Genomic DNA, 57,671 nt, shown 5'->3' with positions numbered 1-57,671 from the left:
GGCTTGAGACGTGATAGACGGACAGGCTGCTCATTGGGGCAATTCCTCGGTATCGGCCTTGCCGTCCGGTTCTTGCAGACCGGTCGGGCACAGCATTTCATCAGGCAAATGGGCTACTTCTGGTGAAGTCAGCCTTGGCGGTTCATGACGCTGCGGGTTTTCAACTCGCATTCAAACAGAAATTCAAAGGCCTCGATCTGCCGCAGCGCGTCGCTCATCTGCGCGCCCCAGGTGTAGAGGCCGTGGCCGCGAATCAGGTAACCGACACAATCAGGATGGGCGTCGAGCCAAGGCTGCACCTTGGCGGCGAGGCGCGCAATGTCCTGATCGTTGTCGAAAATCGGCACGCGCACCCGCGATTCATGGGTCGAGATGCCGCTGAAGGCTTTTTGCAACTCGTAGTCTTCGAACTCGATAAAGTCCTGCGGAGTCAGGCGCGACAGCACCGTGGCGTTGACCGAATGGGTGTGCAGCACTGCGCCGATCTCCGGCCGCCAGCTATACAGCTGGGTGTGCAGCAGGGTTTCGGCGGACGGCTTTTTGCCCGGCTCCAGGCTAGTGCCGGAGAGGTCGGTGGCGAGCACATCGTCCACACTCAACTGGCCCTTGTGCTTGCCCGAAACGGTCAACAGCGCTTCGCTCGGCGACAGGCGTGTCGAGTAATTGCTGCTGGTGGCCGGCGACCAGCCGCGACCATAAAGAAAGCGCCCGGCATCGACGATTTGCTGGGCGAGTTGTTCACGCGTAAGGCTCATGGCCGGTCCTCTTGCATACGTGTGGCAATGATAACGGCAGCAGCGAGCGCCGCGAGACTGGCAATACTAAAGGTCAATGTCGCGCCGAGGGCATTCCAGCTGTAGCCGGAATACAACGCGCCCATGGCGCCGCCGGTGCCGGCCAGTGCGGCGTACAACGCCTGGCCCTGCCCTTGCTGGCGCGCGCCGAAGCTACGTTGCACGAAAGCGATGGCAGCGGCGTGAAAACTGCCGAAAGTCGCCGCGTGAAGCACCTGCGCAAACAACAGCACCCACAGGAACTCGGCGAACGAACCTAGTAACAACCAGCGCAGCGCTGCCAGCAGAAAACTTGCCATCAGCACCCGGCGCAGGGAAAACCGCGCGAGAATCCGGCTCATTGCCATGAACATCAGCACTTCGGCAACGACACCCACGGCCCAGAGCATGCCGATGGTGCCACGTGTGTAACCGAGTCGTTCAAGGTGCAGGGTCAGAAAGGTGTAATACGGGCCGTGGCTCATTTGCATCAGCGCGACGCAGCCGTAAAACGCCAGCACGCCGGGATTGCGCAGTTGTGTGAGAAAGCCCTCACCGCTCGGCCGATTGCCTTGCGGCGGCTGCGCGTTCGGCACCCACAGACTGCTGAGGACGATGCCGGCCATGATCAACACCAGCGCCGCCGGGTAGATGTCGAGGCTGAGCAATTCGAACAATCGGCCGAGTGCAACCACGGTGATGATGAAACCGATCGAGCCCCATAAGCGGATTTGGCTGTAGCGCGAGGTCTGCCCCTGCAAATGCGCCAGGGTGATGACTTCGAACTGCGGCAGCACCGCGTGCCAGAAGAACGCGTGCAGCGCCATGACCATCGCCAACCAGGCGTAGGTCTTGCTGACGAAGATCAGTGAAAACGTCAGCAGCGTACACACCGCGCCGAAACGCACGATAGCCAGGCGTTTGCCGGTGTAATCACCGAGCCAGCCCCAGATGTTCGGCGCCACACAGCGCATCAGCATCGGGATCGCGACCAGCTCACCGATCCGCGCAGGACTGAAGCCGAGGTGGTCGAAGTACAGCGCCAGAAACGGCGCTGTCGACCCGAGCAAGGCGAAATAGAACAGATAGAAACTGGACAGCCGCCAGTAAGGGAGCGCCGCCACGCCGGTTATGCCGCGACGGCTTTAAGGCCTGCCATCAAAGCTGACCCAGCACCGGCGTGCTCACGCGCACATCGGCATTCTGGCCACGGTGACGCAGCAAGTGATCCATCAGCACAATGGCCATCATCGCTTCGGCAATCGGCGTGGCACGGATGCCGACGCACGGATCGTGACGGCCCTTGGTGATCACATCGACCGGATTGCCGTGGATGTCGATCGAACGGCCCGGGGTGGTGATGCTCGACGTCGGCTTCAAGGCCAGATGCGCAACGATCGGCTGACCGGACGAAATACCACCGAGGATGCCGCCCGCGTTGTTGCTGAGGAAACCTTCCGGGGTCATTTCATCGCGGTGTTCGGTGCCGCGCTGGGCGACCGAGGCAAAACCGGCACCGATTTCCACGCCTTTGACTGCGTTGATGCTCATCAGCGCATGCGCCAGCTCAGCGTCGAGACGGTCGAAAATCGGCTCGCCCAGACCCGGCATCACGCCTTCGGCAACGACGGTGATCTTCGCCCCGACCGAGTCCTGATCGCGGCGCAATTGATCCATGTAGGCTTCCAGCTCCGGGACTTTGTCCGGATCGGGGCTGAAGAAAGCGTTGTCTTCCACCGAATCCCAGGTCTTGAACGGGATTTCGATCGGGCCGAGCTGGCTCATGTAGCCACGAATGACAATGCCTTGGGTGGCCAGGTATTTCTTCGCGATCGCACCGGCCGCTACGCGCATTGCGGTCTCGCGCGCCGAGCTGCGACCACCGCCACGGTAGTCGCGCTCGCCGTATTTGTGGTGATAGGTATAGTCGGCGTGGGCCGGGCGGAACAGATCCTTGATCGCCGAGTAGTCCTTGGACTTCTGGTCGGTGTTGCGAATCAGCAGGCCGATCGAGCAACCGGTGGTGCGGCCTTCGAATACGCCAGAGAGGATTTCGACTTCGTCGGCTTCCTGACGCTGGGTGGTGTGGCGGCTGGTGCCCGGCTTGCGGCGATCGAGGTCGCGCTGCAGGTCTTCGAGGGAGATCTCCAGGCCCGGCGGGCAGCCGTCGACAATGGCGACCAACGCCGGACCATGGCTTTCGCCAGCGGTGGTGACAGTGAACAACTTGCCGTAGGTATTGCCGGACATGCAGGACGCTCCGTGAAATCAAACCCAAATTCGTGATGCGCGCCAGTATACGCAGGCTAACCGAGTAGTTCATCCTCGAACCTTAGTGGTGCTGGCGAGTCCAACCGGCACCTTGGCGAATGATGGCGTGATGATGCTGCGAGTTTTGATCTTGAGTCTTACCCTCTTTACGGGCTTTGCCCAAGCGACGGTCCTACAACGCCCGGTCACTCTGGATACCGGCACCGGCGAACTTTTCGGTTCGCTGCTGCTGCCAAAGTCCGACAATCCGGTGCCGGTTGTCCTGATTATTTCTGGCTCCGGTCCTACGGATCGCGACGGAAACAACCCCGACGGCGGGCGCAACGACAGCCTCAAGCGCCTGGCGTGGGTGCTGGCCAAACACAACATTGCCAGTGTGCGTTACGACAAACGCGGTGTTGCGGCGAGTCTGGCGGCAACGCCGGATGAGCGCAATTTATCGGTGGAGGCCTATGCGGCAGACGCAGTGGCGTGGGGGCAGAAGCTCAAGGCCGATCCGCGTTTCGGCAGATTGATCCTGCTCGGCCACAGTGAAGGCGCGCTGATTGCCAGCCTCGCCGCGCCGAAAGTGGATGCCGCTGCGGTGATTTCCCTGTCCGGCAGCGCGCGCCCGGTCGATCAGGTGATCCGCGAGCAATTGGCTCGCAGCCTCCCACCTCCGTTGATGCTACGCAGCAATGAATTGCTCGACAGCCTCAAGGCCGGCCACACTGACGACAATGTGCCGCAACCGTTGCAGGTGATTTTCCGCCCGAGCGTGCAGCCGTATCTGATTTCGCTGTTCCGTCAGGATCCCGCGAAAGCCTTCGCGCAATTGAAGATGCCGGCGCTGATCGTCCAGGGCAGCAACGACATGCAGGTCGGCGTTGGCGATGCGCAGGCGCTGAAAGCCGCCAAACCCGACGCCGAACTGGCGGTGATCGACGGCATGAACCACGTCATGCGCATCGTCCACAACGATATGAAGCGGCAATTGGCTTCGTACAAGGATCCGAATTTGCCACTGGCGGCGGAACTTGGCGCGAAGATCATCGAGTTTATTGACGGACTTCGCACCCGTTAACGGTTGTTTACCCTCTAGTCCTGCAAAAAACGGCCGATAAGCCTTTGTCGCCAGCGCAACGGCTGGCGACAAGCAGGGCTTGGACAGGATCTCGCCGTTATGACTGATACCCCGACTTCACCCGACACCACCGCTGAAAAAGACGCACCGCCAGCGGTCGAGCTGCCGTGGGCGGATGTCCACGTCGAGCACCACAAGATGCTCCGCCTGGCCCCGCTGCAGACCGACCGCAACACTGGCGGCCGCCCCTTGCGCTTCGTCGAATTCGGCTATGCCGAACGCAACAGCAAAGAAAAAAGCCTGATGCGCATGACGATCAAGCTGCCCGGCCAGCGTGTGCGCAAAGAGCAGAATCAGCTGGACGTGTGGGTTGATCACACGACCAAACGTGTGCACTTCGGCCCCGACAGTGGCTTGCAGATCGAACCAATGAACCGTGGCATCGGCCGTTACATGGCCGCGCAAGGCATCAATTGGGCGAAAAAGCGCTGGCCCACCTACACCGTTGACGGCATGGACTTGAACAACAAGGACGCGCTGAACGAAGACACCCGCCTGCGTCGCGATCATTTCCTGCGGGTGCATGGTTTTGATGTGGTGTACGCCGATGCCCAGCACTTGAAGGGCAGCGTCAAGGATGTGTTGGTCGGCGATTTGCTCGGCGACTGGAACAGCGAGAAGCTGCAGATCGTCGAGATTCTTGAAGCGGCACAGATGCTTCAGCAGGCCGAACAGAATCTGGCCGAGCAGGAAGTGAAGCTGAAGAAACAGGAAGAGAAGGTCAGCAAGTTCAAGCGTGAAGACGCCGGGCTGCGTTTCACCATTACCTGTCTGGTGGCGTTTGCGGTGTTTCAGGCGGGGTTGTTGATCTGGATTGCCACGCATCGCTGATGGCTTGAGACCGCAGTGCGGCGATTCGCGAGCAGGCTCGCTCCCACAGGGAAATGCATTCCATAGGTGGGACCGAGCTTGCTTGCGAAGCTTTTAGGCTTTAGACGCGGGAAGCGAACAGCGCCTGATGATCGCGGCACTGCTCCGCCGTCAGCATGAACACACCATGCCCGCCGCGCTCGAATTCGAGCCAGGCGAAATCGACTTCCGGGTACAACGCGTCAACGTGTACCTGACTGTTGCCCACCTCGACAATCAGCAAGCCCTTCTCGGTCAGATGATCGGCCGCTTCAGCGAGCATGCGTCGCACTAGGTTCAAACCATCGTCGCCACAGGCCAGGCCCAGCTCCGGTTCATGCTGATACTCGTCCGGCATGTCGGCGAAATCCTCCGCATCAACGTAAGGCGGGTTCGACACGATCAGGTCGAAACGCTGGCCCGGCAAGCCATCAAAGCCATCGCCCTGCACGGTATAGACGCGCTCATCGACGCCATGGCGCTCGATGTTCTGGTTGGCCACTTCCAGCGCTTCGAACGACAGATCGGCCAGCACCACTTCGGCGTTCTGAAACTCGTAGGCGCAGGCGATACCGATGCAACCGGAACCGGTGCACAGGTCGAGAATCCGCGCAGGTTCATTGCCGATCCACGGGGCGAAACGGTTTTCGATCAGTTCGCCGATGGGCGAACGCGGGATCAACACGCGCTCATCGACGATGAACGACATGCCGCAGAACCATGCCTCACCCAACAGGTAAGCGGTGGGAATGCGTTCTTCGATACGGCGCTTGAGCAGGCGTTGCAGGTTAACCAACTCGTCGTCTTCCAGCGCGCAATCGAGATAGCTGTCGGCGATTTCCCACGGCAGGTGCAACGCGCCGAGCACGAGTTGCCGGGCTTCGTCCCAAGCATTGTCGGTGCCATGGCCGAAAAACAGATCCTCCCCATGGAAGCGGCTGACGGCCCAACGGATATGGTCACGCAGGGTACGAAGGCGGGAAGTGATCACGGCGCAGAACTCCAGAAAAAACGACTGGCGATTCTAGCAGCCAAAACGCGCGACGACGACGCAGGAAAAACATCGCACCGACGGTAGGAGTTTTCTGTTTTTTGCATCGGCTATTGAACAGAACGTGTAACTTGACAAGGCTGCAGGCCAATAACGACGGTGCCTACGATGGTAGCGATTCACAGAACCGCTCAGCCAGAGGACAATGTCGCAAAAGCCCCACCCCAAGGAGCCCCAGAATGTCCGTTCCAAAAACGATGTTTCAACTCAGCGGTCGCGGTTACGCAGCGGCCACACTGAGCCATGCCACCGTGGTCATCATCGATGCCCAGAAAGAATATCTCAGTGGCCCGCTGGCCCTGAGCGGCATGGACGCGGCCGTCGCAAACATCAAGCAAGTGGTTGCCGCAGCCCGTGCAGCCGGTCGGCCGATCGTGCACGTGCGTCACCTCGGCACCGTCGGCGGCCTGTTCGACCCGCAGGGCGAACGCGGCGAATTCATCCCTGGCCTCGAGCCACACGGCGATGAAACCATTATCGGCAAACTGCTGCCGAGCGCGTTCCACGGCACCGAATTGCTGGACCGTTTGCAAAACCTTGGCTCGCTGGACCTGATCGTCTGCGGTTTCATGAGCCACTCCAGTGTCAGCACCACCGTACGTGCGGCGAAGAATCTGGGTTTCCGCTGCACTCTGGTCGAAGACGCCTGCGCCACCCGCGACCTGCCGTTCAAGGGCCGCGTGCTCAGCGCCGCTGTGGTACAGGAAGCCGAAATGGCGATCATGGCGGACAACTTCGCCACCCTCGCGCTGACGCAAGACCTGATCTGATCGACCCTGATGAGCGGCTCACGGCGCCGCTCATCCGCAAAATCCTCTCATTTGCCGCAAATGCCATAGCCTCAGGAACAACCCGGTCAACTCCCGGTCGAAGGGCCGATACCCATTGAGGAAGGTCGGAATGAAGTTATCCGATGGATTTGACGCACGCCGCTTGCGGCCCAAAGGCCAAAGCAACTGGCGTTTTCGATTCGGCGCGGCGATTGCCGCCATTCTGGCGACGTTCGGTGTGCTGCTGGCGATGGCCGGGGCCGCCAGCCTGCTCGGGCGCCCGCCAGCGCTCGGTGATTTGAATGCCACGCCGATGGGTTCGGCGATCATTCTGGCTGTCGGCTTGCTGTTTCTGTATTTCGGCGTGGCGCTGTGGCGTCGTTGCCGGCGTCGCGCCCGGCAATCGCGGGAACTGAACATGTCCCCGCACCTGATGAAAAAACACGACTGAATCACCGGCCTGGCTTTTTGCCGGGCCGTTTTGTTTCGACTTGGGTAAACTGGCCGCCCTTCGCGGAGGCTGACATGCAAGACGACGATTTTTCCCTGTTCAAAAGTGCGATCCAAGGCGTCAAGCCGATCAAGCACGACCGCGCCGACACCGGCAAACCCAAGGCTGACCGCGCACAGATCGCCAAGCTGCGCCAGTCCGCCACCGTGCGCACCGACACCGCTACCGTGGATGGCCTGTCCGACCAGTTCGTGATCGATGTCGGCCCGGAAGACGAGTTGATGTGGTCCCGTGACGGCGTGCAGGAAAGTCAGATGCGCAAGCTCAAGGTCGGCCAGATCCCGTTCGAAGGCAGCCTCGACCTGCACGGCATGAGCGTGGAAAAGGCCCGCGAAACCCTCTGGGCCTTTCTTGCCGAAGCGACTAAATTCGAAATTCGCTGCGTACGCGTCACCCACGGCAAGGCTGTGCGCCTGGACGGCAAGCGGCCAATGATCAAAAGCCACGTCAACACCTGGTTGCGCCAGCATGCCCAAGTGCTTGGTTTCTGCTCGTGTCAGGCGAAACACGGCGGTGCCGGCGCGGTTTACGTGATGCTCAAACGCACCATGATGGAAGGCCGTGACGAATAATCCCGTTACACCGAACTTGCAGGGTTGTGTCCGCCACCGTACCCTTGCCCTTTGCGAAAATCCCCACAGGTAGTTTCATGTCCCTGGAACAGAATTACACCGCGATTCTCGGCCAATTGGGCGAGGACGTGTCCCGCGAGGGCCTGCTCGACACGCCAAAGCGTGCCGCCAAAGCCATGCAGTACCTCTGCCGCGGTTATGAACAGACGCTCGAAGAGGTCACCAACGGTGCCCTGTTCAGCTCCGACAACAGCGAAATGGTGCTGGTCAAGGACATCGAGTTGTACTCGTTGTGCGAACACCACCTGCTGCCGTTCATCGGCAAGGCGCATGTTGCGTACATCCCGAGCGGCAAAGTGCTGGGCCTGTCGAAGGTCGCGCGGATCGTCGACATGTACGCCCGTCGCCTGCAGATCCAGGAAAACCTCAGCCGCCAGATCGCCGATGCAGTGATGCAAGTCACCGGCGCGCTGGGCGTAGCCGTGGTGATCGAGGCCAAGCACATGTGCATGATGATGCGCGGTGTCGAGAAGCAGAATTCGTCGATGATCACTTCGGTGATGCTCGGTGAGTTCCGCGAAAACGCAGCGACCCGCAGCGAATTCCTCAGCCTCATCAAGTAATTCGTTGCCCGAAGAAAACCGGCATTCATCGCCGGTTTTTTTTCGTCCGTGAAAAATCGGGTAAGCTGCGCGCCTTTCTCAATTTGCACCGTGAGGCTTTAAACGTGTTCGTCAAAGCGCTTCGTGTCGGCCTCGGCCAACTGGTTATCTTCATCGACTTCATCACCCGCCCGGGCAAGAAACAGCGTCCTGCCGAAACTCAGGCCCAGGTCAATGCCGCCGCGCAAGGCCTGACCCTGTATCAGTTCCATGCCTGCCCGTTTTGCGTGAAAACCCGCCGCACGCTGCGTCGCCTGAATGTGCCGGTGGCGCTGAAGGATGCGAAGAACAACGAACAGGATCGTCAGACGCTGCTGGATCAGGGCGGCCGGATCAAGGTGCCTTGCCTGCGCATTGAAGAGAATGGCCAGACAACCTGGATGTATGAGTCCAAGGTGATTATTGATTATCTGGATAAGCGGTTTGCGGCGGTCTGATGATTATGTGGTGGGTTGATTGACGCTTTCGCAAGCAGGCTCGCTCCCACCCTTTGGAATGCATTTCCACTGTGGGAGCGAGCCTGCTCGCGAAGAGGCCCTCTCAGCTACCGCAAATCCCGGACAAAAATAAACCGGCCCTCGAGCCGGTTTATTTGTTTTCAGGCCGCGTTCTCTAGCAGCGCCTGGTGCACCACCGCCGCCAATCGCTTGAGCCCTTCATCCAGTCGTGCCGGATCGATGTGGCTGAAGTTCAAGCGCAAATGCCCAAGGTTGTTATCCGGATCCGGAAAGAACGGCTCCCCCGGCATAAACGCCACGTCATTGGCCAACGCCTCATTGAGCAACGTTCGCGTATCCAGCGGCTGCTTCAACGTCAGCCAGAAAAACAGCCCGCCCTGCGGCATGTTCCAGTCGGCCAGATCAGCAAAGTGCGTTTCCAGCGCCGCCTGGAAGGCATCGCGCCGTTGCCGATAGAAGCCGCGCAACTCGCTCAGATGCTGCTGATACTTGTCGCTGCCGATCCATTGCAGGGCCTGCCACTGACCGATGCGGTTGGTATGCAGATCTGCCGATTGCTTGAGTTTGAGCAGATGCGGGAACAGGTCCGGGCTGGCGATCAAGTAACCGACGCGTAAACCGGGCAACAAGGTTTTCGACACGGTGCCGGTGTAGATCCAGCTCGCCTTCTGCAGACGCCCGGCAATCGGCTTGGCGCTGCCGCCATCGAAAGTCAGCTCGCGGTAGGGTTCGTCCTCGATCAGGGTGACGCCGAATTCGTCGAGCAATGCCGCTACGGCTGCACGCTTGGCTTCGCTGTAACGCACGGCGGACGGATTCTGGAACGTCGGGATCAGGTAGATGAACGCTGGCCGGTGCTGTTCGAGACGACTGCGCAATTGCGCCAGATTCGGGCCGTCGGCTTCTTGCGGCACGGTCAGGCAATCGGCGCCGAACAGCTGGAAAATCTGCAATGCAGCGAGATAGGTCGGCGCCTCAAGCAGAATTTCCGTGCCCTTGTCGATGTACAGTTTGGCCGCCAGATCGAGGGTTTGCTGCGAGCCGCTGACCACCAGTACCTGACTTGCGGTGCACTCCAGGCCCAGCGCCCTCGCCTCCGCTGCCAAGGCTTCGCGCAATGCCGGTTCGCCTTCGCTCATGCCGTATTGGCCGAGCGACAGCGGCATGTCAGCCCACTCGACCTTCGGCAGCATCGCTTCGGCCGGCAAGCCACCAGCGAACGACATGACCTCCGGACGCTGGGCGGCGGCAAGGATTTCACGGATCAAAGAACTTTTAAGGCGCGCGACACGTTCGGAAAAAGCCATGGAAGTCACCGGTAGCGAGGCATGGGAAAAATGAGTCAAACTGGTTGACTGAAATTACGACAGCTTGAGCGAGTACGTCAATATGCTTGACCTTAAAAACCCCGCGAGCCAACAACAGGCGATGGAAGCGTTTTTCTTCGGCTATCAAGCCTTCACCGCCAAGGCTGATGAAATGCTCGAGCGCCGTGGGCTGTCGCGGGTACATCAGCGAATTGTGTTTTTCATCGCTCGATACCCGAATTTGAGCGTGAAGGAATTGCTGGGATTGCTTGGCGTGAGCAAGCAGGCCTTGAACATGCCGTTGCGGCAGTTACAGGAAATGCATCTGGTTGACAGTGTGGCGTCCGAGGCCGACAAGCGAAAGCGTCTGCTGGAGTTGACGGCCGAAGGCGCGAAGTTTGAACAGGCGCTGCGGCGTGAGCAGGTGAAATTACTGGAGCGAGTGTTTGCCGAGGCTGGCGAGGCGGCGGTGAATGGCTGGTTGGCGGTGAATATGGCACTGGGGAAAAGTCAGACGGCTCTCGATTGAATGGGACTGCCTCTTCGCGGGCAAGCTCGCTCCCACAGGGGAACGCATTCCAAACGTGGGAGCGAGCCTGCTCGCAAAGGGGCCAGTGCAGGCGATATATCGCTATCGACGGAACTTTCGTAAACAAAACCAAAAACAATATTTGCTTTATTTGTACACAAAAGCATAATCCACAGCGTGCGAGTTCCTGACCGCATGGTCAACAAATTCGCGTATGCCTCAAAGGGCCGCTGCCACCCCTCATGGGTCCGGCCCTGGAAATAACAATAAAACTCTTGAGGAGTACTCGCTGTGGAAAGCCGCAAATCCGAAGCATCGACGCTGGACCTCTCGCCGCCATTACGCAGTGGCCTGCTGGAACGTCTGTTTAAACTCAGCTTGCATGGCACCACGGTGAAGACCGAGCTGATTGCCGGTCTGACAACCTTCATCACCATGGCTTACATCATCTTCGTCAACCCGAACATCATGGCCGATGCCGGGATCGACCATGGTGCAGCCTTCGTCGCCACCTGTATCGCCGCCGCGCTGGGCTGCCTGTTGATGGGCCTGTACGCCAACTGGCCAGTGGGTCTGGCGCCGGGCATGGGCCTCAACGCCTTCTTCACCTACACCGTGGTCGGCACCATGGGCTACAACTGGGAAACTGCACTGGGTGCGGTGTTCGTCTCCGGTGTGCTGTTCATGATCCTGACTTTCTCGCGGATTCGCGAGTGGCTGCTGAACAGCATTCCAGTCAGCCTGCGCTTTGCGATGGGTGCCGGTGTCGGTCTGTTTCTTGGCCTGATCGGCCTGAAAACCGCGGGTATCGTCGTCGATAGCCCGGCCACACTGATCAAACTCGGCTCCCTGCGCGAACCCGGCCCACTGCTCGCGGCCATCTGCTTTCTGATGATCGCGATCCTCAGCTACCACCGAGTCTTCGGCGCAATCCTCATCAGCATCATCACCGTGACCCTGGCCGGTTGGGGCCTGGGCATCGTGCACTACGAAGGGATCATGTCGACCCCGCCAAGTCTGGCTCCGACCTTCATGGCCATGAACGTCGCCGGCGTGTTTAACGTCAGCATGATCAGCGTGGTACTGGCCTTTCTCTTTGTGCACATGTTCGACACCGCCGGCACGCTGATGGGCGTCGCCCAGCGCGCCAATCTGGTGAATGCTGACGGCCGTATCGAAAACCTCTCCCGCGCGATGAAAGCCGACAGTGCGTCCAGCGTGTTCGGTGCCGTGGTCGGTGTTCCGCCAGTCACCAGTTACGTAGAAAGTGCCGCTGGCGTAGCCGCTGGTGGTCGGACTGGTCTTACCGCAGTCACCGTAGGTGTGCTATTTATAGCGGCGATGTTCTTCGCACCGCTGGCCGGCATGATTCCCGCTTACGCCACCGCCGGTGCACTGATCTATGTGGCGATGCTGATGATGGGCGGCATGGCCCACATCGAATGGGACGAAGCCACTGACGCCATCCCGGCCATCGTCACCGCGATCATGATGCCACTGACCTTTTCGGTCGCCGACGGCATCGCGCTGGGCTTCATCACCTACGTGGCGTTGAAGGCCGGTACCGGCAAGTACAAGGAAATTTCCGTGAGCCTGTGGGTGCTCTGCGCGATCTTCATCGCCAAGTTCATCTTCTTGTAAGCGTCACGCGGTTCAAGCTTCAACACAGCCTCACCCAATCGGGTGGGGCTTTTGCACATTCTTGAGTACAACAAAAAAAGGAGGAAAGTGATGACTCTGGAAACCTGGCTGCTGTTCAGCGGCGCTGCATTGGTGGTGATCCTGATTCCGGGGCCACTGTCGTTGTTGATGATCAGCAACAGTCTGAATTATGGGTTGCGCCGTTCTTATCCGGCATTTCTCGGTGGCGTATTCGCCTCTATCTGCCTGCTCAGTGCTTCGGCGTTGGGGCTGGGTGCCTTGTTGCTGGCATCGGAGCAACTGTTCAGCGCCCTGAAAATCGTCGGCGGACTCTATCTGTTCTATCTGGCCTGGCAGAGCTGGCAGCAATCGCGCCAGCCATCGGTCGGCGCCGTCGTGCCACAAGCTGCCGCCGTTCCACGGTTTCGCGCGTTGTTCGGGCGCGCCTTTGTACTGGGCGCCAGCAACCCGAAAGACATCCTGTTCTTCGCCGCTTTCCTGCCGCAATTCCTCAGCGCCGAACAGCCCTTCCTGCCGCAGTTGCTGGTGATGATCGCCACCTGGACTCTGCTGGATCTGCTGTGCAAGCTGGCCTACGGACTCGGAGCCCACGGCGCAGCGCGTTACTTGCGCAGTGGCAAAGGACAGAGCTGGTTCAACCGGATCAGTGCCGGCTTGTTCGGAGGCGCCGGCGCGGCATCGTTGCTCAGCAGTCACTGAGACATTTGGATCACAAACTTTTTATTTACTGTAGCCATCCCTGACTTGAAAAACTCAAGTCAGGGATGGCATTCGCAGCGACCGCTCGTGTTGCTCGCGACATCTCCCCGCCGCCACAACTGCATCCCTCAAGCGCAATACACAGCAACAACCCGTTGATGTACATCGTTCAAAAGGCGACCGTACTATCACGACTCAAATAAATAAAAACCCGCCAGAACAAGGAAGTTCACATGGCCACCCTGATACGTAAAGCGTCATTGGAAACTGCAGAAATCACCGACGCCGTCGTCATCGCCGACATGCGTTTCGAGAGCAATGAACATCATCTTTCGACCATTGACTTCAAACCCGAAACTGATGAAACAACCAGCATCAAAGTAAAAAGCAAAGTCGATCAATTGAAAATAGTCGACTCCGTATTCGGCCCGCTGCAAATCGGCAATATTTCAATAACACGAGTGTCACTTGATGCCTTGGGCGCAACGTTTGACGGCCAGCCACTGAGCGGCAAAAGCACCTTTTTCCGGGTACCCAAGCGATCTTTCATCAACGCGTTGCAGTTCAGTGCTGTCGACATTGAACACCATATGAAATCGTCAAAAGGCAAGGACAGTTATTTGTTGACGACACTGCTTTTCGAAATGGCCAGCGAACGCCCACTGACGGCCCCTCATCTGATAAGAGAAAGTTCGCAAGTCTCTACAGACGAAGGTAACTACCGTAGCAAATTGGTAAAACTACTGGATTCTGCACAGAAACTGGATCTGTATCACGCAAACCTGCCCAAACATAATCCTCGCTGGGTGTCCCTGGCGAAAAGTTACGCCGCGCTCGGTTCGAGTGTCGGCATCCAGGCTTTCGGCATATTCATGGGTTTACGCGGTGTGGTGGATGCTATCAAAGCAAACAACACCACCGAAGTCGCCATCAACAGCTTGGGTATTGGTACTGAAGTGGGTTCCATCGTTGTTGACATCGCCGTCAGCAAAATTGCGTCGAATATGCTCTCGGCCGGGCAAGGCGCCCTGATGGATTTTGCCAAAACCCGGTTTGCCCTGAGGCTGGGTCGCTCCGGCGGTTTGATCGGCGGCGCACTGACATTGCCGTTCGATATCTTCACCGCTGTCAGATCGATCAATGCCGCTGAAAATGCCGTCGGAAAAGAAGCCATGGACCATTACGTGAGCGCTGGATTGAGTATTACCAGCGCGGCCATGACGGTCATCCTCGGTGCGGCAGCGTTGGCAGGCTTTTCATTTGCAGGCCCGGTCGGGCTTGCAGCTGGAGCAATCCTGGCCATCGGATCGCAAATTTATGGCGCGGTACGCGTGGTCGACGACATTGATGACTACATCGAACTGACGCTGGACGAGCGCTGGCGCACAGGCTGGTTTTCGTTCTGCATGATGGACCCTGACCAGGCCGTGCAAAACCGCTATCTGCTGGCAAAAACCAGGCTCCAACACGCGAAACAATTGAAAGAAACAGCCAGAAAACTGTTGGATGGGCAACTAAAGGACACAACCGAAGCCATCGTTAATGGCAAGTTTGAAGTCCACCTCAAACCCTCCCGAGTGCGCAAGCGTAACTGGTGGACCAAACGAGACAGTTGGGAAACGATCCAGGTTCCCGAGATCAAGGGAGGCGATGACATCATTGACGCCCGCAACGGGGTTTCCAAGGATACGCCTGGTGCAGAGTTGGGTACGGTTGGCGAAAACAAGGGCATTCTCTGGTTCATCAGCGAGGGCCAGGACTCAATCAAGGGCGTTGAAAACAAACCCAACAGCTTTCACTACCGATCGGGAAAAAAACAGCTGACCGGGGGTGAGAAAGATGACCGCTTCGTGTTCGAGGGTGCAGGGGATCTGCTTGTACAGGATGCCCAGATTTCTGAGTATTCAACATTGAAAGGCGGCGCAGGCAACGACACGCTTGTTCTGGCTGGAAGCAATTACACCCGCCGCACCGATAGAAAAGGCTATGACGTCGATCTGCTGGCCCAAACCCTGCAGGTAATCGCAACCGATCCGTCTGCCGAAGAGGGTGAAAAATATACTCTCCACAGCCTTCTGGAAAGTATCGAGAATGTTGAAACGGTCAGCGGGGCCATCAGTGTTGTGACCGGTTCGGATAAACGCAACATCATTAATTCGCGCGGCCAGGACACCATCAATGCGGGGCCCGGAAATGATCAAATCCATCTGACGTATCCCGGAGCAAAAGCCTCCGGTGAGGCTGGCATTGACGAATACATCATTGACCACAAACCAGGCCGTATTGCCATCATCGAAGACGGCACAGAAGAAAGTATTGTTCTGCTCAACTGGAAATACGAACTGATCGAAAGCTGGGCAATCGAGAATGGCGCGCTGATCATCAGTTCCCGGTTCGCATTTGCGGACGACCCGAAAAGTGTCGTGATCATTCAAGGCCTGTATAAGAAAGACGCAAACAACTTCGTATTGCAGAATAATAAATTCACGTTCATGACCGGCGACGGCTACTCGTTAAAACTGCCTGACGCCCCCGACCTGCCCGACAGCATCGAAAATGGCCACAACTTCGAAATCGAAGTCGTCGTTGTAAAAAAAGGAACACCCGAAAGACCGCTTATCCTCCACGCTCCCGAGTGCCTGATCGATCATCAGCGTGATGCGAGTTACTACCTGCCAAGGTCCAGGAAAAACACGACACTCCGGTTGGTGAAACGTGCTGAAGCGGTGGTTCGTCTGCATCTTGATTACGACATCAGCGAACTGACACAGGTTGAAGCGCACTTTACCTCGGGAGAGAAGAAGTCAAATGGAGAACTTTTTGCGGGATGCGACCTGATTTATCACTTCGGCCAAAACACACTGAAATTTGGCTTGTTCGCCTATGCGGAAGGTGGATTTGACCCCAGAAACATGATCAGGATCTTGCGAACCATGGCCGCACGTCCCAACTACCGGGTTGTGCTCATTTTTAAAGGTGGCGTCACGGTCAATTTGCAGCTGACACCGGAAACCGATGTTTGCCCCCTTGAAAGCCATAATCCGAATGATTTTGATACTTGGACGACGCAGCTCTCACTACCACTGCCACGGCGCACAGATCAGACGCCTTTTGAGTTACCTGAAACCAAACCCTTCAAATTCGACAGGGCGGGATGCGGTTCGCTTTTTTCCTACCCCGAGCAAACTTCGATCCAGAATCTTGAAGGTACTGGTTCCACCTACCTGATTCATCTGGTTGCCGATATAGCGATCAGATTGTCTACCCCGGGAGCACTCGCGAACGCCCCTGCCAGACTGCCTTACTCTTCCACCTGGGACCTCGACGCGACGAAACTCGGCAAGGTCGAGATCAGGCTGGAAAATAACCAGCTGCACATCGGCACCTGCATTATTCATTTGCCCGAGTACGAAAGCGAAGACCTGATCGATCAGGTCCGTGTCATTACCGAGAAAGGGGTTGTCCATACCGTCGATCTTTCTTTCGACAGGGTTTACCTGGATGGTCTGGATGCCCGCTTCTTTGAAGACCCCGACCCGGCAAAAGACTTGCCCGAGGCCCTTGCAGCAATGGCCAATCAAGAGATCAAAGTGAGAAACATCGTGCTCGCCGACAATCGTCCCGAGGCACTGAGCTACAACTTTCCCGCACACGGCTGGATCCTGCGCAGAGACAAATCTCGCGTTGAATACTCAGCACTGCAAGTGGTCAATCGGTGCAGCCATCAAGACCTCACCCTCTTTGCACAGCCGCCGTTGATGACTGTTCCCCCTGCTTGACGCGCCACACACCCGTCAAAAACCGATAACCGCGTGCGCACTCCGAAGTGCAGTAACCGAACATCTCCACAGGGATGCGGACGAGTGCGCCTGAAAAATGCGCTGAGGCACTTACGTGCCCGCGCATCATCACTCAACGAGTAACTTCACATGGCCAAACCACCCAAAAAAGTTCCTGTGACAGTGGCAGCAGATACCCCTGTTACAACCAGACCTGCACAGCCAGGCTCGGGGACTCGCGTCACTGCAAACCTGCCTGCCCCAGCGCTGCCAGGCGTCGACTCGACCACGGGACCTCCCGGTATCGCCACCACTCGCCCGCCCGCCGTCATCGTCAGTGATATGCCCGATACCTACCGTGCCGCCCGCAGTGCAATCGCCTGGCCACAGGATCGATTGCACGAGCTGATACCAAGCGGAGAAAACACGGGGCTGTTCACCGGCCCGGATCAACGAACCTACGCGCAAATCGGCAACGAAGGCCGGTTTGTCGTCGAACGGGATCTGCAAGGCAACTATTACGTTCCGCTGACCTTTGCACCGGGTGTTCCCGGCCCGGTACTGACCAGGATTGAGGGCCAGGCCAGCTGGCACATCCAGCGCCCCGGCTGGCAATCAACACCGTCTCGCCCCGACACCCCTGCCACGCCACCGTCCCTCACCTACCTTGCGCCTGATGACGCAAAAACGCTGACCAGAGCAGAACTCTCAACGGGGGGACTCCGATACAACAAACTCAAACATACCTTCGTCGATACCGCAGACGGCACAGTCATGGTTCGGAAAAACCAGCAAGGTGAATATCAACTGACCTCGGCAACAAGCAGAGACTTGCCCGGTGTATTTTTTCAACAGATTCCCGGAACGGTGCTCTGGCGCCGCAAGCATCCGCACTTGCCAACCCCCGACCATCCCGCTGCAGGCAGGTCGCGGCCAATGGCCGAAGCAGACGAACCGCAACCCGGCCCAAGCAAACGCGCGCGGGTCAACGTCCCCGAACAACCACTAGCACCAATAACCTTCGGTACCAGCGCTCCAGCCGAGCAAACACCGTTTTTCTGGCTACCCTGGGGCTATCTGAACAAACCAGCGCAGGTGGAGTCGGTGCAGCTCGGCTGGTTTCATTATCCGGTGGTGCCGAAGGGTTCCACCCCTAACCCCAAAGTCTTCTTTGTGCAACATCCTGACTTTGTGCCAACACACTTCGATGCGTTTGAACAAATGCTCCGTACGGCGCCCTCGATGCAGCCTGTTGCAACATTTCGCATCGGTAACGATCCGGGAGAAATACACCCTGGAAAACGTTTCTTCGATGAACCGATCTCGCAGTCGGTAGCCAAGACATTCCCTGATTTCTCTGATGACACGGCACGGGCCGTCGCCAGAAGGCTGTTCGAACTCGCGGACAACACACCGATGATTACCGGCACCGGGCTGGTCAACATTCAGGCAGTCCTGCATCAGTGGAAACAACGGCCATTTCCCACCGCACCTGCGTATGCCGACCCGCTGAACATGCTAGCAGTGGCACCTTCCACCGATTTTCGCGGTAAAAAACTCATCCGTATGCCTTCCCAGGTCGACGGCGAACTGCAACGACTCAGCTTCGATCCCAAGCATTTTCCCGTCGAGTGGAACCACTACAAAACCTACCCGACCGATCTGAACCTCAGACGCCTGCTTGGCGCCCTGTTGGTTCGCAGCGGCTATGACATATTTCCCCTGACATACGAACACCGCATGCCAACGCTGGTATTCAGACGCGGAACCAGTGAGCGGATTTATTTCATGAAACTGGGTGTGGTGGATCATGTCGGCCTGTCCCACACCCCGGGCAATGAACTGGCAGAACCCAGCCTGCCGGCCAGGATAGGCAACGAGGCGTTTCACGCCCTGGCCACCGCGACCATGGAAAACAAAGTGGTCTGGCTCATCGGGGGCGTATTGAAGGTTGAGTCGACTCCGGACTCGGTGTTCGTGCTCAGGGAGCGCTGAGATCCCGCTACGACTCGCACCGGCCCTGCCGGCGCGAGTCGGCATGACTTTCGAACGCCTCGAAACACCCTGCAGCAATTGCCCTCATCGCCATACATATATACCGCACGCCGTGGCGAGTTTTTGCCGAACATCACGCCTTTGAAGCCAATGGGTCGGGCAAACACGATGCCGCGCAATTGCACATCGAATCCGCTTCCCGAATATCCGGCCGCATCACTGATCAGCGATTCATCGGAGCAAGTCCATGGCAAAACCACCCAGGAAAATTCCTCGCACGGCGTCACCGGAGGCGTCTGGCCGAGCAACCAATCCTTTACCTGTTCCACTGGCAGCACTTCCCGGTGAACCGGGTCATTCCACTCCCCACACCGAAGCCACTTCATCACACGCATTGCCAGAAGCGCCCGCCGACCGCCCCAGCGTCATCGTCGGTCGTCCGTTCACCCGGCATCGCCAATTGAGCGAAGCGCGAACCTCTGATTGGGTGAGGCAGCAATCCATCGAAACCGGACCGTCTGCGCTGGCCGGTGCTTCCAGCAGCGAAAGGCCAGCGCATCCGGTCTATATCGACCCCGAATCGGCCACCCGACTGAAGCTGCAACCAGGCACTGAAGAAGGGTTTCGCTACGACAAACGCAAGAAATCCTACGTCGAAATGCTCGGCGGCATGGTCATGGTGAGCAAAACTGCAGAAGGCTGGCGACAGACACATGCCGGGGAATCAACCCCGACGGGACAAAGAGTGGAACAGATTCCGGGGACAAAACTCTGGCGTGAAATCGACACGCCGCAGCAAGGCGACCCAGCCGCAATCAATCCACTGTCCACCGAAATGCCCGATGCCGTACCCGGCCCGAGCAAGCGCCAACGCCTGGACGAACAGAGCCATGTTGCGACCGGTGCCAGCACGCTGGTCGAACATCTGTTAGCTCAGCCGGGCGTCGCCCTGGATCTTTCCGCCGGTCAGTGGAGAAACTGGGGGAAGTCCACAAAACCCGATTCAGGCGAGTCGATAGAGATCGACGGGCAACACTTTCGGATCGTCACGCAAGGTGTCAGTGCCGATACCGAACTGGTCTATTTGCAACACCCGGGATTTGCACCGGACCGCTATGACGCGTTCGAAAACATGCTGCGTCACGAGCCTTCGCGCCAACCGAAATGGGCACTGAAACGCGAAGGCCAATGGAAGGTTCTGGACAACGCTCCACCGTTCGAAATGTCCGCCACTCAATATGTTTCCGCCGCCTGCAACTATCTGTCCGAGCAGGCGACCAGCAACCTCGCGCGGGCGGTATTCGATCGGCTTTCACTGCCTCAGGGCATCAACGCCCATGGACTTTCGGCGATGGCGCTGACCTTCCGCCACTGGCTGGACAGGGTGAATCACGAGCCCCCGCTACACGGACTGGCGGACCCTTTGATGATGCTGCCAAAACTGCCGACATCGCCCGGCCATCTGGCAGGCGGCCGCTTGCTCACACTGCCTGCGCACAACTCAGCCGTATTACAGCGCCTGGATTTCGACCCACAACGGTTTCCTCAGGAGTGGGCCTCCTATGCAGCAGCGCCGACGCCAGGAAACCTGCGCGGATTGATGGCGACCATCCTGCAACACAACGGCTACAGCATTAATCCGACCACGCACCGACTCAGTGAAGGTGCATTGATTTTTTACCGCCCAGGCGTTGCCGCTCTATTCGTGTTGAAGCTGCCACCCATCGCTGGCAATCAGGTTACTCGCACCACACCCGCAGGTACCGAACTCATCGACCCCGCCTATCTGACGAGGCTCAGCGTGTCGCAAAAACAGATGCTGGAGAGCCACTTGGCTCACACCGAAGCCATCCATCTGGTGGGGGGTATACAACCCATATCCGCTGATTACCCGACGCTGTTCATTGTGAGAGAGGGCTGAGCCGCTGCTGAACGCCTGAACGGTACGCCCGCAAGTCCGGACACCTGCACACCCACAATCCAAATCAAGAGATTCAGTTAATGGTCAAACCACCAAAGCGTGTGGCCGGTGTTATTGCGCCTGACACACATCCAAATGCCGCTGGCATTGTCCCCAGAATCCCCGGCGAAACCACGCAATCCTCTGCAGACCTGCCGAGCAATTCCGGGCGTCAACAGCCAGTGCAGGTCCACGAGGCATCTGCCGTCTACCCCGTGTCGGTAGCGGCCGCTCTGCGCGCCATCAGTTGGCCTGCCGATCAAGTGCACCTGCTACAACGGCTGGATCCCGACAGCGGATTGTTCACCAGCCCGGAGGGAAAACTGTACGCCCATGTTGAAAATGCGGGGCATCTGCTGGTCGAAATCCATCACGATGGCCGCTTCCGGATTCCCTTCAACTTCACTCCGCATCTGGCGGGTCCTTTCCTGATCAAAACCGAGCGCCAGCCAGTCTGGACCTTCGAACGACCCAGTTGGCTGGCGCACAACCCAGACAATGACGGGCCAGCTGCAGCCGCTGAACGTAACCCCGGGGAACAGCCGATCTACCTCGCCCCCGATGCCGCCGCCCTGCTCTCCCCCCGCCTGCAAACACCGGACGGCGTTCGCTACGACAAGCACCGAAAAACCTATATCGATACCGCAGAAGGAACCGTCATGGTGCGTAAAAACGCCAACGGTCACTTTCAGCAGACCTCCGCGACGGCGCGCGAAGTATCCGCTCTATTGTTCGAACAGATTCCCGGGACGCGACTGTGGCGCCGCAAGACCGGGCCAACCGATTTGCCTGCACAACGCCCGCCGCAGGACAAACGCAAAACCTCGACCGAGACGTCGGACCCCATGGCCGGCCCCAGCAAACGCCCGCATCAGGAAGAAGGGACAGACGCCACCCGGGCGCTGACCGAAAGCCTGCTCTCGGACAACCCTGACGCGATCAACTTGAGTTTCGGTTTATGGCGAAACTGGGGACACCGTGTCCGACCAGCGTTGGGTCAGCATATCGAGATCGACGGGCAGTATTACCGGGTGATGCAACAAGACCTGAATGCCAACCCGCGACTGGTCTACCTGCAGCATCCGTTGTTCTCGCCCGCCCTGTATGACGCTTTCGAATACATGCTGCGGGACAACCCGTCGCTGCAGCCCAAGTGGGCGGTTAAACAAAACCACCAATGGACGGTCCTCGACAGTGTCGTGCCCTTCGAGATGCCGATCACCCGGTACATCGCCAGAACCTTCAAATACTTGTCGGATCAATCCGTCAATTCACTCGCCCGGGCCATGTTCAATCAGGCGAACCGATCGGAAATCATCATTGCCCCTGGTCTGGCGCTGATGAACCAGGTGTTTGGTTACTGGGCCAACAGGGATCGGCGCAGAGCACCGAGTCGAGAGCTGGCCGACCCGCTCCTCATGTTGCGCCCTCTGTCCGGACCGGAACCCACCCTGGCGATTCCTGCTTCGCTGGGTGAAGGCCTGATGCGCCTGGATTTTGATCCCGGGCGCTTCTCTCGCCACTGGAACGAGTACGCCACGACGCCCACTGCGGCCAATCTGCGCAGGCTGTTCAGGCAGATTCTGGAGGATGACGGTTACGTGGTGAGCAACCCGACAAACACGCTTGCGGAAAACGAATTGTTGTTTCACCGCGAGAAAATCGATCACGTGTTCGTACTGAAACTGCCACCTGTTAACGACGGGCGCTTGCAGCGATTTCAGCCTGAGCGTTTTGAGAACAATGAAGTCGTGCTGCAAACATCCAGCAGCGAACCAAAGCCTTTGTCGACTTACCGCACAGAAAAAAAGATCAGCTACCTGCTCGGCGGCACCCAAACAGATGTTCTGGGGCAGACAACGCTGTTCATTTTCAAAGACCAATAACCGCGCAGGACTGTCAGCCAAAAAACATGAACAGCTTAGAGACACTTCAATGACCAAACCCACAAAGACTACAGTCCGCCCTGCTTCGCCCGACACCTCGGCGATCAACAGATCTGCCGCTGGCAATGGCAGCCTCAAAAACACTCAGGGTTCTGACATTTTTGCGCCAGGTACGAAACAACTGCCCGACACTTCCACTGCCGGTACGTCTGGCAGTGAAATGGCAGGCGCCCCACGCGTGGTGGTGAGTTACATAACGGATCCGCTGCTCACCGAAACCAATGCCAGACTGGCCGAGATATCCCTGCCGGTATTACAAGCCGCTCTTCTACAGCCGCACAAATCCGTCGACGGGTTATTCGTGGCCCCGGGCGGCCAGATTTACGCGCTCCTGGAAGACGGCCGGCATTACCGGGTTGAACTCAACACCGCCGGTCACTACCAGATTCCCTGGCCCGCGGCTCCGGGCGTGACACCGCCCATTCTGAAAAAAATCCACGGCCAGTCACGTTGGCGCATCGAGGCACAGTGGTACGCGGCTCACTCCAGACAGAGGAGTCTGTCTGCGCAGCCACGGACTGCCGAACCACTACAAGCGATCATCCTCGTCGACCCGCACCTGGCGACCCTTCTGCCTGCAGCGCGGGAGTCCCTGGACGGTATTCGCAAAGGGCCGCGTGGGAAAACCTATGTCGATATCGCCGAAGGAACCGTCCTGGTTCGCAGGAACGAACAAGGCGAATACAAACTGGCTTCAGCAACAACGATCAATGTGCCGGATATAGCGTTCGAGCAGATTCCCGGGCAATTCGTCTGGCGCCGTAAATTGCAGACGACTACAGATACACAACAAGCTCCACAAGCAGGCAGTTCCCGTGCCCTGCCCCGGTCAGAAAAGCCCGGCCCGAGCCCAAGTAAACGCCCTCGACTGCCAGAAGACAGTGATCCTCTCAATCCCTTCGTACTCATGGGCATCAGTGAATTATGGAAAGGCTGGGGAACCACGACGAAACCGTCAGCCGGCGACTCCATCGAAATCGGCGGCAAGCACTTTGCGATACTTGACCAGCCGAGCCACGCCATTGACGCCTTTGCCTTCATCAAGCCGCCACAGTTTTCTGCTACTCGTTTCGATGCTTTCGAACAGTTGCTGCTGAGCAATCCTGAGTTGCAACCCAGGGCGGCGGTGAAGTGGGAGGGCAATACGGGGCATGGCAGTCAGGCATGGAGAATCGTGGAGAGTCGGCCATTTGAGAAAAGCCTGACTCAATATGTCAGCGATCAGTTCCCCTATCTTTCCGATCACTCTGCAAGTAAAGCCGCACGGGAGATGTTCAATCGAGCCAATCACTCCGAGAAAATAACAGGGTCCGGGATCAGTGCATTGTTCGAGACGTTCAAGTACTGGGAAAATCGCTCTATTTTCACGGGCGATAACAGAGTCGCTCGTCAAGACTTGAGCGACCCGCTGATGCTCCTCTCGCCGCTTGCGACTGACGTAAATGGCTACATGCGTATGCCGCTACCTTCCGCTGAAGGTCTGCGAAGAATCGACTTCAACCCGAAACTGTTCTCCGGCTCGCAACACCAAAGGGGTCGCCGAACAACGCGAACACTGTTCAAAGATCTTCTTAGCGCACACGGCTACTCCATTGCCCATGATTTCGGCGCCAACCAGGGGAATGCCTTATTGATCAAGCGAACGGGGGTTGATCCTGTTTTCATCCTGTTCATGGACAGGATTCAAAACAACACTGTTTTTCTCCCTGATCCAGTTGCCTGGCTGAAGAAAAGAGTCTTTGTCGACAACATGGACGTACAGGTCAAAGACGAGTTGATGGTGCATTTGCACACCAACAGAATCGTTTTTTTGCTGGGCACCAACGAGCCTCTCCCCACTCACGAACATAACCTTATTGTCACCCGACACAGCTGAATGAGCTCCGGAGTTCTCTGCAGCACAGGCGGGCAGATTACTCAGGCATAAAAAAGCCCGCAGTGTGAGCGGGCGAAAGACCAAAGAAGCTATATGCGCAGTCGCTTCCCGGTGGGGGGCAGCTGCTTGGGGGTCAGCTGCCCCGGTACGTGGAATAGCTGTAAGGCGAAATCAGCAATGGCACGTGGTAGTGATCCTGTTCGGCAGAGATGCCGAAGCGCAGTACAACCACGTCCAGAAATGCCGGCTCCGGCAACTGAACGCCGCGGGCGCGGTAGTAATCGCCAGCGTGGAACTGAACCTGATAAACCCCGGTACGATAATCATCGCCTTGCAGCAGCGGCGCATCGACCCGGCCATCGCTGTTGGTTATCGCACTGGCGACCAATTCCAGGTGCGAACCTTCAACGCGGTACAGCTCGACCTTGATCGAACTGCCCGGGCAACCGTGTGCAGCGTCCAAAACGTGTGTTGTCAAACGTCCCATTGATTCTGCGCGCCTGCCTGCGTGGAAGCAGTCAGACCTCGCGCCTCCCGAAGTCAGATAAAAAGGAGACCGCACCGATTCGGAGCACGAAAAGCTGCGGCGAGCGACTGATTAAGACACTTTTCAAAAAAATTGTACACAATAAAAACGACATTTTTCACACCACCCCCGCCAATCGGGGCTTTCCCCGCGTTCTGCCAGCAACACGCCTATACATTGCACCTCCTATCCATTAACTGACTGGTCAGGCAGGTTTCTTGCAGGCTCACGCCAATACCAGGAAAAGATGACAGTCGGCGAAAAATGCGAAAATTCAGGCTTACAAATTGCGAATAAAGTTGTATACAATCAGCCCATCGCTGTGACGCCAGCCTGCCAGGCCGCCACACCCATCTGTCAACGAATAAGAAGGAAGACTGCAGTGAGCGCTGACTACCCACGCGACCTGATCGGTTACGGCAGTAACCCTCCTCACCCACACTGGCCGGGCAATGCCCGCATCGCTCTGTCGTTCGTACTCAATTACGAAGAAGGCGGCGAGCGCAATATCCTGCACGGCGACAAAGAATCCGAAGCCTTCCTCTCCGAAATGGTTGCCGCTCAGCCGCTGCAAGGCGCGCGTAACATGAGCATGGAATCGCTTTACGAGTATGGCAGCCGCGCCGGCGTCTGGCGGATTCTGAAACTGTTCAAGGAATTCGACATTCCGTTGACCATCTTCGCCGTGGCCATGGCCGCTCAGCGCCACCCGGATGTGATCCGTGCGATGGTCGAGGCCGGTCACGAGATCTGCAGCCACGGCTACCGCTGGATCGACTATCAGTACATGGACGAAGCGCAGGAACGCGAGCACATGCTCGAAGCGATCCGCGTCCTCACCGAAATCACCGGCGAGCGCCCACTGGGCTGGTACACCGGCCGCACTGGCCCGAACACCCGTCGCCTGGTCATGGAAGAAGGTGGTTTCCTCTACGACTGCGACACTTACGACGATGACCTGCCCTACTGGGAACCGAACAACCCGACCGGCAAGCCGCATCTGGTGATCCCGTACACCCTCGACACCAACGACATGCGCTTCACCCAGGTGCAAGGTTTCAACAAGGGTGACGACTTCTTCGAATACCTCAAAGACGCGTTCGACGTGCTTTACGCCGAAGGTGCCGAAGCGCCGAAGATGCTCTCGATCGGTCTGCACTGCCGCCTGATCGGCCGTCCGGGTCGCCTCGCTTCGCTCAAACGCTTTATCGAATACGCCAAAAGTCATGAACAGGTGTGGTTCAGCCGTCGCGTCGACATCGCGCGTCACTGGCACGAAACCCACCCGTACCAAGAGGCCGCGAAATGAGCCGCTTTCAAACCCTGCAACCGTCGACCCTGAGCCGCGACGCTTTCGTCAACGCCTTCGCCGACATCTACGAACATTCGCCATGGGTGGCCGAGAAGGCCTACGACCTGGGTGCGGACGCTTCGATCGACGAGATCGAAACCCTGCACCAGCGCATGAGCGACATCCTGTTGAGCGCTGATCACGCCAGCCAGCTGGCACTGATCAACGCTCACCCGGACCTGGCTGGCAAAGCGGCCGTCCAGGGCCAACTGACCGAAGCCAGCACCAATGAACAGGCTGGCGCCGGTATTCACCAATGCACGGCCGAAGAGTTCCAGCGCTTCACCGAGCTGAACGACGCCTACAAAGCCAAGTTCAAGTTTCCCTTCATCATGGCGGTAAAAGGCAGCAACCGGCATCAGATCCTCGCGGCGTTCGAAACGCGCATTCACAACTCGCAAGACACCGAGTTCAAATGCGCGCTGGCGGAGATCAACAAGATCGCCCTGTTCCGTTTACTGACTCTTTAGCAAGCCTGACCCGAGTACATCAAACGCGGAGAGTACCCAGGGTCCTGCAAGCATCCCCAGCCACTTTTTTAAAGGCAGACAAGAAGAATGAAAGCTTACGCCGTACCTTTCGAAAAATTCGTCAACCTGGCCGATGCCCGTCTGGGCACCAAAATCATTTCGGTCACCGATGACTGGTTCGCAGACGCCAATCGTCTGTTCCAACCGACCCCGGCCGTATGGAAGGAGGGCGTGTTCGATGACAACGGCAAGTGGATGGACGGCTGGGAATCACGCCGCAAGCGCTTCGAAGGCTTCGACAGCGCCGTAATCCGCCTGGGCGTACCGGGCTCGATCAAAGGCGTGGACATCGATACTTCATTCTTCACCGGCAACTTCCCGCCATCGGCCTCTCTGGAAGCGTGCTTCCTGGCGTCGGGCGAGCCTGATGAAAACACCCAGTGGACTGAAGTGCTGTCGGCCGTCGAGCTGCAGGGCAACAGCCACCACTACCACGAAATCAGCAACGACCAAGCGTTCAGCCACCTGCGCTTCAACATCTACCCGGACGGCGGTGTTGCCCGTCTGCGCGTGTACGGCATTCCGTTCCGCGACTGGTCCGCTGTGGGTGACAACGAGCAAGTCGATCTGGCAGCAGCCCTCAATGGTGGCCGCGCCCTCGCCTGCTCCGACGAACACTTCGGCCGCATGAGCAACATCCTCAACCCGGGCCGTGGCATCAACATGGGCGACGGCTGGGAAACTGCACGTCGTCGCACGCCAGGCAATGACTGGGTCATCGTCGCGCTGGGTCACCCGGGCGAGATCGAGAAGATCGTCGTCGACACCCTGCACTTCAAAGGCAACTACCCGGACACTTGCTCGATCCAGGGCGCGTTCGTCAAAGGTGGTACTGACAGCCAGATCGAAACCCAGTCGCTGTTCTGGCGTGAACTGCTGCCAAGCCAGAAACTGGAAATGCACGCCGAACACACCTTCGTCGAGCAGATCAAGGCGCTGGGCCCGATCACCCACATCCGCCTGAACGTGTTCCCGGATGGTGGTGTGAGCCGCCTGCGCGTTCTCGGCAAGGTCGCTAAATAACACCGCAATGATCGTTCCCACGCTCTGCGTGGGAACGCATCACTGGACGCTCTGCGTCCGTTCTGGATGTGACGCGGAGCGTCACGGGCTGCATTCCCACGCGGAGCGTGGGAACGATCACTCAACGAAAAGAAGAACAGCATGCGCACACTAACGATTGAACCGCTGACCAAAGAAGCCTTCGCCCCTTTCGGTGACGTCATCGAAACCGACGGCAGCGATCACTTCATGATCAACAACGGTTCGACCATGCGCTTCCACAAACTGGCGACGGTCGAAACCGCTCAGCCTGAGGACAACGCGATCATCAGCATTTTCCGCGCCGACGCGCAGGACATGCCGCTGACCGTTTGCATGCTGGAACGCCATCCGCTGGGCAGCCAGGCCTTCATACCGCTGCTCGGCAACCCCTTTCTGATCGTGGTCGCGCCAGTTGGCGATGAACCTGTATCAGGCTTGGTCCGCGCCTTCGTCACCAACGGCAGGCAGGGCATTAATTACCATCGCGGCGTTTGGCACCATCCGGTGCTGACGATCGAAAAGCGGGATGACTTCCTGGTGGTTGATCGCAGTGGCACAGGCAATAACTGCGATGAGCATTTTTTCAAAGAGGATGAGCGTTTGATCCTCGCCCCCCACCAATAAGAGAAGGTCTGATCACTCGACAACAAGAGTGACAGGCGAGAGGTAAAGACTGTGGAAGCACATCTGTTGGAATGGCTGAACCTGAGCGTGCGCTGGGTTCACATGATTACTGGCGTGGCCTGGATCGGCGCGTCGTTCTACTTTGTCTGGCTGGAGAACAACCTCAACCGCGTCAACCCGAAAACCGGCCTGGCCGGTGACCTGTGGGCGATCCACGGTGGCGGTATCTATCACCTGGAAAAATACAAACTGGCCCCGCCGGCGATGCCGGAGAACCTGCACTGGTTCAAATGGGAAGCCTACTTCACCTGGATGTCGGGTATCGCGCTGCTGTGCGTGGTGTTCTACTCCAACCCAACGCTCTACCTGCTGGCTCCAGGCAGCACCCTGAGCGGCCCTGAAGGCGTGGCCATCGGTATCGGCTCGCTGTTCCTCGGCTGGTTCATCTACTCCTTCCTGTGCGACTCGGCCCTGGGCAAACGCCCTGCTCTGCTCGGCTTCATTCTGTTCGTGCTGATCATCGGCGCAGCGTATGGCTTCAGCAAAGTGTTCAGCGGTCGTGGTGCGTACCTGCACGTCGGCGCGATCATCGGCACCATCATGGTCGGTAACGTGTTCCGCATCATCATGCCGGCACAGCGTGCACTGGTTGCCGCAATTGCCGAGAACCGCACGCCGGACCCGGCGCTGCCAGCCAAAGGCTTGCTGCGTTCGCGTCACAACAACTACTTCACCTTGCCGGTGCTGTTCATCATGATCAGCAACCACTTCCCGAGCACCTATGGCAGCCAGTACAACTGGTTGATCCTCGCCGGGATCGCGGTGTTGGCGGTGTTGGTGCGTCACTACTTCAACACCCGTCATGACAGCCACAAGTTTGCCTGGACCTTGCCTGTGGCAGCGGTGGGCATGATCAGCCTGGCGTACGTCACCGGCCCGATGCCGATGTCGACCGCGCCGGAAGTGGCCAAGGCACCAGCCAAAATCGAGTACCAACCGCTGCCGGAAACGGCACTGGGCGGTGGCGCGAAACCGGCTGAGGCGGCACCAGCAGCCCCTGCCGAACCCGCAGCAGCACCGGCGCAAGCCTCCAACGCAGGTCCGGCCTTCGACAAAGTGCACAACGTGATTCAAGAACGTTGCGCGGTTTGCCACTCGGCCAAACCGACCAGCCCGTTGTTCAGCGCAGCTCCGGCGGGTGTGATGCTCGACACCCCTGAGCAGATCCGCCAGAACGCGGCGCGCATCCAGGCGCAAGCCATCACCACGCAGATCATGCCGCTGGGCAACATCACGCAGATGACCCAGCAGGAACGTGACCTGATCGGTGCATGGATCGCCCAGGGAGCACAGACCAACTAAGCAACAAAGCTTCGCGAGCAAGCTCGCTCCCACAGAGATCGCGCATTTCCTGTGGGAGCGAGCCTGCTCGCGAATCGCCTTAACGCGGTTTTACCTGATGCAAAGAAACAGCTGTGAGCAACCCGGCAGCTGTTCAATCACAAGAATAAAAAGATCCGAGGTGTTGCATGTCCGAGCTGTCCAAAGCGCGCATCCCCGACGCACCCGCCATTCAGCGATTGCCCCTTTTGCAACTGATCCTGGTCGGTTTGCAACATGTTCTGCTGATGTACGGCGGTGCCATCGCGGTGCCGCTGATCATTGGACAGGCCGCTGGCCTGAGTCGTGAAGAAATTGCCTTCCTGATCAACGCCGACCTGCTGGTCGCCGGTATCGCCACCATCGTGCAATCCATGGGCATAGGCCCGATGGGCATTCGCATGCCGGTGATGATGGGCGCCAGTTTTGCTGCAGTCGGCAGCATGGTCGCCATGGCCGGCATGCCCGGTATCGGCCTGCAAGGCATCTTCGGCGCGACGATCGCTGCCGGTTTCTTCGGCATGCTCATCGCGCCGTTCATGTCCAAGGTCGTGCGCTTTTTCCCGCCACTGGTGACCGGCACGGTCATCACCTCGATCGGTTTGTCGCTGTTCCCCGTGGCCGTGAACTGGGCCGGTGGCGGCGCCGCCGCCGCACAATTCGGCTCACCGATTTATCTGGCCATCGCCGCTCTGGTGTTGGGCACCATTCTGTTGATCCACCGCTTTATGCGCGGTTTCTGGGTCAACATCTCAGTCCTGATCGGCATGTGCTTTGGCTATTTGTTGTGCGGTGCAATTGGCATGGTCGACCTGAGCGGCATGGCCAGCGCGCCATGGGTTCAGTTCGTCACTCCGCTGCATTTCGGCATGCCGAAATTCGAACTGGCACCGATTCTGTCGATGTGCCTGGTAGTGGTGATCATCTTTGTTGAATCCACCGGGATGTTCCTCGCGCTGGGCAAGATCACCGGCCAGGAAGTCTGCCCACGCATGCTGCGTCGCGGCTTGCTGTGCGATGCCGGCGCCTCGTTTGTCGCTGGTTTCTTCAACACCTTCACCCACTCCTCGTTCGCGCAGAACATCGGCCTGGTGCAGATGACCGGCGTGCGCTGCCGCTCGGTGACCATCGTTGCCGGTGGCTTGCTGATCGTGTTGAGCCTGCTGCCGAAAGCGGCATTTCTGGTGGCGTCGATTCCGCCGGCGGTGCTCGGCGGCGCAGCGATTGCGATGTTCGGCATGGTCGCCGCGACCGGGATCAAGATCCTCCAGGAAGCCGACATCGGTGACCGGCGCAACCAGTTGCTGGTCGCGGTGAGCATTGGCATGGGCCTGATCCCGGTGGTGCGTCCGGAGTTTTTTGCGCATTTGCCGATGTGGATGAGCCCGATTACCCACAGCGGCATCGCCATGGCAACGCTCAGTGCGCTGACGCTGAACCTGCTGTTCAACATTCTCGGCGGCAAAGAGCGCGCGGCGATCAATGACTGCCACGCGCACCAGCACTAACAGCAACACCGATGTAGCCCCTGTAGGAGTGAGCCTGCTCGCGATAGCGGTATGACATTCAACACATCAGTTGACTGAAGAAGTGCTATCGCGAGCAGGCTCACTCCTACAAGAGCAAGAAAGAGCTCTGCGCCTCAAACAATAAAAACAAGAGGGAGCAACAGATGATTCGCACGCAAACCAACGTTCTGTTGAGTGGCGGCCTGCTGGCCGCGAGTCAGGCCATGGCCGGCGATTTACTGCTGTGGCAGACCAACAGCCTGAGCTATCTGTACGGCAAGAATTTCGCAATCAACCCATCGATCCAGCAGACGCTGACCTTCGAGCACGCCGACAAATGGAAGTACGGCGACAACTTCCTGTTCGTCGACAAAATCTTCTACAACGGCAAGGAAGACGCGAACAAAGGCCCGCACGCGTTCTACGGTGAATTCACCCCGCGCTTCTCGTTCGGCAAGATCTTCGACCAGAAGCTCGAGTTCGGCCCGATCAAGGACGTTTTGCTGGCCATGACATACGAATATGGCGAAGGCGACAGCGAGGCCTACCTGATCGGCCCAGGCTTCGACCTCAAAGTGCCCGGCTTCAACTACGTCACCCTGAACATCTTCCGCCGCCAGACCGAAGGCCCGCGTCCCGGCGATGGCGTCTGGCAGATCACCCCCGGCTGGTCCTACAGCTTTCCCCTGGGCAATTCCGATGTGCTGATCGACGGCTACCTCGATTGGGTAGTCGGCAACGATGAGAACTCACGCGGCACCTACCACGCCAACCTGCACATCAATCCGCAGATCAAATATGACCTGGGCAAAGCTTTGGGCTGGAGCCAGAAGCAACTGTATGTCGGCACCGAATACAGCTATTGGAAAAATAAATACGGCGTCGAAAACACCCACAACTTCGACACCAATCAGAACACCGCCAGCCTGCTGGTGAAGGTGCATTTCTAAGATGGCCCGCAACCGTGCCCCATACCTGTCGTCGGTGCTCTGTTGCGGGGCACTTGAGAGCTGGCCGAGGAGTCAGTATTCTCCGCGGCCTCCTGAATTCGGTCTAAAAAAAAGCCCGGATTTAATTCCTGACCGAAAAGCCAACATATCCCGGCCCCGGTCAGTACCGAGGCATCCCGAAAACACACTCAATCGACTGTTTTTTAGCAGCCGAGCGGGTGTTTTTTTGCTTTTCGAAAGCCTTGGCTCAGCTCTTGCTAACAGCAACGAAGCTGACCGATCGGATGAGTTTTTGCAGCAACGAAAAAAGGCGCCACACCAGAGCGCCGATCTTAAAAAAATAACGTGGAACACTTACTTTGGGAGCAACCGAATGAAACGTATGTGCACCAGCCTGATGCTCGCGGGATCGATGTTGGCCGGCGGCCAGGCCATGGCCGAAGGCCTGCTGCAGTGGCAGAACAACAGCCTGACCTACCTCTATGGCAAGGACTTCCAGGTCAACCCGCGCATCCAGCAGACCGTCACCTTCGAGCACGCCGATGCGTGGAAGTACGGGGACAACTTCCTGTTCGTCGACAAGATCTTCTACAACGGCAAGCCTGACAGCGGCGTCGGCAACAACACGTATTACGGCGAGTTCAGCCCGCGCCTGTCGCTGGGCAAGATCCTCGACCAGAAGATCGAATTCGGCCCGATCAAAGACGTGCTGCTGGCGATGACCTACGAGTTCGGTGAAGGTGATGTCGAGTCTTACCTGATCGGCCCTGGTTTCGACCTGGCCATCCCGGGCTTCGACTACTTCCAGTTGAACTTCTATCAGCGCCACACCGAAGGCCCACGTGCGGGCGACAACGTCTGGCAGATCACCCCGGTGTGGTCGTACACCATTCCGGTCGGCAACTCGAACATCCTGATCGACGGTTTCATGGACTGGGTCAGCGACAACGACGTCAACAAAAAGGGCGAGTACCACGCCAACCTGCACTTCAACCCACAGATCAAATATGACCTGGGCAAAGCGCTGCGTCTCGGCGAGAAGCAGTTGTACGTCGGTGTGGAATACGACTACTGGAAAGACAAGTACGGCATCGACGATACCGGTGCGTTCAAGACCAATCAGAGCAACACCAGCTTCCTGGTGAAGTACCACTTCTGATCCGGCGGCGTCCGCAAGGACGCCTTCGCGAGCAAGCTCGCTCCCACAGTGGTTCTATGTTGAATGCGAATTCCGCATACGACGCCGAACCCTGTGGGAGCGAGCTTGCTCGCGAATGGGTTCAAACAAGATTCGAGGCGGACGCCACCGTTTCGGATAGTCCGAGAAACCGGCACAGCTCCTCGCGCTTGGCCAGCGCATCCCGCCGCCCCAGATCGATCAACTCGCTGCAATACCCCGCCTCGAACAACAGATAACTCAACACCCCTGCCCCACTCGTCTTGGTCGCCCCCGGCCCGCGCAGAAACAGACGTAACGCCGCCGGCAATTCCTGGCGATGCCGTGCCGCGATTTCATCGATCGGCTGACTCGGCGAAATCACCAGCACCTCCACCGGCGCCACACCCAACTCGCGTGTCGGCGTGCCGGCGGGCATCAAATGGCTGAACTGGTTGAGACGCTGAAGTAACTCGATGTCGCTCTCCAGGCTGTCAATGAATGTGCTGTTGAGCATGTGCCCGCCAATCTGCGCCAGCGTCGGCTGTTGCCCGGTGTAGGCGCGTTCCAGTGGCTGCTGCGGATCAAAGCCGCGCGGGTTGCCACTGACGCCCACCACCAGCACTCGGCTCGCGCCCAGGTGCAGTGCCGGGCTGATCGGTGCCGATTGCCGCACCGCGCCGTCGCCAAAATATTCATCGCCGAGTTTGACCGGCGCGAACAGCAAAGGGATCGCCGAACTGGCGAGCAGGTGCTCCACCGTCAGTTCCGTCGGCACGCCAATGCGCCGATGGCGTAACCATGAATCGATCTTGCCGCCGCCCTGATAGAACGTCACCGCTTGCCCGGATTCGTAGCCGAACGCCGTCACCGCCACCGCATGCAATTGCTTGCGCGCGATCGATTCGGCGATACCGGGCATGTGCAGTTTTTCATTGAGCAGTGCGCGCAGCGGCGAACTGTTGAGCAGCGCCACCGGCAGTTGCCGACCGAGGCCGAGCAGGCTGTGGCTGACAAAACGGCTGGCCTGACGGATAACCCCGGGCCAGTCACTGCGCAGAACGCGATCGCTGCGAAAGCCCTGCCAGAACAAGGTCAGGCGTTCGATGGCGGCGCGAAAGTCGCTTGCGCCACTGGCGAGGCTGACGGCGTTGATCGCCCCGGCCGAGGTGCCGACGATCACCGGAAACGGATTGTCCGCACCCAGCGGCAGCAATTCGGCAATCGCCGCCAACACCCCCACCTGATACGCCGCCCGAGCCCCGCCGCCGGAAAGAATCAAACCTGTGACCGGTTCAGCTGGGCTCATCGCAACACTCCATGGTGCTTGAAAGGATGGGGGAATCAACCGCGTTTGGCATACAGCTTCGGCTCGCCCGGTGGACGGCTCTTGAAGCGTCGATGCGCCCACAGGTACTGCTCGGGGCAGGCACGCAACGCGCTCTCGACCCACTGATTGATGCGGATGCAGTCGGCTTCTTCGGTTTCGCCGGGGAAATCTTCCAGCGGCGGATGAATCACCAAGCGATAACCGCTGCCGTCGGCCAGACGCTCCTGGGTGAACGGCACGACCAGCGCCTTGCCCAGACGCGCAAATTTCGTCGTCGCTGTCACAGTCGCCGCCTGAATGCCGAACAGCGGCACGAAGATGCTCTGCTTGGCGCCATAGTCCTGATCCGGCGCATACCAGATCGCACGACCGGAGCGCAGCAGCTTGAGCATGCCGCGCACGTCGTCACGCTCCACGGCCAGCGAGTCGAGATTGTGCCGCTCGCGACCGCGACGCTGGACGAAGTCGAACAGCGGGTTTTTGTGTTCGCGGTACATGCCATCAATCGTGTGCTGCTGACCGAGCAACGCCGCGCCGATTTCCAGCGTGGTGAAATGCGCGGCCATCAGAATCACGCCTTTGCCTTCGCGCTGGGCCTTTTGCAAATGCTCCAGGCCTTCAACGTGGGCCAGCTTGGCCAGACGCTCGCGCGACCACCACCAGCTCATGGCCATTTCAAAAAAGGCGATACCGGTGGAGGCGAAATTTTCCTTGAGCAGGCGTTTGCGCTCAGCGGCGGATTTTTCCGGGAAGCACAGTTCAAGATTGCGCTTGGCGATGCGCCGCCGGTCGCCGGCCACGCGATACATCAGCGCGCCCAAAACACGACCGATGGTCAGCAAGACCGGATACGGCAACTGGACGATCAGCCACAAAAGCCCCAGACCGCACCAGAGCGGCCAGAAGCGTGGCGATAAAAAGGCTGTTCGAAAACGCGGGCGATCCATTAAAGCTTCCGTAAATGCAGTGGCCGCGCATTCTACATCGTTCGACCCGGCTTGCGGCCTGCGGGCGTTCTCGTTATAAGTCTCGGCACTTTTAGTGACAAGCCGTTGTATGCCGACATGAGCCAAACCGAACCGTTAGACCAAGATCCCGTATTCCAGCTCAAGGGCAGCATGCTGGCCATTACTGTGCTGGAACTGGCCCGTAACGACCTCGAAAGCCTCGATCGGCAATTGGCCGCCAAAGTTGCCCAGGCGCCGAACTTCTTCAGCAACGCGCCGCTGGTTCTGGCGCTGGACAAACTGCCGCCAAGCGAAGGCGCCGTCGATCTGCCAGGCCTGATGCGCGTCTGCCGTCAACATGGCCTGCGCACCCTGGCGATTCGCGCCAGCCGCATCGAAGACATCGCCGCCGCCATCGCTATCGACATTCCGGTGCTGCCGCCGTCGGGCGCCCGTGAACGACCGCTGGAAACACCCGAAGCCGAGGTCAAAAAGAAGCCGGAAAAACCGCCGGAGCCAACCGTCAAACCGACCCGCGTCATCACCACGCCAGTACGTGGTGGCCAACAGATATATGCCCAGGGTGGCGATTTGGTCGTGGTGTCCTCGGTCAGTCCGGGGGCGGAACTTCTCGCCGATGGCAACATCCATGTATACGGCCCGATGCGTGGTCGGGCGCTGGCCGGCGTGAAGGGTGACACCAAGGCACGGATTTTCTGTCAGCAATTGAGCGCTGAACTGATCTCCATCGCCGGTCATTACAAGGTTTCGGAAGATTTGCGCCGCGACCCTATGTGGGGCTCGGGCGTACAGGTCAGCCTGTCGGGCGACGTGTTGAACATCATTCGGCTTTAACGGATACTGCCGCATTTTCCAAGCATCTCTAAAACGTAGCGAAAACGGCTCAAACGAAGTAGGAAAAAGGCTCAATGCCGAATTCCAGCCAAGGCTGTCCGACTGCAGTAGTTTTCAAGAGATGTTTTTCAGGGGCTAAAAAGTCCTTCTTCCTTAGGGGTGAAACACCTTGGCCAAGATTCTCGTGGTTACATCCGGCAAGGGTGGTGTGGGTAAGACCACCACCAGCGCCGCTATCGGTACCGGCCTCGCACTGCGCGGCCACAAAACAGTGATCGTCGACTTCGACGTGGGCTTGCGTAACCTTGACCTGATCATGGGTTGCGAGCGCCGCGTGGTGTATGACTTCGTCAACGTGGTCAACGGCGAAGCCAACCTGCAACAGGCCCTGATCAAAGACAAGCGCCTGGAAAACCTCTACGTACTGGCCGCCAGTCAGACCCGCGACAAAGACGCGCTGACTGTCGAAGGCGTGGAAAAAGTCCTGATGGAGCTCAAGGAACAATTCGAGTTCGTCGTCTGCGACTCCCCGGCGGGCATCGAGAAAGGTGCTCACCTGGCCATGTACTTCGCTGATGAAGCGATCGTCGTGACCAACCCGGAAGTGTCCTCGGTACGAGATTCGGACCGCATGCTGGGCCTGCTGGCCAGCAAATCGCGTCGTGCCGAACGTGGCGAAGACCCGATCAAGGAACACTTGCTGATCACTCGCTACCATCCAGAGCGTGTTGAAAAGGGCGAAATGCTGGGCGTTGAAGACGTCAAGGAAATCCTCTCGGTAACCCTGCTCGGCGTGATCCCGGAATCCCAGGCGGTGCTCAAGGCATCCAACCAGGGCGTCCCGGTGATTCTCGACGACCAGAGCGATGCCGGTCAGGCCTACAGCGATACCGTCGACCGTTTGCTGGGCAAAGAAAAAGCCCACCGTTTCCTCGATGTCGAGAAGAAGGGATTCTTCGAGCGCCTGTTTGGAGGTAGGTAATGAACCTTTTTGACTTCTTTCGTGCCAACAAAAAGCCAAGTACCGCCTCGGTAGCGAAAGAGCGTCTACAGATCATCGTGGCGCATGAGCGCGGCCAGCGCAGCACGCCGGATTACTTGCCAGCCTTGCAGAAGGAACTGGTCGACGTGATCCGCAAGTACGTCAACATCGGCAACGACGACGTACATGTTGCACTGGAAAGCCAGGGCAGTTGCTCGATTCTGGAACTCAACATCACCCTGCCTGATCGCTGAGTCGATCCGGCAGGTACGACGGCGGTTCAGGGCCATCCCCATGCGGGATGGCCCTGAACCGCCGTTGGCATTTGTTACGAGGCTGTTTTAATGCCGCTGTCCAACATCCGCATCATCCATCAGGACGCCGCCGTGCTGGTGGTCGACAAACCGACGTTGCTGCTCTCGGTGCCCGGTCGCGCTGACGACAACAAGGATTGCCTGATTACCCGCCTGCAGGAAAACGGCTACCCCGAAGCGCGCATCGTCCATCGCCTGGACTGGGAAACCTCCGGCATCATTTTGCTGGCGCGTGATGCCGATACGCATCGCGAACTGTCACGGCAGTTTCATGACCGCGAAACTGAAAAGGCCTACACCGCACTGGCCTGGGGTCAGCCGGAACTGGACAGTGGCAGCATCGATTTGCCCTTGCGTTACGACCCGCCGACCAAACCGCGCCATGTCGTCGACCACGAATTCGGCAAGCATGCGCTGACCTTCTGGCGTGTGCTGGAGCGTTGCGGTGACTGGTGCCGCGTTGAGCTGACACCGATCACCGGCCGCTCGCATCAGTTGCGCGTGCACATGCTGTCGATTGGGCATCCGCTGCTCGGTGACGGGCTCTACGCCCACGAGCAGGCGCTGGCGGCATGGCCACGCCTGTGCCTGCACGCGAGCATGCTCAGCTTCACCCACCCGCAAACCGGCGAACGCCTGCGCTTCGAGTGCCCTGCGCCGTTCTGACAAGCACCACCGAACCCATGTGGGAGCGAGCCTGCTCGCGAAAGCGATTGATCAGTCAGCATCAATGTTGAATGTAATACCGCTTTCGCGAGCAGGCTCGCTCCCACAGGGATCCGGTGCAGATTCAATTCCCCGGCCGATGCGTTAAACTCCCGCCCACTGCTGTCTGGAGTTTCTTATGCGCGAAGAGTTGAACCAAGGCCTGATCGACTTTCTCAAGGCCTCCCCTACCCCGTTCCACACCACCGCCAGTCTGGTGCAGCGTCTGGAGGCTGCCGGTTTCGTGCGCCTCGACGAGCGCGAGCCATGGACCACCGAGCCAAACGGCCGCTATTACGTCACCCGCAACGACTCCTCGATTGTCGCGATCAAAATGGGCCGCACTTCGCCACTGCACGGCGGCATCCGCCTGGTCGGCGCGCACACCGACAGCCCGTGCCTGCGGGTCAAGCCGCAACCGGAACTGCAGCGTCAAGGCTTCTGGCAACTGGGTGTTGAAGTCTACGGCGGTGCCCTCCTGGCGCCGTGGTTCGACCGTGATCTATCGCTGGCCGGCCGCGTGACCTTCCGCCGCGACGGCAAGGTTGAAAGCCAGTTGATTGATTTCAAGGCGCCGATCGCGATCATTCCCAACCTGGCGATTCACCTCAATCGTGAAGCCAATCAGGGCTGGGCGATCAACGCGCAGACCGAACTGCCACCGATCCTCGCGCAATTCGCCGGTGACGAGCGCGTCGACTTCCGCGCCGTGCTCACCGATCAACTGGCCCGCGAACATGGCTTGAACGCCGACGTCGTGCTCGATTACGAGTTGAGTTTCTACGACACGCAAAGCGCTGCAGTGATCGGCCTCAACGGCGACTTCATAGCCGGCGCGCGCCTCGACAACCTGCTGTCGTGCTACGCCGGCCTGCAAGCCTTGCTGACCGCCGAAACCGACGAAACCTGCGTGCTGGTGTGCAACGACCACGAAGAAGTCGGTTCCTGCTCGGCCTGCGGCGCCGATGGCCCGATGCTCGAACAAACCCTGCGTCGTCTGCTGCCGGAAGGTGACGAGTTCGTCCGCACCATCCAGAAGTCCCTGCTGGTCTCGGCCGACAACGCCCACGGCGTGCACCCCAACTACGCGGAAAAGCACGATGCCAACCACGGCCCGAAACTCAACGCCGGCCCGGTGATCAAGGTCAACAGCAACCAGCGCTACGCCACCAACAGCGAAACCGCCGGGTTCTTCCGCCATCTGTGCATGGCCGAAGAAGTGCCGGTACAGAGCTTCGTGGTGCGCAGCGACATGGGCTGCGGCTCGACCATCGGCCCGATCACTGCCAGCCACCTCGGTGTGCGCACTGTCGACATCGGCCTGCCGACCTTCGCCATGCACTCGATCCGTGAGCTGTGCGGCAGCCATGATCTGGCGCATCTGGTCAAAGTACTGAGCGCGTTCTACGCCTGCCGCGAATTGCCGTAACCATTCGGGACCACTTGTTCGCTGTAGGAGCTGCCGAAGGCTGCGATCTTTTGATTTTGTTTTGAAGATCAAAAGATCGCAGCCTTCGGCAGCTCCTACACACAAAGCCGCCTAGACTTACATCATTCATTTCGACAAGGCAGTCTCCATGATCTCGATGTCTTCGTTCCACGCCATGCTCATTCCGATTCTGAGCGGGATGATCCTGCTGGCGATCGGCTTCAACTTCCGTGACAAGAACGCCGGTGTGTTCGCCATGTGGATCGGCATGCTGATGATCCTCGCCACGGTGGTGTACAAGATCCTCGCCAAACTCAACGAATAAATCCGCGCCCGGCTCGCATTGAATGGGTGGGCCTCGTACACTCCAGCGAATCCGCCCCTTGCGAGGTTGACCGCCTAGTGTTCGCTCGTCTTTTTGCTTTGCCCAGTCTGTTCCTTGTCTGCCTGATGACCCTGCTGCCGTTGGCGCCCGCCCACGCGGTCGGCTTGCCTGGTCTGCTCAACACCAACAAGGCCCAGCCAGAAGCCCAGGAGCCGCTCGGCCAGTCCCTCGACGAAGTCATCAAGTCGCTGGAAAACGACAAACAACGCGCGCAACTGCTGACTGATCTGAAGAAGCTGCGCGACGCCACCAAAAAGGCCCAGGTCAGCCCCGAAGAAGGCGTGCTCGGCTTGATCGGCGGCACCTTGTCCAACTTCGAAAAACAATTCACCGGCGCCGACAGCCCGCTCAACCGCTGGGGCAACGAGTTCGATCTGGCCAAGGACGAACTGAGCGCGATGACGCTGCCGGCCAACGAATGGCTGCCGATCATCTTCGGTTTCGCCATGATCCTGATGGTCTGGAGCCTGCTCGCCGCCGCACTGATCTGGCTCAGTCACCGGGTACGCATGCGCTTCGGCCTCACCGAAGAACTGCCGCAACACCCCAAGGCTCTCGACATGCTGCGCTTCGCTTTACGCAAGCTCGGGCCGTGGCTGATCGCTTTGGTAATGACCGTCTACATGAGCTACGCGCTGCCGTCGTCACTGGGCAAAAGCCTGGCGATGGTGCTGGCCTATGCGCTGGTGGTCGGCACCTGTTTCTCGGCGATCTGCGTGATCGCGTTTTCCCTGCTCGACGGCCCGCACCGCCATCGTGCACTGTACATCCTGCGTCATCAGGCGTTCCGGCCGCTGTGGCTGATCGGCAGCTTCGCCGCGTTCGGTGAAGCGTTGAACGATCCGCGCCTGATCGAAAGCCTCGGCGTGCATCTGGCCCACACCGCTGCAACCATCGCCAATGTCCTCGCGGCAATCTCGACCGGCCTGTTTATCCTGCGTTTCCGCCGGCCGATCGCGCACTTGATTCGCAACCAGCCGCTGTCACGACGCCTGACCCGCCGCGCCCTCAGCGATACCATCGAAATCCTCGGCACCTTCTGGTACGTGCCGGCGCTGGTGCTGGTCGGCATCTCGCTGTTCGCCACGTTCGTCTCCGCCGGCGACACCAGCACCGCACTGCGCCAGTCGCTGATCTGCACCGTGCTGCTGGTGTTGTGCATGGTGATCAACGGCCTCGTGCGCCGTCATTCACTCAAACCGCAACGCGGGCCGAAACGCCACGCGCTGTACTCCGAACGTCTGAAAAACTTCTTTTATACCCTCGCGCACCTGCTGGTCTGGCTGGTCTTTATCGAACTCGGCCTGCGCGTCTGGGGCCAGTCGTTGATCGGTTTCGCCGAAGGTGAGGGGCATGATGTCAGCGTCAAACTGTTCAGTCTGATCGGCACACTGATTTTCTCCTGGCTGATCTGGATCCTCGCCGACACCGCGGTGCACCACGCCCTCACCCGCTCGCGCAAAGGTCTGGCGAATGCCCGTGCGCAAACGATGATGCCGCTGATCCGCAACGTGCTGTTCGTGGCGATTTTCATCATTGCGTTGATCGTCGCGCTGGCCAACATGGGCATGAACGTCACGCCACTGCTGGCCGGTGCCGGTGTGATCGGTCTGGCCATCGGTTTCGGTGCGCAGTCGCTGGTAGCGGACCTGATCACCGGCCTGTTCATCATCATCGAAGACTCGCTGGCCATCGATGACTACGTCGACGTCGGCGGCCACCTCGGCACTGTCGAAGGCCTGACCATCCGCACCGTGCGCCTGCGCGATATCGACGGCATCGTCCACACCATCCCGTTCAGCGAAATCAAAAGCATCAAGAACTACTCGCGGGAATTTGGCTACGCAATCTTCCGCGTGGCGGTGCCGTACAACATGGAAATCGACGACGCGATCAAACTGATGCGCGAAGTCGGCCAGAAGATGCGCACCGATCCGCTGCAACGGCGCAACATCTGGTCGCCGCTGGAGATTCAGGGTGTCGAAAGTTTCGAGTCCGGCAGCGCGATCCTGCGCGCCCGGTTCAAGACCGCGCCGATCAAACAATGGGAAGTGTCTCGAGCCTTCAACCTGTCGCTCAAACGCCATCTCGATGAAGCCGGACTCGATCTGGCAACGCCGCGCATGAGCGTGCAAGTGATCACTGCCGGTGGCGGTCAGCCGAAGGAATAGCACTCAGGCGCGCGGTTGCAGTCACAGGCAGGGAAGCCCGACAACAATAATCAAGGAGAACCCGATGCAACTGACGCGCATTGCCCAAGCCGTTCTACTCACCCTGTTCGCCAGCCACGCTGGCGCCGCGACATTGGAAAGCACCCGCACAACGATCGCCGAACAGGCGCAAAAACTCGAACCGGAACTGCTGGAAACCCGCCGCGACATCCACGCTCATCCAGAACTCGGCAACACGGAAAAACGCACCGCCGAGCTGGTCGCCAAACAACTCAAAGCCATGGGCCTGGAAGTCAAAACCGGCGTCGCCCGCACCGGCGTGGTCGCCGTCCTCAAAGGCGCCCTCCCCGGCCCGACCGTGGCCCTGCGCGCCGACATGGACGCGCTGCCGGTCAAGGAAGTCTCCGACCTGCCGTTCGCCTCGAAAGCCAAAGGCACCTACCTCGACAAAGAAGTCGACGTCATGCACGCCTGCGGCCACGACGCCCACACCGCTATCCTGCTGAGCACGGCGAAAATTCTCACGGGCATGCGCGACACCTTGCCCGGCACCGTGCTGTTCTACTTTCAGCCTGCCGAAGAAGGCCCAAGCGACTTCATCCCCGACGGCAAGAACACCTGGGGCGCGAAAATGATGATCGAGGAAGGCGTGATGAAATCACCGAAACCCGACGCCGTTTTCGGCCTGCACGTCTGGGCCGGTGTCCCCGCCGGCCAGATCGCCTACCGCCCAGGCGCCACCCTGGCCAGCTCCGACGACCTGCGCATCAAAATCCTCGGCAAACAGACCCACGCCGGCCGCCCATGGGACGGCATCGACCCGATCACCGTCGGCGCGCAAACCATCGTCGGCCTGCAAACCGTGGTCAGCCGCCGCACCGATATCTCGTCTTATCCGTCAGTGGTCAGCATCGGCACCATCAACGGCGGGACGCGCTACAACATCATTCCCGAATCCGTCGACATGACCGGCACGATCCGCTCCTACGACTACGGCATCCGCCAGAAACTGCATGCCGACGTCCGCCAGACCGTGGAAAAAATCGCCGAAAGCGGCGGCGCCAAAGCCGACGTCACCATCATCGAAAAATACGACCCGACCATCAACAACCCGGCACTGACGGAAAAAATGCTGCCGACGTTGAAGTGGGCGGCCAAGGATGATGTGGTGAATGCACCGCTGGTGGGTGGCGCGGAAGACTTCTCGTTCTTTGCCAAGGAAGTGCCGGGACTGTTTGTGTTTCTCGGCGTGACGCCAAGAGACCAGGACATGAGCAAGGCAGCGCCGAATCACAATCCGGGGTTCTTTGTCGATGAGTCGGCGCTGGTGGTAGGCGTGAGAACATTGGCCTCGTTGGCGACGGATTATCTGTATGCCAATGCGGGGGCGGGCAAGTAGGAATGAGGTGACTGTGGGGGCGCCTTCGCGAGCAGGCTCGCTCCCACATTTGGACCGTGTGCAGCCTGTCAGAAACAGGTCGGCTGTCAGGGCGTCATCGCTGGCAGGTCGAACCGTCGCACCGCAGCGCCCACAGTTTTAATTTGCGAACACCCATGCGGCAAAGCCGCCCCACTCAACACAATGAGCGTTAGCTCGAGTACCGCTTTTGATCTTGATCCACGGGCGACGTCGGAAGGCTGAGTGGAGGGATTGATCCGGGCGTGGGAGCGCAGCGACCGTTTGGCGCAGCCAAACACAGCGAGAGGAGGTGCAGCGAAGCAAACCGTAGACGCTGCGCCCGGATCGATCCCGCAGCGAAGGAACCCCGAGCCCCAGCGAGCGGGCCGCACGCAGGAGCAAGCGTTTTTTTGCTTACTTTTTTTAGGCGTTTGTAAAAAAAGTGAGTCGCCGTAAGGGCGAAACCCTAAGCCGCCGTTACCGCAGCAACGGATATGCCCCCAAAACGATCAAACAACATCAACCCCAACGTGAATCGCATCATGCCGCCAAAACTCCAGATCACAATCAATCAACCGCTCATGCTGATCGTAATTGACCCGAGCAATCCGCAACCCCGGACTCCCCACCGACACCCTTAAAGCCGCCGCCGCATCCACAGACAATGACGTAGGCACAATCTCGAAGCGCACCCGCCCATAGTGCAAATCGTAATGCCGCGCATACAACTCGGTGATCGACTGATTCAAATCAAACTCAAGAATCCCCGGAAAAAACTGCGGATTCAAATAGTGCTCCACATACAACACCAACCGCCCATCAATCCGCCGTGACCGACAAATCTGAATCACGCTCGACAACGCCGGCAACTGCAACCACGCACACACCGCCGCCGACGCTGGCTGCAACCGTGCCGAAATAACCTCGGTCGACGGCACCCGCCCTTGCGCACTGACCATCGCGTGAAAGTGACTGCGCTGCATCAGGTTATAGGCCAGACGCGGCGGCGAGACGAACCAGCCACGGCGCTCCTCACGATAAATCTGCCCCTGCGCCTCCAACTGCAACAACGCCTCACGCACGGTAATCCGCGTCGTACCGAACAACTCACTGAGCTTGCGCTCGGCCGGCAACTTGCTGCCCGCCGCCAGCAACCCGTGGTCGAGTTGCTCTTGCAACACTTGGCCAATCGCTGTCACCGCTTTGGTTGCCTCATCGCGCATCAACGTTACCTATCTGGACTAGACCAGCACTGTTTCGGGGCAAAACCGCACGGCAATCGAGCCGTTTCCTGATGATGCAAGCCTAGGCAGTGCAGATGACCGAGAGATGACAAAACTACCGAACGGTCGTCTTCACGACTTGCAATACATCGGCCAAGTCCCTTGCTCTCCGGGCCTTTGAGCATGGTCTACGCTTATCTGGCAGCCGCCAATACCGGGCAAATAAAAGGCCCGCCGCAAGGCCGCCGACATCAAAGTGTCATCCAGCCCCCTTAAATTGGCTCAGGTATTGCTGACCTAGACCAACACACACCGCAATCGCAGCGTTGAACACGACCAAGGAGCTTCGGAATGAAACAGCTTTTCCTGGCAACACTGTTAGGCTCGACCATTGCAATGTGCACCTCCGCCATGGCGGCCGGCACCGATCTGAAAACCCTCGAAGCCGCTGCGAAAGCGGAAGGCGCCGTCAACAGTGTCGGCATGCCCGATGACTGGGCCAACTGGAAAGGCACTTGGGAAGACCTGGCCAAAACCTACGGCCTCAAGCACATCGACACCGACATGAGTTCCGCCCAGGAAATCGCCAAGTTCGCCGCCGAGAAAGACAATGCCAGCGCCGACATCGGCGACGTCGGTGCCGCCTTCGGTCCGATCGCGGTCAAGCAAGGCGTGGTGCAACCGTACAAGCCAAGCACCTGGGATCAGGTACCGGACTGGGCCAAGGACAAGGACGGCAACTGGGCACTGGCTTACACCGGCACCATCGCGTTTATCGTCAACAAGAAGCTGCTGCACGGCTCCGAAGTGCCGACCAAATGGGCTGACCTCAAGGGCGGCAAATACAAGGTCTCCATCGGTGACGTGAGCACCGCCGCACAAGCAGCCAACGGCGTACTGGCCGCAGCCCTGGCCAACGGTGGCGACGAGAAAAACATCAAGCCTGCCCTGCTGCTGTTCGCCGACATCGCCAAGCAAGGTCGCCTGTCGATGGCCAACCCGACCATCGCCACCATGGAAAAAGGCGAGATCGAAGTCGGTGTGGTTTGGGACTTCAACGGCCTCAGCTACAAAGCCAAGATGGCCAACCCGGATGACTACGTGGTGCTGATCCCGTCCGACGGTTCGGTGATTTCCGGCTACACCACCATCATCAACAAGTACGCGAAAAACCCGAACGCCGCCAAGCTGACCCGCGAATACATCTTCAGCGACGCCGGCCAGACCAACCTCGCTCGTGGCAACGCCCGCCCGATCCGCGCCGAGCACCTGCAACTGCCGGAAGACGTGAAGGCCAAACTGCTGCCGAACGAGCAGTACAAAAAGGTCACCCCGATCAAAGACGCCGATGCGTGGGAAAAAACTTCGAAAGCCCTGCCACAGCAGTGGAACGAGGAAGTCATCGTAGAGATGAAATAAACCGGCTTATCACTACTGCGTGATCTGTTGAAGATCCAAATGTGGGAGCGAGCCTGCTCGCGAAGGCGTCGTGTCAGTCGACATCAATGTTGAATGATCTGCCGCATTCGCGAGCAGGCTCGCTCCCACAGGGGATCTCGGCTGAATCTGAAATTTCCTGTTTCGCGGAGTTTTTGCCCCTATGAAGCACAACGTCATCCTTGTCGTGCTCGACGGCCTCAACTACGAGGTCGCACGTCACGCCATGGGGCATCTGCAGGCTTATGTTGGCGCAGGACGCGCCGCGCTCTATCAGTTGGAGTGCGAACTGCCGGCCCTGTCCCGACCGCTTTATGAATGCATCCTCACCGGCGTGCCGCCGATCGACAGCGGCATCGTCCACAACAACGTCTCGCGCTTGTCCAACCAGCGCAGCATTTATCACTACGCGCGCGACGCCGGTCTGAAAACCGCTGCGGCGGCGTATCACTGGGTCAGCGAGTTGTACAACCGCTCGCCCTTCGTCGCCGCCCGCGACCGCCACACCGACAATCTGTCGCTGCCGATCCAGCACGGGCATTTCTACTGGAGCGATCACTACCCGGATTCGCACCTGTTCGCCGACGCAGAAAACCTGCGCCTGCGCCACGATCCGGATTTCCTGCTGATCCATCCGATGAACATCGACGACGCCGGGCACAAACACGGCCTCGACTCTTCGCAATACCGCAACAGCGCGCGCTTCGCCGACATCATCCTCGCCGACTATCTGCAGAACTGGCTCGACGCTGGCTATCAGGTATTGGTGACCGCCGACCACGGCATGAACAACGATCGCTCGCACAACGGCCTGTTGCCGGAAGAACGCCAGGTGCCGCTGTTTGTCCTCGGTGACGCGTTCAGCCTCGACGCTGGCGCCGCACCCAAGCAGACCGAAATTTGCGGCACCGTCTGCGAACTGCTCGGCGTGCCCCACGACAAACCTGTGTGCCGGGAGTTGCTCAAGTGAACTCGATGATTCGCGGCAAATGGCTGGCGGCGCTGTGCCTGATGCCCTTCGCGCTGTTCTTTATCGTCTTTGAAATCGCCCCGCTGGTCTGGGTGATGATCAACAGCTTGCAATCGGAAGAGTTCGGCTGGGGTTTGGCCAACTTCAGCAAGATCTTCAGCTCGAAGTTCTATTTGCAGGCGATCCAGTACAGCCTCGAAATCAGTTTCTGGTCGAGTGTGTTCGGCATCATCATTGCCGTACTGGGTGCGTATTCCCTGCGCCGGGTCGATTCGAAACTGCGCAATTTCGTGAATGCCTTCGCCAACATGACCAGCAATTTTTCCGGCGTACCCTTGGCCTTCGCGTTCATCATCCTGCTCGGTTTCAACGGCAGCATCACCATCATGCTCAAGCAGTCGGGGATCATTCAGGACTTTAACCTGTACTCGAAAACCGGCCTGATCATCCTTTACACCTACTTCCAGATTCCGCTTGGTGTGCTGCTGCTCTATCCCGCCTTCGACGCCTTGCGTGAAGACTGGCGCGAATCTGCCGCACTGCTTGGCGCCAACGGCTGGCAGTTCTGGCGGCACATCGGTTTGCCAGTGTTGACCCCGGCGCTGCTCGGTACATTCGTGATTCTGCTGGCCAACGCCCTCGGCGCCTACGCCACGGTGTATGCGTTGACCACCGGCAACTTCAACGTGCTTCCGATCCGGATTGCGGCGATGGTCTCCGGCGACATTTCCCTCGACCCGAATCTGGCCAGCGCCCTGGCCGTGGTGTTGGTGGCGCTGATGACCATCGTCACCGTCGTGCATCAACTGCTGTTGAAGAGGAGCTACCATGTCTCGCGCTGAATCCGGCCCGGCCGGCCTCTACCACCGCGTCGTGGTTTATCTGTTGTTCGCCATCCTCTTGCTGCCACTCGTGGGCACGCTGGTTTATTCGATCGCCAGCAGTTGGTCAGCGACCATCCTGCCCAGCGGTTTCACCTTCAAGTGGTACATCCAGTTGTGGAGCGATCCACGTTTCCTTCACGCCTTCGGTCAATCGTTGCTGGTCTGCGTCGGCGCACTGGTGCTTTCAGTGGTGCTGATCCTGCCGCTGCTGTTCGTGGTGCATTACCACTTTCCGAAACTCGATGCGCTGATGAACATCCTCATCCTGTTGCCCTTCGCGGTGCCGCCGGTGGTGTCGTCGGTGGGACTGTTGCAACTCTACGGGTCCGGGCCGATGGCCATGGTCGGTACACCGTGGATCCTGATCGGCTGCTACTTCACCGTGGCGCTGCCGTTCATGTACCGGGCAATCACCAACAACCTGCAAGCGATCAACCTGCGCGACCTGATGGACGCCGCACAACTGCTCGGCGCCAGCACCTTTCAAGCGGCGTTTCTGGTGGTGCTGCCGAACCTGCGCAAAGGCCTGATGGTCGCGTTGCTGCTGTCGTTCTCGTTCCTGTTCGGTGAGTTCGTGTTTGCCAACATTCTGGTCGGCACGCGCTACGAAACCCTGCAGGTGTACCTGAACAACATGCGCAACAGCAGCGGCCACTTCACCAGTGCGCTGGTTATCTCGTATTTCTTTTTCGTGCTGGTCCTGACCTGGATCGCCAACATCTTGAACAAGGACAAAAGCGAATGAGCTATGTCAGCGTCCAACACCTGCAGAAAAACTACGCTGGCACGACCGTGTTCAGCGACATCAATTGCGAGATCAACAAGGGCGAGTTCGTCACCCTCCTCGGCCCGTCCGGTTGCGGCAAGTCCACCCTGCTGCGTTGCATCGCCGGCCTGACGCCGGTCGATGGCGGCAAGATCCTGCTCGATGGCGTCGATATCGTGCCGTTGAGTCCGCAGAAACGCGGGATCGGCATGGTGTTCCAGAGCTACGCGCTGTTCCCCAACATGACCGTCGAGCAGAACGTTGCCTTCGGTTTGCGCATGCAAAAGGTCAATGCCGACGACAGCCATAAACGCGTTTCCGAGGTGTTGAAACTGGTTGAACTGAACGACTTCGCCAGCCGCTATCCGCATCAACTGTCCGGTGGCCAATGCCAGCGCGTGGCCCTCGCCCGCTCGCTAGTCACACGTCCGCGTTTGTTGCTGCTGGACGAGCCGCTGTCGGCGCTCGATGCGCGGATTCGTAAACACTTGCGTGAACAGATCCGGCAGATTCAACGCGAACTCGGCCTGACGACGATTTTCGTCACCCATGATCAGGAAGAAGCGCTGACCATGTCTGACCGAATTTTCCTGATGAACCAAGGGAAAATCGTCCAGAGCGGCGACGCCGAAACCCTGTACACCGCGCCGGTCGATGTATTCGCCGCCGGCTTCATCGGCAACTACAACCTGCTTGATGCCGACGATGCATCAAAGCTGTTGCAGCGCCCGATCAACCACCGCATCGCCATTCGCCCGGAAGCCATCGAACTGAGCCTTGACGGCGAACTCGACGCGCAGATCCGCAGCCACAGCCTGCTTGGCAACGTGATCCGCTATCGCATCGAAGCCCGCGGCGTGGAACTGGTGGTGGATGTGCTCAACCGCTCGGCCGCCGATCTGCATCCCGACGGTCAGCGTCTGGCACTTTCCATCGATCCAACGGCCCTGTGTGAGGTAGCCTGATGACTTTGCTGACGTTGAAGAGAGAACTGCACTGATGGCCCTGGCAATTTTTGATCTGGACGAAACGTTGATCCACGGCGACTGCGCCACCCTCTGGAGCGAGCAGATGGGGCGCCTGGGCTGGGTCGATCCCGAATCGTTCATGCGCAAGAACAACGAGCTGATGGACGCCTACAGCCATGGCAAATTGCGCATGGAAGAGTACATGGAGTTCAGCCTCGAACCGCTGATCGGCCGTACGCCAGAAGAAGTCGATCATCTGGTCGGGCCGTGGGTGGAAGACTTTATCGAACCGATCATCTTCAGCGACGCGACCAAAACCATCGCCGCCCACCGTAAGGCAGGCGACCGGATTCTGGTGATCTCGGCGTCGGGCACGCATCTGGTCAAACCGATTGCCGAGCGCTTGGGCATCGATGAAATTCTGGGGATTGAACTGGAAGTCGCCCATGGCGTTTACAGCGGTCACACCGTTGGCACCCTGACCTACCGCGAAGGCAAGATCACCCGTTTGCTGGAATGGCTGGATGCTGAAGAGGAGAACCTTGAGGGCGCGAGTTTCTATTCCGACTCGCGCAATGATCTGCCGCTGTTGCTGAAGGTGGATTTCCCACACGTGGTCAATCCGGACCCAGTGCTGCTGGAACACGCGGAAAAATCCGGCTGGCCGATCCATCTCTGGAAATGACAAAGATTTAATCTGCAGTTGAAGGCTGACATCCCATACCTGAGTTCAACTTGATGCCCCAGGTCGATGTAGCCCGGCAGAACAACTCAGTCAGTCCCCTCTCCCTTTGGGAGAGGGTTAGGGTGAGGGGCTTTTTGCCTTGATCTCAGCTCAGACTTTCGTCAATCACCAACACCAGTTTGCCAGCCACCTTGTTGCTCGCCAGCTCCGCAAACGCCGCCTCGGCATCCTTCACCGCAAACGCCTTGGCCAACTGCGGACTCAAGCGCCCTTCCGCAAACAACGGCCACACCTGCTGACCCAGATCACTCAACAGGTCCGCCTTGAACTGATCGTCACGACTGCGCAACGTCGAGCCCAGCAGTTGCACACGCTTGGCCAAGACCTGCGCCAGATCCAGTTTGGCCTCACGGCCGCCCATCAAACCGATCAACACCCAGCGCCCATCGAGCGCCATCAGTTTGAGGTTCAGTGCCGAATAATTGCCGCCGACCGGATCGAGAATCACATTGAACGGCCCGAAATCACGCAGGCTCTCCAGATCATCAGTGCGCACCACCCCGCCCTGCGCACCGAGTGCTTCGCAGTAAGCCAGACGCTCGGCCGAACCGACGCTGACCCAGCACGGATTGCCGAACGCCTTGCACAACTGAATAGCGGCTGAACCGATTCCACTTGCGCCGGCATGCAGGAGAACTTTCTCACCCGGTTTGAGCGCCGCAAGTTGAAACACATTCAGCCAGACTGTTGCATAAACCTCAGGCAATGCGGCGGCCTCGATCAGCGAGACGCCTTCGGGAACCGGCAGCACGTGCCGCCCGTCGACGACCACCTCTTCGGCCATCCCGCCCCCGGCCAACAAGGCGCAAACCCGATCACCGACCTGCCACGCACTCCCCGCGCCGACCTCGCTGATCACCCCGGAGCACTCAAGACCGAGCACTTGGCTGGCCCCTGGTGGTGGCGGATAAAGCCCCGCTTTCTGTAATAAATCAGCGCGATTAAGGCCCGCTGCCGCCACTCGGATGCGGACTTGTCCTACATCGCACGTAGGACTCGGCTCTTCAACCCATGCCACTTGACCGTCAACGCCTTGCAATGCCTTCACAGTGCCTCCATAGTGAGTCTGGACTGAGCCCGAAGCTGTAGCGCCGGGCTTTTTGCATTATGCGACCGGCTCTCGTAGAACCGGCGACTTCAAAGACGGCCTAATATGCGTTATCAATTGTCCCCGCGTCGAATCAGCATGAAGCATTTGCTCCCCAGCACCGCCCTCGCTCTTTTCATCGGTATCGGTTTGTTGCCGGTGTCGGGCACTACATTCGCAGCCAACAGCTGGGACAAGTTGCAGCCTGATCGCGATGAAGTCATCGCCAGCCTGAACGTCGTCGAGTTGCTCAAGCGTCACCACTACAGCAAGCCGCCGCTCGACGATGCGCGCTCGGTGATCATCTACGACAGCTACCTCAAGCTGCTGGATCCGTCGCGCAGCTACTTCATGGCCAGCGACATCACCGAATTCGACAAGTGGAAGACCCAGTTCGACGACTTCCTCAAAAGCGGCGACCTCAACGCCGGGTTCACCATCTACAAGCGCTATCTGGACCGCGTCAAGGCGCGTCTGGACTTCGCCCTTGCCGAGCTGAACAAAGGCGTCGACAAGATGGACTTCACCACCAAGGAGACCTTGCTGATCGATCGCAAGGACGCACCTTGGCTCAAATCCACCGCTGAACTCGACGACCTGTGGCGCAAACGCGTCAAGGACGAAGTGCTGCGGATGAAGATCGCCGGCAAAGAGCCGAAGCAGATCCAGGAAACCCTGACCAAGCGCTACAAGAACCAGCTGGCGCGCCTGGACCAGACCCGTCCGGAAGACATCTTCCAGGCGTACATCAACACCTTCGCCATGTCGTACGATCCGCACACCAACTATCTGTCGCCGGATAACGCGGAAAACTTCGACATCAACATGAGCCTGTCCCTCGAGGGCATCGGTGCCGTGTTGCAAAGCGACAACGACCAGGTCAAAGTCGTGCGTCTGGTGCCGGCAGGCCCGGCTGACAAGACCAAACAGGTTGCCCCGGCCGACAAGATCATCGGTGTTGCCCAAGGCAACAAAGAGATGGTCGACGTGGTCGGCTGGCGTCTGGACGAAGTGGTCAAACTGATCCGTGGTCCGAAAGGCACCGTGGTGCGGCTGGAAGTGATTCCGGCGAGCAATGCGCCGAACGACCAGACCACCAAGATCGTGCCGATCACCCGTGAAGCAGTGAAGCTTGAAGACCAGGCAGTGAAGAAATCCGTGCTCAACCTGAAACAGGACGGCAAGGACTACAAACTCGGCGTGATCGAGATTCCAGCCTTCTACCTCGACTTCAAGGCGTTCCGCGCTGGTGATCCGGACTACAAGAGCACCACTCGCGACGTCAAGAAACTGCTGACCGAACTGCAGAAAGACAAAGTCGACGGCGTGGTCATCGACCTGCGCAACAACGGCGGCGGTTCCCTGCAGGAAGCCACCGAGCTGACCAGTCTGTTTATCGACAAGGGTCCGACCGTCCTCGTGCGTAATGCCGATGGCCGTGTCGACGTCCTCGAAGATGAAAACCCGGGCGCGTTCTACAAAGGTCCGATGGCGTTGCTGGTCAACCGCTTGTCCGCCTCGGCTTCGGAGATCTTCGCCGGCGCCATGCAGGACTACCACCGCGCACTCATCATCGGTGGCCAGACCTTCGGTAAAGGCACCGTGCAGACCATTCAGCCGCTGAACCATGGCGAACTGAAGCTGACTCTGGCCAAGTTCTACCGGGTTTCCGGTCAGAGCACCCAGCATCAGGGCGTGTTGCCGGACATCGACTACCCGTCGCTGATCGACACCAAGGAAATCGGCGAGAGCGCACTGCCGGAAGCCATGCCGTGGGACACCATCCGCGCAGCGATCAAACCGGCGGCCGATCCGTTCAAGCCGTTCCTGGCGCAGCTCAAGTCCGAACATGACACGCGCACCGCCAAGGATGCCGAGTTCGTGTTCATCCGTGACAAGCTGGCTCTGGCGCAGAAACTGATGGAAGAAAAAACCGTCAGCCTCAACGAAGCCGAGCGCCGTGCCCAGCACAATGACATCGATGCCAAGCAACTGACGATGGAAAACATCCGTCGCAAGGCCAAGGGCGAAGAGCCGCTTAAAGAGCTGAAGAAAGAAGACGAAGACGCTCTTGCGGCCGCTGACCCGGATAAGGTCAAACCGGAAGACGATGCCTACCTGAGCGAAACCGGGCGCGTGCTGCTGGATTACCTGAAGCTGAGCAATCAGGTGGCCAAGAAGTAAGGTGATGGCAATTTAGTGCTGACGATCCCCGGATCGTCATCAAACAGTCATCATTCTGTCGTGCAATAAAGGACTGGGAGCCATTCTCTTCATCGAGAACGCTCCCAGTCCTTTTTTATCGCCAGAGATTGCCATGACCACGACCGAACAGCTGAGTGCCTTGAGCTCGATCCTGACTCAAAGCGGTTTACACAGCCTGTTCCAACCGATCATTTGTCTCTCGGAACGGCGCATTCTCGGCTACGAAGCGCTCACGCGCGGCCCTTCCAACAGTCCTCTTCACTCGCCGATCGCACTGTTCGCCGTGGCCCGTCAGGCCGGGCGTTTGAGCGAGCTGGAAATCGCCTGCCGCCAAAGCGCTTGCCGTCGCTTCAACGAGCAACAACTGCCGGGCAAACTGTTCCTCAACGTCTCGCCGGAATCCTTGCTTGAAGCCGCCCACCAACCGGGGCGCACGTTGCAGCTGCTGCAGGATTTCGGCATTCCGCCGAGTCAGGTGGTCATCGAGCTGACCGAACAGACACCCATCGACGATTTCCAGTTGCTGCAAACCGCCTTGCATCACTACCGGGCCATGGGTTTTTCCATTGCACTGGATGATCTCGGTGCCGGCTATTCAAGCCTGCGTCTGTGGTCGGAGCTGCGCCCGGATTACGTGAAGATCGATAGACACTTCATCGATGGCATTCATCAGGACGCATTGAAGCGTGAGTTCGTCGGCTCGATTCTGCAAATCGCCAAAGCCTCTCGCGCGCTAGTCATCGCCGAAGGCATCGAGCTGCCGGAAGAGCTCGCGGTGCTGACGGAAATGGGGGTCGATCTGGTGCAGGGTTACTTGCTCGGTCGTCCTCAGGAACATCCGCCCCGCGACGCCCGCGCCTTGATGCCCAAACACGACAGCAGCAGCGTTGCGCTGAATGACGAAGGCAGCGACCTCAGCGCCCTGCTAAACGACCAACCGGCCGTGCATCGCGACACACCGACCGCCAACGTACTGGAGGCCTTCCGCCGCCAGGCCAACCTCAACTCACTGGCGGTACTCGACGAACAAGGCCAACCCTGCGGCATCGTCCACCGCCACTCGTTGTCGGATGCCCTGCTCAAACCGTTCGCCACCGACCTGTTCGCGCGTAAACCGATCAGCCGCCTGATGAACGACGATTTCCTCGCCGTGGAAATGAGCCAGTCACTGCAACAGGTCAGCCGCCTGATCACTAGCCGCGCGCGGCAACGCATCGAAGAAGACTTCATCATTACTCTTAACGGCGGCTACCTGGGTCTTGGCCGGGTGATCGACGTACTCAAACTGATCACCGAGCTGAAAATTCAACAGGCGCGGTATGCCAATCCGCTGACTTTGTTGCCGGGGAATGTGCCGATCCAGCAATGCCTGACGCGGTTGCTGCAGCAGGGGCGCGAGTCGGTCATCTGCTACGTCGACATCGACAGTTTCAAACCCTTCAACGACATTTATGGCTACGGGCGCGGCGACGAAGTCCTGCTGTGTCTGGCGCAATGCCTCAACGAGCGCGTCGACCCGAGCCGCGACTTCGTTGGCCATATTGGCGGCGACGACTTCCTCCTAGTTCTCGGCCCGGAAGACTGGCGCAAACGTCTTAATCAACTGCTTGATGATTTCCAGAGTCAGTGCCGACGTTTCTACCGCCCTGAACACCTTGAGGCTGGCTGCTTCATCGCACCGAATCGTCAGGGAGTGCGGCAGGAGTTTCCGCTGTTGTCGCTGTCCATCGGCGTGGTGCATCTACACCCCGAGGCCTGCGCACAACTCGATGCCAGTCAACTCGCGGAAATGGCTTCCCAGGCGAAGCATCATGCGAAGAATATTCCGGGGTACAGCGTGCATGTGATTGACAGTCTTGCCGCGCCCGACCTGCGCCAATCGCAGCTAATTGGCCAATGTTGACTCCTGAAAGCTGTCAAACCCTCAGGCCGCGCGAAGAGGCAGCTCAATCAAATTTGTTTACTGGGTCAACCTTTAGATTTTCGATTTGATACCTCAATAAACAACTCAACAAAACCTGCATAAACTGCCGTTGATCCTCTACATCATCATCGAAATAGGTGGTGATTTTCGTGAATACCGCATCAAAGTCATCATCGACGTCCAAATAGTGTTTCAACGTTTCAACACACCACTCGCGCTCTTCAACGCTATAAGAGAGAAACTCAGGTTTCATAAGAATATCGAATAGCTCGGCAAGCTCCTTCTTATCATTCACGTTCTTTGAAACAATGATTTTTTCACGAGCGTCGTCGTCAGTATTTTCTATATCAAATAGAAACAGCAGACCACGCAAAACAAAATACTCAGGTTTACGTTTCATTCCATAAAATCCGTATAAGAGGTTATCGGCTTGCCGGCTCTATCAAGAATTACTACCGCATGTGTTTGCTGTCCGTAAATGACTCCCCCCCTCTTGTATCCTTCACCTACAATTTTGCCCATATTCATTGGCTCCTTCGACGCGATTTGTCCGTTCCGCCTAAAAATAAGCTGGGCACGATGTATGGCGTTCAGTTGGTCTCGATTACTAAAAAAGTGAGTGGCTGCACTGGGAATTTTTGGCTGCCCTGCTCGCCTTCCGTTGGTGTAAAGCTCTATGACTCCGGTCGATGGATTTCTTCCCGTCACTGAACGTTCTTGCTGAGAGGCCAATGTGGTTTGTTTGCCATGTTTTTCTACGAAGTGTGCGCCTGGTGTGGCTTTCTCCATTTCATCCAAACGCCTAAAAGCATTTGCCTCCGCCAAGTCATCAATCCTCGCTCTACGCTCCTGCGCCGTCATCTTCGGTAGCGCGGGCTCACCCTCGTCAACCTTAGCCCCACCAATACCGCCGGGCACCTCACAACCCGGCTTATTCGGCGGCGGGCAGTTCGACGTCAACCCCAACGGATCCACCCACCCCGTCGGATTCGGCACGTACTGGTACTGATTCAACCCACCGGCCAACTTGATCGGGTCCGGCGTCAGATACCGCCCCAACCGGGGGTCGTAATACCGATGCCG

Annotated in this window: 52 protein-coding genes (1 of these 52 running past the window's edge); 39 read left to right on the top strand and 13 right to left on the bottom strand. The window is 58.6% G+C overall.

What is annotated here, in order from left to right; translation table 11 throughout:
* From AC0ZWN_RS20860 to aroC, 4 genes are all read right to left on the bottom strand, one after another.
* Nucleotides 1-34, bottom strand: partial view of a 1,2-dihydroxy-3-keto-5-methylthiopentene dioxygenase gene (locus tag AC0ZWN_RS20860; RefSeq protein ID WP_039763876.1) — the 5' end (the start) only. 512 nt of this gene lie to the left of the window's left edge; only the first 34 of its 546 coding nucleotides appear in the window; the start codon lies at nt 32-34; its stop codon lies beyond the left edge, outside the window.
* A 94-nt stretch (nt 35-128) separates the two neighbouring features.
* Nucleotides 129-755 (bottom strand): methylthioribulose 1-phosphate dehydratase, encoded by a 627-nt coding sequence (locus tag AC0ZWN_RS20855; protein ID WP_099758436.1) that lies wholly within the window; start codon nt 753-755, stop codon nt 129-131.
* Nucleotides 752-1,897, bottom strand: a complete 1,146-nt coding sequence (locus tag AC0ZWN_RS20850) for an MFS transporter (RefSeq protein WP_476336343.1) — start codon at nt 1,895-1,897, stop codon at nt 752-754. Before AC0ZWN_RS20850 ends, AC0ZWN_RS20855 begins: the two co-directional genes overlap by 4 nt.
* A 34-nt stretch (nt 1,898-1,931) precedes the next feature.
* The gene (gene aroC, locus AC0ZWN_RS20845) at nt 1,932-3,023 is read right to left on the bottom strand and encodes a chorismate synthase (RefSeq protein WP_099758435.1); all 1,092 of its coding nucleotides are present in this window, start codon (nt 3,021-3,023) and stop codon (nt 1,932-1,934) included.
* 130 nt (nt 3,024-3,153) lie between these two features.
* Between aroC and AC0ZWN_RS20840 the strand changes: the two genes are divergently transcribed.
* Nucleotides 3,154-4,107 carry an alpha/beta hydrolase gene (locus AC0ZWN_RS20840; protein ID WP_320337260.1) on the top strand — a complete coding sequence of 318 codons (954 nt, stop codon included), beginning with the start codon at nt 3,154-3,156 and terminating at the stop codon, nt 4,105-4,107.
* Nucleotides 4,108-4,206: 99 nt separating this feature from the next.
* Nucleotides 4,207-4,998 (top strand): hypothetical protein, encoded by a 792-nt coding sequence (locus tag AC0ZWN_RS20835; RefSeq protein WP_093441710.1) that lies wholly within the window; start codon nt 4,207-4,209, stop codon nt 4,996-4,998.
* A 100-nt stretch (nt 4,999-5,098) separates the two neighbouring features.
* Here the strand turns inward: AC0ZWN_RS20835 and prmB are convergent, their stop codons facing one another.
* Nucleotides 5,099-6,007 carry a 50S ribosomal protein L3 N(5)-glutamine methyltransferase gene (gene prmB / locus AC0ZWN_RS20830; protein ID WP_099758433.1) on the bottom strand — a complete coding sequence of 303 codons (909 nt, stop codon included), beginning with the start codon at nt 6,005-6,007 and terminating at the stop codon, nt 5,099-5,101.
* 239 nt (nt 6,008-6,246) lie between these two features.
* Here prmB and AC0ZWN_RS20825 point away from each other — a divergent pair, with 239 nt between their 5' ends.
* The 5 genes from AC0ZWN_RS20825 to AC0ZWN_RS20805 all read left to right on the top strand — a co-directional run bounded on the left by AC0ZWN_RS20825 (nt 6,247) and on the right by AC0ZWN_RS20805 (nt 9,019).
* A complete protein-coding gene (locus AC0ZWN_RS20825; protein ID WP_476336341.1) occupies nt 6,247-6,837 on the top strand; it encodes a cysteine hydrolase family protein in 591 nt (196 codons plus the stop codon).
* A 130-nt stretch (nt 6,838-6,967) separates the two neighbouring features.
* Nucleotides 6,968-7,288, top strand: a complete 321-nt coding sequence (locus AC0ZWN_RS20820; protein ID WP_007914024.1) for a hypothetical protein — start codon at nt 6,968-6,970, stop codon at nt 7,286-7,288.
* Nucleotides 7,289-7,362: 74 nt separating this feature from the next.
* Complete coding sequence (locus AC0ZWN_RS20815; RefSeq protein ID WP_038366959.1) at nt 7,363-7,920, top strand: Smr/MutS family protein; 558 nt, start codon at nt 7,363-7,365, stop codon at nt 7,918-7,920.
* Between the two features lie 77 nt (nt 7,921-7,997).
* Nucleotides 7,998-8,543: a GTP cyclohydrolase I FolE gene (gene folE / locus AC0ZWN_RS20810; RefSeq protein WP_003442011.1), complete on the top strand. Its 546-nt coding sequence runs from the start codon at nt 7,998-8,000 to the stop codon at nt 8,541-8,543.
* A gap of 104 nt (nt 8,544-8,647) precedes the next feature.
* Nucleotides 8,648-9,019 (top strand): glutathione S-transferase N-terminal domain-containing protein, encoded by a 372-nt coding sequence (locus AC0ZWN_RS20805; protein ID WP_093441696.1) that lies wholly within the window; start codon nt 8,648-8,650, stop codon nt 9,017-9,019.
* Between the two features lie 161 nt (nt 9,020-9,180).
* Here AC0ZWN_RS20805 and AC0ZWN_RS20800 read toward each other — a convergent pair whose 3' ends face one another.
* On the bottom strand, nt 9,181-10,347 hold the full coding sequence (locus AC0ZWN_RS20800) for an aminotransferase-like domain-containing protein (protein WP_476336338.1): 1,167 nt from the start codon (nt 10,345-10,347) through the stop codon (nt 9,181-9,183).
* 82 nt (nt 10,348-10,429) lie between these two features.
* Between AC0ZWN_RS20800 and AC0ZWN_RS20795 the strand changes: the two genes are divergently transcribed.
* The 8 genes from AC0ZWN_RS20795 to AC0ZWN_RS20760 all read left to right on the top strand — a co-directional run bounded on the left by AC0ZWN_RS20795 (nt 10,430) and on the right by AC0ZWN_RS20760 (nt 24,793).
* Nucleotides 10,430-10,876 (top strand): MarR family winged helix-turn-helix transcriptional regulator, encoded by a 447-nt coding sequence (locus AC0ZWN_RS20795; RefSeq protein ID WP_093441687.1) that lies wholly within the window; start codon nt 10,430-10,432, stop codon nt 10,874-10,876.
* 291 nt (nt 10,877-11,167) lie between these two features.
* Nucleotides 11,168-12,517: an NCS2 family permease gene (locus AC0ZWN_RS20790; RefSeq protein WP_007914003.1), complete on the top strand. Its 1,350-nt coding sequence runs from the start codon at nt 11,168-11,170 to the stop codon at nt 12,515-12,517.
* 90 nt (nt 12,518-12,607) lie between these two features.
* Complete coding sequence (locus AC0ZWN_RS20785) at nt 12,608-13,237, top strand: LysE family translocator (protein ID WP_476336336.1); 630 nt, start codon at nt 12,608-12,610, stop codon at nt 13,235-13,237.
* Nucleotides 13,238-13,470: 233 nt separating this feature from the next.
* Entirely contained in the window at nt 13,471-17,016 is a 3,546-nt protein-coding gene (locus AC0ZWN_RS20780) for a calcium-binding protein (protein ID WP_476336334.1), read from the top strand.
* A gap of 150 nt (nt 17,017-17,166) precedes the next feature.
* Nucleotides 17,167-19,011 carry a hypothetical protein gene (locus tag AC0ZWN_RS20775; protein WP_476336333.1) on the top strand — a complete coding sequence of 615 codons (1,845 nt, stop codon included), beginning with the start codon at nt 17,167-17,169 and terminating at the stop codon, nt 19,009-19,011.
* 247 nt (nt 19,012-19,258) lie between these two features.
* On the top strand, nt 19,259-20,932 hold the full coding sequence (locus AC0ZWN_RS20770; RefSeq protein WP_476336332.1) for a hypothetical protein: 1,674 nt from the start codon (nt 19,259-19,261) through the stop codon (nt 20,930-20,932).
* Between the two features lie 80 nt (nt 20,933-21,012).
* Nucleotides 21,013-22,857: a response regulator gene (locus AC0ZWN_RS20765; protein WP_476336331.1), complete on the top strand. Its 1,845-nt coding sequence runs from the start codon at nt 21,013-21,015 to the stop codon at nt 22,855-22,857.
* A gap of 49 nt (nt 22,858-22,906) precedes the next feature.
* A complete protein-coding gene (locus AC0ZWN_RS20760) occupies nt 22,907-24,793 on the top strand; it encodes a hypothetical protein (RefSeq protein WP_476336330.1) in 1,887 nt (628 codons plus the stop codon).
* Nucleotides 24,794-24,926: 133 nt separating this feature from the next.
* Here AC0ZWN_RS20760 and uraH read toward each other — a convergent pair whose 3' ends face one another.
* Nucleotides 24,927-25,280 (bottom strand): hydroxyisourate hydrolase, encoded by a 354-nt coding sequence (gene uraH / locus AC0ZWN_RS20755; RefSeq protein WP_003223171.1) that lies wholly within the window; start codon nt 25,278-25,280, stop codon nt 24,927-24,929.
* Nucleotides 25,281-25,701: 421 nt separating this feature from the next.
* Between uraH and puuE the strand changes: the two genes are divergently transcribed.
* The 8 genes from puuE to AC0ZWN_RS20715 all read left to right on the top strand — a co-directional run bounded on the left by puuE (nt 25,702) and on the right by AC0ZWN_RS20715 (nt 33,865).
* Complete coding sequence (gene puuE, locus AC0ZWN_RS20750) at nt 25,702-26,628, top strand: allantoinase PuuE (protein WP_099758426.1); 927 nt, start codon at nt 25,702-25,704, stop codon at nt 26,626-26,628.
* Complete coding sequence (gene uraD / locus AC0ZWN_RS20745; RefSeq protein ID WP_064391195.1) at nt 26,625-27,140, top strand: 2-oxo-4-hydroxy-4-carboxy-5-ureidoimidazoline decarboxylase; 516 nt, start codon at nt 26,625-26,627, stop codon at nt 27,138-27,140. Before puuE ends, uraD begins: the two co-directional genes overlap by 4 nt.
* Nucleotides 27,141-27,227: 87 nt before the next feature.
* Complete coding sequence (gene alc, locus AC0ZWN_RS20740) at nt 27,228-28,223, top strand: allantoicase (protein ID WP_007913974.1); 996 nt, start codon at nt 27,228-27,230, stop codon at nt 28,221-28,223.
* 141 nt (nt 28,224-28,364) lie between these two features.
* Nucleotides 28,365-28,868, top strand: a complete 504-nt coding sequence (locus AC0ZWN_RS20735; RefSeq protein WP_024012211.1) for an ureidoglycolate lyase — start codon at nt 28,365-28,367, stop codon at nt 28,866-28,868.
* 51 nt (nt 28,869-28,919) lie between these two features.
* Nucleotides 28,920-30,230 (top strand): urate hydroxylase PuuD, encoded by a 1,311-nt coding sequence (locus tag AC0ZWN_RS20730; RefSeq protein ID WP_250603875.1) that lies wholly within the window; start codon nt 28,920-28,922, stop codon nt 30,228-30,230.
* A 167-nt stretch (nt 30,231-30,397) separates the two neighbouring features.
* Complete coding sequence (locus tag AC0ZWN_RS20725) at nt 30,398-31,756, top strand: nucleobase:cation symporter-2 family protein (RefSeq protein ID WP_034151761.1); 1,359 nt, start codon at nt 30,398-30,400, stop codon at nt 31,754-31,756.
* A 164-nt stretch (nt 31,757-31,920) separates the two neighbouring features.
* The gene (locus AC0ZWN_RS20720) at nt 31,921-32,706 is read left to right on the top strand and encodes an outer membrane protein OmpK (RefSeq protein ID WP_476336326.1); all 786 of its coding nucleotides are present in this window, start codon (nt 31,921-31,923) and stop codon (nt 32,704-32,706) included.
* A gap of 373 nt (nt 32,707-33,079) precedes the next feature.
* The gene (locus AC0ZWN_RS20715; protein ID WP_093441644.1) at nt 33,080-33,865 is read left to right on the top strand and encodes an outer membrane protein OmpK; all 786 of its coding nucleotides are present in this window, start codon (nt 33,080-33,082) and stop codon (nt 33,863-33,865) included.
* 121 nt (nt 33,866-33,986) lie between these two features.
* Here the strand turns inward: AC0ZWN_RS20715 and AC0ZWN_RS20710 are convergent, their stop codons facing one another.
* On the bottom strand, nt 33,987-35,171 hold the full coding sequence (locus tag AC0ZWN_RS20710; protein ID WP_414926793.1) for a patatin-like phospholipase family protein: 1,185 nt from the start codon (nt 35,169-35,171) through the stop codon (nt 33,987-33,989).
* Nucleotides 35,172-35,206: 35 nt separating this feature from the next.
* On the bottom strand, nt 35,207-36,139 hold the full coding sequence (locus AC0ZWN_RS20705; RefSeq protein WP_093441635.1) for a lipid A biosynthesis lauroyl acyltransferase: 933 nt from the start codon (nt 36,137-36,139) through the stop codon (nt 35,207-35,209).
* A gap of 117 nt (nt 36,140-36,256) precedes the next feature.
* Between AC0ZWN_RS20705 and minC the strand changes: the two genes are divergently transcribed.
* The 8 genes from minC (at nt 36,257) to AC0ZWN_RS20665 (ending at nt 44,379) form a co-directional block, all read left to right on the top strand.
* Nucleotides 36,257-36,994, top strand: coding sequence for a septum site-determining protein MinC (gene minC / locus AC0ZWN_RS20700; protein WP_026000431.1), 738 nt, complete (start codon nt 36,257-36,259; stop codon nt 36,992-36,994).
* 169 nt (nt 36,995-37,163) lie between these two features.
* Complete coding sequence (minD, locus tag AC0ZWN_RS20695; protein WP_007913953.1) at nt 37,164-37,976, top strand: septum site-determining protein MinD; 813 nt, start codon at nt 37,164-37,166, stop codon at nt 37,974-37,976.
* Complete coding sequence (gene minE / locus AC0ZWN_RS20690; RefSeq protein WP_003223146.1) at nt 37,976-38,230, top strand: cell division topological specificity factor MinE; 255 nt, start codon at nt 37,976-37,978, stop codon at nt 38,228-38,230. Before minD ends, minE begins: the two co-directional genes overlap by 1 nt.
* Before the next feature lie 90 nt (nt 38,231-38,320).
* Nucleotides 38,321-38,956: an RluA family pseudouridine synthase gene (locus AC0ZWN_RS20685; RefSeq protein ID WP_007960625.1), complete on the top strand. Its 636-nt coding sequence runs from the start codon at nt 38,321-38,323 to the stop codon at nt 38,954-38,956.
* 178 nt (nt 38,957-39,134) lie between these two features.
* Nucleotides 39,135-40,424 carry a M18 family aminopeptidase gene (locus tag AC0ZWN_RS20680; RefSeq protein ID WP_476336323.1) on the top strand — a complete coding sequence of 430 codons (1,290 nt, stop codon included), beginning with the start codon at nt 39,135-39,137 and terminating at the stop codon, nt 40,422-40,424.
* 148 nt (nt 40,425-40,572) lie between these two features.
* Nucleotides 40,573-40,749, top strand: coding sequence for a hypothetical protein (locus tag AC0ZWN_RS20675; RefSeq protein ID WP_016773747.1), 177 nt, complete (start codon nt 40,573-40,575; stop codon nt 40,747-40,749).
* Nucleotides 40,750-40,826: 77 nt separating this feature from the next.
* A complete protein-coding gene (locus tag AC0ZWN_RS20670) occupies nt 40,827-42,980 on the top strand; it encodes a mechanosensitive ion channel domain-containing protein (protein ID WP_476336322.1) in 2,154 nt (717 codons plus the stop codon).
* Nucleotides 42,981-43,044: 64 nt separating this feature from the next.
* On the top strand, nt 43,045-44,379 hold the full coding sequence (locus AC0ZWN_RS20665; RefSeq protein ID WP_476336320.1) for an amidohydrolase: 1,335 nt from the start codon (nt 43,045-43,047) through the stop codon (nt 44,377-44,379).
* Between the two features lie 509 nt (nt 44,380-44,888).
* Here AC0ZWN_RS20665 and AC0ZWN_RS20660 read toward each other — a convergent pair.
* Nucleotides 44,889-45,602, bottom strand: a complete 714-nt coding sequence (locus AC0ZWN_RS20660; protein ID WP_064121017.1) for a UTRA domain-containing protein — start codon at nt 45,600-45,602, stop codon at nt 44,889-44,891.
* Between the two features lie 351 nt (nt 45,603-45,953).
* Between AC0ZWN_RS20660 and AC0ZWN_RS20655 the strand changes: the two genes are divergently transcribed.
* From AC0ZWN_RS20655 to AC0ZWN_RS20630, 6 genes are all read left to right on the top strand, one after another.
* Nucleotides 45,954-47,021, top strand: a complete 1,068-nt coding sequence (locus AC0ZWN_RS20655) for an ABC transporter substrate-binding protein (protein WP_077571761.1) — start codon at nt 45,954-45,956, stop codon at nt 47,019-47,021.
* A gap of 181 nt (nt 47,022-47,202) precedes the next feature.
* Complete coding sequence (locus AC0ZWN_RS20650) at nt 47,203-48,009, top strand: alkaline phosphatase family protein (RefSeq protein WP_476336318.1); 807 nt, start codon at nt 47,203-47,205, stop codon at nt 48,007-48,009.
* 5 nt (nt 48,010-48,014) lie between these two features.
* Complete coding sequence (locus AC0ZWN_RS20645; protein ID WP_476336370.1) at nt 48,015-48,851, top strand: ABC transporter permease; 837 nt, start codon at nt 48,015-48,017, stop codon at nt 48,849-48,851.
* On the top strand, nt 48,838-49,638 hold the full coding sequence (locus tag AC0ZWN_RS20640; RefSeq protein WP_007916333.1) for an ABC transporter permease: 801 nt from the start codon (nt 48,838-48,840) through the stop codon (nt 49,636-49,638). The genes AC0ZWN_RS20645 and AC0ZWN_RS20640 overlap by 14 nt, the downstream gene beginning before the upstream one ends.
* Nucleotides 49,635-50,624 (top strand): ABC transporter ATP-binding protein, encoded by a 990-nt coding sequence (locus AC0ZWN_RS20635; protein WP_099758418.1) that lies wholly within the window; start codon nt 49,635-49,637, stop codon nt 50,622-50,624. Before AC0ZWN_RS20640 ends, AC0ZWN_RS20635 begins: the two co-directional genes overlap by 4 nt.
* Before the next feature lie 34 nt (nt 50,625-50,658).
* Complete coding sequence (locus tag AC0ZWN_RS20630) at nt 50,659-51,312, top strand: HAD family hydrolase (RefSeq protein ID WP_116256616.1); 654 nt, start codon at nt 50,659-50,661, stop codon at nt 51,310-51,312.
* Nucleotides 51,313-51,457: 145 nt separating this feature from the next.
* Here AC0ZWN_RS20630 and AC0ZWN_RS20625 read toward each other — a convergent pair whose 3' ends face one another.
* Entirely contained in the window at nt 51,458-52,420 is a 963-nt protein-coding gene (locus AC0ZWN_RS20625; RefSeq protein WP_257357809.1) for a zinc-binding dehydrogenase, read from the bottom strand.
* A gap of 138 nt (nt 52,421-52,558) precedes the next feature.
* Between AC0ZWN_RS20625 and AC0ZWN_RS20620 the strand changes: the two genes are divergently transcribed.
* Together AC0ZWN_RS20620 and AC0ZWN_RS20615 are read left to right on the top strand one after the other, a co-directional pair.
* The gene (locus AC0ZWN_RS20620) at nt 52,559-54,643 is read left to right on the top strand and encodes a carboxy terminal-processing peptidase (protein WP_257357807.1); all 2,085 of its coding nucleotides are present in this window, start codon (nt 52,559-52,561) and stop codon (nt 54,641-54,643) included.
* A 133-nt stretch (nt 54,644-54,776) separates the two neighbouring features.
* Nucleotides 54,777-56,567, top strand: a complete 1,791-nt coding sequence (locus tag AC0ZWN_RS20615) for a bifunctional diguanylate cyclase/phosphodiesterase (RefSeq protein WP_460090235.1) — start codon at nt 54,777-54,779, stop codon at nt 56,565-56,567.
* A 43-nt stretch (nt 56,568-56,610) separates the two neighbouring features.
* Here the strand turns inward: AC0ZWN_RS20615 and AC0ZWN_RS20610 are convergent, their stop codons facing one another.
* Complete coding sequence (locus AC0ZWN_RS20610; RefSeq protein ID WP_093441580.1) at nt 56,611-56,988, bottom strand: hypothetical protein; 378 nt, start codon at nt 56,986-56,988, stop codon at nt 56,611-56,613.
* The coding region (locus AC0ZWN_RS20605; RefSeq protein ID WP_476336315.1) for an RHS repeat-associated core domain-containing protein at nt 56,985-57,671 on the bottom strand (687 nt) is incomplete at its 5' end. The genes AC0ZWN_RS20610 and AC0ZWN_RS20605, both read right to left, overlap by 4 nt.

Source organism: Pseudomonas sp. 3B-A001-10F (genome assembly GCF_056313565.1).
This window is presented reverse-complemented; position numbering and strand designations above follow the sequence as displayed.

Bases quoted from the DNA above. Each gene is read 5' to 3' on its own strand.
- AC0ZWN_RS20615 (WP_460090235.1), top strand. From the start codon at position 54,777: ATGACCACGACCGAACAGCTGAGTGCCTTGAGCTCGATCCTGACTCAA.
- AC0ZWN_RS20645 (WP_476336370.1), top strand. From the start codon at position 48,015: ATGATTCGCGGCAAATGGCTGGCGGCGCTGTGCCTGATGCCCTTCGCG.
- AC0ZWN_RS20720 (WP_476336326.1), top strand. From the start codon at position 31,921: ATGATTCGCACGCAAACCAACGTTCTGTTGAGTGGCGGCCTGCTGGCC.
- AC0ZWN_RS20770 (WP_476336332.1), top strand. From the start codon at position 19,259: ATGGCAAAACCACCCAGGAAAATTCCTCGCACGGCGTCACCGGAGGCG.
- AC0ZWN_RS20815 (WP_038366959.1), top strand. From the start codon at position 7,363: ATGCAAGACGACGATTTTTCCCTGTTCAAAAGTGCGATCCAAGGCGTC.
- AC0ZWN_RS20800 (WP_476336338.1), bottom strand. From the start codon at position 10,347: ATGGCTTTTTCCGAACGTGTCGCGCGCCTTAAAAGTTCTTTGATCCGT.
- AC0ZWN_RS20835 (WP_093441710.1), top strand. From the start codon at position 4,207: ATGACTGATACCCCGACTTCACCCGACACCACCGCTGAAAAAGACGCA.
- AC0ZWN_RS20655 (WP_077571761.1), top strand. From the start codon at position 45,954: ATGAAACAGCTTTTCCTGGCAACACTGTTAGGCTCGACCATTGCAATG.
- AC0ZWN_RS20685 (WP_007960625.1), top strand. From the start codon at position 38,321: ATGCCGCTGTCCAACATCCGCATCATCCATCAGGACGCCGCCGTGCTG.
- AC0ZWN_RS20705 (WP_093441635.1), bottom strand. From the start codon at position 36,139: ATGGATCGCCCGCGTTTTCGAACAGCCTTTTTATCGCCACGCTTCTGG.
- AC0ZWN_RS20710 (WP_414926793.1), bottom strand. From the start codon at position 35,171: ATGAGCCCAGCTGAACCGGTCACAGGTTTGATTCTTTCCGGCGGCGGG.
- alc (WP_007913974.1), top strand. From the start codon at position 27,228: ATGAAAGCTTACGCCGTACCTTTCGAAAAATTCGTCAACCTGGCCGAT.
- minC (WP_026000431.1), top strand. From the start codon at position 36,257: ATGAGCCAAACCGAACCGTTAGACCAAGATCCCGTATTCCAGCTCAAG.
- AC0ZWN_RS20735 (WP_024012211.1), top strand. From the start codon at position 28,365: ATGCGCACACTAACGATTGAACCGCTGACCAAAGAAGCCTTCGCCCCT.
- AC0ZWN_RS20715 (WP_093441644.1), top strand. From the start codon at position 33,080: ATGAAACGTATGTGCACCAGCCTGATGCTCGCGGGATCGATGTTGGCC.
- minE (WP_003223146.1), top strand. From the start codon at position 37,976: ATGAACCTTTTTGACTTCTTTCGTGCCAACAAAAAGCCAAGTACCGCC.
- AC0ZWN_RS20855 (WP_099758436.1), bottom strand. From the start codon at position 755: ATGAGCCTTACGCGTGAACAACTCGCCCAGCAAATCGTCGATGCCGGG.
- AC0ZWN_RS20780 (WP_476336334.1), top strand. From the start codon at position 13,471: ATGGCCACCCTGATACGTAAAGCGTCATTGGAAACTGCAGAAATCACC.
- AC0ZWN_RS20795 (WP_093441687.1), top strand. From the start codon at position 10,430: ATGCTTGACCTTAAAAACCCCGCGAGCCAACAACAGGCGATGGAAGCG.
- AC0ZWN_RS20675 (WP_016773747.1), top strand. From the start codon at position 40,573: ATGATCTCGATGTCTTCGTTCCACGCCATGCTCATTCCGATTCTGAGC.
- AC0ZWN_RS20665 (WP_476336320.1), top strand. From the start codon at position 43,045: ATGCAACTGACGCGCATTGCCCAAGCCGTTCTACTCACCCTGTTCGCC.
- AC0ZWN_RS20650 (WP_476336318.1), top strand. From the start codon at position 47,203: ATGAAGCACAACGTCATCCTTGTCGTGCTCGACGGCCTCAACTACGAG.
- AC0ZWN_RS20725 (WP_034151761.1), top strand. From the start codon at position 30,398: ATGTCCGAGCTGTCCAAAGCGCGCATCCCCGACGCACCCGCCATTCAG.
- AC0ZWN_RS20620 (WP_257357807.1), top strand. From the start codon at position 52,559: ATGAAGCATTTGCTCCCCAGCACCGCCCTCGCTCTTTTCATCGGTATC.
- AC0ZWN_RS20635 (WP_099758418.1), top strand. From the start codon at position 49,635: ATGAGCTATGTCAGCGTCCAACACCTGCAGAAAAACTACGCTGGCACG.
- AC0ZWN_RS20630 (WP_116256616.1), top strand. From the start codon at position 50,659: ATGGCCCTGGCAATTTTTGATCTGGACGAAACGTTGATCCACGGCGAC.
- AC0ZWN_RS20640 (WP_007916333.1), top strand. From the start codon at position 48,838: ATGTCTCGCGCTGAATCCGGCCCGGCCGGCCTCTACCACCGCGTCGTG.
- AC0ZWN_RS20765 (WP_476336331.1), top strand. From the start codon at position 21,013: ATGGTCAAACCACCAAAGCGTGTGGCCGGTGTTATTGCGCCTGACACA.
- uraH (WP_003223171.1), bottom strand. From the start codon at position 25,280: ATGGGACGTTTGACAACACACGTTTTGGACGCTGCACACGGTTGCCCG.
- AC0ZWN_RS20660 (WP_064121017.1), bottom strand. From the start codon at position 45,602: ATGCGCGATGAGGCAACCAAAGCGGTGACAGCGATTGGCCAAGTGTTG.
- AC0ZWN_RS20610 (WP_093441580.1), bottom strand. From the start codon at position 56,988: ATGAAACGTAAACCTGAGTATTTTGTTTTGCGTGGTCTGCTGTTTCTA.
- AC0ZWN_RS20840 (WP_320337260.1), top strand. From the start codon at position 3,154: ATGATGCTGCGAGTTTTGATCTTGAGTCTTACCCTCTTTACGGGCTTT.
- uraD (WP_064391195.1), top strand. From the start codon at position 26,625: ATGAGCCGCTTTCAAACCCTGCAACCGTCGACCCTGAGCCGCGACGCT.
- AC0ZWN_RS20680 (WP_476336323.1), top strand. From the start codon at position 39,135: ATGCGCGAAGAGTTGAACCAAGGCCTGATCGACTTTCTCAAGGCCTCC.
- AC0ZWN_RS20785 (WP_476336336.1), top strand. From the start codon at position 12,608: ATGACTCTGGAAACCTGGCTGCTGTTCAGCGGCGCTGCATTGGTGGTG.
- AC0ZWN_RS20825 (WP_476336341.1), top strand. From the start codon at position 6,247: ATGTCCGTTCCAAAAACGATGTTTCAACTCAGCGGTCGCGGTTACGCA.
- AC0ZWN_RS20820 (WP_007914024.1), top strand. From the start codon at position 6,968: ATGAAGTTATCCGATGGATTTGACGCACGCCGCTTGCGGCCCAAAGGC.
- AC0ZWN_RS20775 (WP_476336333.1), top strand. From the start codon at position 17,167: ATGGCCAAACCACCCAAAAAAGTTCCTGTGACAGTGGCAGCAGATACC.
- AC0ZWN_RS20760 (WP_476336330.1), top strand. From the start codon at position 22,907: ATGACCAAACCCACAAAGACTACAGTCCGCCCTGCTTCGCCCGACACC.
- aroC (WP_099758435.1), bottom strand. From the start codon at position 3,023: ATGTCCGGCAATACCTACGGCAAGTTGTTCACTGTCACCACCGCTGGC.
- folE (WP_003442011.1), top strand. From the start codon at position 7,998: ATGTCCCTGGAACAGAATTACACCGCGATTCTCGGCCAATTGGGCGAG.